Origin of the sequence: Tractidigestivibacter montrealensis, assembly GCF_024741235.1 — a bacterium.
In the GTDB taxonomy this organism is placed as follows: Bacteria; Actinomycetota; Coriobacteriia; order Coriobacteriales; family Atopobiaceae; genus Tractidigestivibacter; species Tractidigestivibacter montrealensis.
The window spans coordinates 632,423-690,093 of sequence record NZ_JANSKA010000001.1 but is presented as its reverse complement, the minus strand read 5'-3'; the positions used below and the strand labels follow the sequence as shown (position 1 = coordinate 690,093).

43 protein-coding genes and 6 tRNA genes (2 of these 49 running past the window's edge) are annotated in these 57,671 nt (G+C 60.5%); 31 read left to right on the top strand and 18 right to left on the bottom strand.

Annotation, left to right across the window (positions count from 1 at the left end):
* From NVS32_RS02985 to NVS32_RS02960, 6 genes are all read left to right on the top strand, one after another.
* Positions 1-140 carry the 3' portion of a YidC/Oxa1 family membrane protein insertase gene (locus NVS32_RS02985; RefSeq protein WP_258498585.1) on the top strand. Its footprint begins 625 nt before the window's first position, so only the last 140 of its 765 coding nucleotides appear in the window; the start codon falls outside the window, past its left edge; it ends in the stop codon at positions 138-140.
* 102 nt (positions 141-242) lie between these two features.
* On the top strand, positions 243-845 hold the full coding sequence (locus NVS32_RS02980; RefSeq protein WP_258498584.1) for a Jag family protein: 603 nt from the start codon (positions 243-245) through the stop codon (positions 843-845).
* Between the two features lie 149 nt (positions 846-994).
* Positions 995-1,750: a 16S rRNA (guanine(527)-N(7))-methyltransferase RsmG gene (gene rsmG, locus NVS32_RS02975; RefSeq protein ID WP_258498583.1), complete on the top strand. Its 756-nt coding sequence runs from the start codon at positions 995-997 to the stop codon at positions 1,748-1,750.
* Positions 1,751-2,415: 665 nt separating this feature from the next.
* On the top strand, positions 2,416-3,216 hold the full coding sequence (locus NVS32_RS02970) for a ParA family protein (protein ID WP_258498582.1): 801 nt from the start codon (positions 2,416-2,418) through the stop codon (positions 3,214-3,216).
* A complete protein-coding gene (locus NVS32_RS02965) occupies positions 3,209-4,063 on the top strand; it encodes a ParB/RepB/Spo0J family partition protein (RefSeq protein ID WP_258498581.1) in 855 nt (284 codons plus the stop codon). The genes NVS32_RS02970 and NVS32_RS02965 overlap by 8 nt, the downstream gene beginning before the upstream one ends.
* A gap of 8 nt (positions 4,064-4,071) precedes the next feature.
* On the top strand, positions 4,072-4,317 hold the full coding sequence (locus NVS32_RS02960; protein WP_258498580.1) for a hypothetical protein: 246 nt from the start codon (positions 4,072-4,074) through the stop codon (positions 4,315-4,317).
* 108 nt (positions 4,318-4,425) lie between these two features.
* On the opposite strand, the gene rlmN is transcribed toward NVS32_RS02960, so the two are convergent.
* Positions 4,426-5,484, bottom strand: coding sequence for a dual-specificity RNA methyltransferase RlmN (gene rlmN / locus NVS32_RS02955; RefSeq protein ID WP_258498579.1), 1,059 nt, complete (start codon positions 5,482-5,484; stop codon positions 4,426-4,428).
* Between the two features lie 108 nt (positions 5,485-5,592).
* Here rlmN and NVS32_RS02950 point away from each other — a divergent pair, with 108 nt between their 5' ends.
* Complete coding sequence (locus NVS32_RS02950; RefSeq protein ID WP_258498578.1) at positions 5,593-6,564, top strand: D-alanine--D-alanine ligase family protein; 972 nt, start codon at positions 5,593-5,595, stop codon at positions 6,562-6,564.
* A 1-nt stretch (position 6,565) separates the two neighbouring features.
* A complete protein-coding gene (locus NVS32_RS02945; protein WP_258498577.1) occupies positions 6,566-9,544 on the top strand; it encodes a helicase C-terminal domain-containing protein in 2,979 nt (992 codons plus the stop codon).
* 9 nt (positions 9,545-9,553) lie between these two features.
* On the opposite strand, the gene NVS32_RS02940 is transcribed toward NVS32_RS02945, so the two are convergent.
* Both NVS32_RS02940 and NVS32_RS02935 read right to left on the bottom strand, forming a co-directional pair.
* Positions 9,554-10,498, bottom strand: coding sequence for a helix-turn-helix transcriptional regulator (locus NVS32_RS02940; protein WP_258498576.1), 945 nt, complete (start codon positions 10,496-10,498; stop codon positions 9,554-9,556).
* Positions 10,491-11,516, bottom strand: coding sequence for a helix-turn-helix transcriptional regulator (locus NVS32_RS02935; RefSeq protein ID WP_258498575.1), 1,026 nt, complete (start codon positions 11,514-11,516; stop codon positions 10,491-10,493). Before NVS32_RS02935 ends, NVS32_RS02940 begins: the two co-directional genes overlap by 8 nt.
* 310 nt (positions 11,517-11,826) lie before the next feature.
* On the opposite strand from NVS32_RS02935, the gene NVS32_RS02930 reads away from it, so the two are divergent.
* Complete coding sequence (locus NVS32_RS02930; protein ID WP_258498574.1) at positions 11,827-14,391, top strand: Aim21 family protein; 2,565 nt, start codon at positions 11,827-11,829, stop codon at positions 14,389-14,391.
* 118 nt (positions 14,392-14,509) lie between these two features.
* On the opposite strand, the gene NVS32_RS02925 is transcribed toward NVS32_RS02930, so the two are convergent.
* Positions 14,510-18,562 carry a SpaA isopeptide-forming pilin-related protein gene (locus NVS32_RS02925; RefSeq protein ID WP_258498573.1) on the bottom strand — a complete coding sequence of 1,351 codons (4,053 nt, stop codon included), beginning with the start codon at positions 18,560-18,562 and terminating at the stop codon, positions 14,510-14,512.
* Positions 18,563-18,821: 259 nt separating this feature from the next.
* Here NVS32_RS02925 and NVS32_RS02920 point away from each other — a divergent pair, with 259 nt between their 5' ends.
* The 6 genes from NVS32_RS02920 (at position 18,822) to argH (ending at position 24,177) form a co-directional block, all read left to right on the top strand.
* Complete coding sequence (locus NVS32_RS02920; RefSeq protein ID WP_258498572.1) at positions 18,822-19,196, top strand: 3-hydroxyisobutyrate dehydrogenase; 375 nt, start codon at positions 18,822-18,824, stop codon at positions 19,194-19,196.
* 129 nt (positions 19,197-19,325) lie between these two features.
* A tRNA-Gly gene (locus NVS32_RS02915) sits at positions 19,326-19,400 on the top strand.
* Between the two features lie 103 nt (positions 19,401-19,503).
* Complete coding sequence (locus tag NVS32_RS02910) at positions 19,504-20,784, top strand: aminopeptidase (protein WP_258498571.1); 1,281 nt, start codon at positions 19,504-19,506, stop codon at positions 20,782-20,784.
* Between the two features lie 57 nt (positions 20,785-20,841).
* Positions 20,842-20,917: transfer RNA gene (locus NVS32_RS02905), tRNA-Lys, on the top strand.
* Between the two features lie 495 nt (positions 20,918-21,412).
* A complete protein-coding gene (locus NVS32_RS02900; protein WP_258498570.1) occupies positions 21,413-22,633 on the top strand; it encodes an argininosuccinate synthase in 1,221 nt (406 codons plus the stop codon).
* A gap of 158 nt (positions 22,634-22,791) precedes the next feature.
* Entirely contained in the window at positions 22,792-24,177 is a 1,386-nt protein-coding gene (gene argH, locus NVS32_RS02895) for an argininosuccinate lyase (protein WP_258498569.1), read from the top strand.
* A 118-nt stretch (positions 24,178-24,295) separates the two neighbouring features.
* Here the strand turns inward: argH and NVS32_RS02890 are convergent, their stop codons facing one another.
* Both NVS32_RS02890 and NVS32_RS02885 read right to left on the bottom strand, forming a co-directional pair.
* A complete protein-coding gene (locus tag NVS32_RS02890; protein ID WP_258498568.1) occupies positions 24,296-24,514 on the bottom strand; it encodes a DUF3006 domain-containing protein in 219 nt (72 codons plus the stop codon).
* A 41-nt stretch (positions 24,515-24,555) separates the two neighbouring features.
* Complete coding sequence (locus tag NVS32_RS02885) at positions 24,556-26,190, bottom strand: ComEC/Rec2 family competence protein (RefSeq protein WP_258498567.1); 1,635 nt, start codon at positions 26,188-26,190, stop codon at positions 24,556-24,558.
* Positions 26,191-26,575: 385 nt separating this feature from the next.
* Here NVS32_RS02885 and NVS32_RS02880 point away from each other — a divergent pair, with 385 nt between their 5' ends.
* The 12 genes from NVS32_RS02880 (at position 26,576) to NVS32_RS02825 (ending at position 40,858) form a co-directional block, all read left to right on the top strand.
* Positions 26,576-27,484 (top strand): hypothetical protein, encoded by a 909-nt coding sequence (locus NVS32_RS02880; RefSeq protein WP_258498566.1) that lies wholly within the window; start codon positions 26,576-26,578, stop codon positions 27,482-27,484.
* 52 nt (positions 27,485-27,536) lie between these two features.
* Entirely contained in the window at positions 27,537-28,883 is a 1,347-nt protein-coding gene (purB, locus tag NVS32_RS02875) for an adenylosuccinate lyase (protein WP_258498565.1), read from the top strand.
* A 52-nt stretch (positions 28,884-28,935) separates the two neighbouring features.
* On the top strand, positions 28,936-29,202 hold the full coding sequence (locus NVS32_RS02870; RefSeq protein WP_258498564.1) for a TIGR03905 family TSCPD domain-containing protein: 267 nt from the start codon (positions 28,936-28,938) through the stop codon (positions 29,200-29,202).
* A gap of 9 nt (positions 29,203-29,211) precedes the next feature.
* Positions 29,212-30,453, top strand: a complete 1,242-nt coding sequence (locus NVS32_RS02865; protein WP_258498563.1) for a Tat pathway signal protein — start codon at positions 29,212-29,214, stop codon at positions 30,451-30,453.
* Between the two features lie 103 nt (positions 30,454-30,556).
* Positions 30,557-31,294 carry a response regulator gene (locus NVS32_RS02860; protein ID WP_032110099.1) on the top strand — a complete coding sequence of 246 codons (738 nt, stop codon included), beginning with the start codon at positions 30,557-30,559 and terminating at the stop codon, positions 31,292-31,294.
* A 9-nt stretch (positions 31,295-31,303) separates the two neighbouring features.
* Positions 31,304-32,842 (top strand): HAMP domain-containing sensor histidine kinase, encoded by a 1,539-nt coding sequence (locus tag NVS32_RS02855; RefSeq protein WP_368407203.1) that lies wholly within the window; start codon positions 31,304-31,306, stop codon positions 32,840-32,842.
* A 111-nt stretch (positions 32,843-32,953) separates the two neighbouring features.
* Positions 32,954-33,850, top strand: a complete 897-nt coding sequence (locus NVS32_RS02850) for a phosphoribosylaminoimidazolesuccinocarboxamide synthase (RefSeq protein ID WP_258498562.1) — start codon at positions 32,954-32,956, stop codon at positions 33,848-33,850.
* Entirely contained in the window at positions 33,837-34,592 is a 756-nt protein-coding gene (locus tag NVS32_RS02845; protein ID WP_258498561.1) for a hypothetical protein, read from the top strand. Before NVS32_RS02850 ends, NVS32_RS02845 begins: the two co-directional genes overlap by 14 nt.
* A gap of 52 nt (positions 34,593-34,644) precedes the next feature.
* Positions 34,645-34,720 (top strand) — tRNA-Arg (locus NVS32_RS02840).
* Between the two features lie 127 nt (positions 34,721-34,847).
* On the top strand, positions 34,848-36,110 hold the full coding sequence (locus NVS32_RS02835) for an AlbA family DNA-binding domain-containing protein (protein ID WP_258498560.1): 1,263 nt from the start codon (positions 34,848-34,850) through the stop codon (positions 36,108-36,110).
* 186 nt (positions 36,111-36,296) lie between these two features.
* Positions 36,297-37,457, top strand: coding sequence for an ATP-binding protein (locus NVS32_RS02830; protein ID WP_258498559.1), 1,161 nt, complete (start codon positions 36,297-36,299; stop codon positions 37,455-37,457).
* A 206-nt stretch (positions 37,458-37,663) separates the two neighbouring features.
* Complete coding sequence (locus tag NVS32_RS02825; RefSeq protein WP_258498558.1) at positions 37,664-40,858, top strand: DEAD/DEAH box helicase; 3,195 nt, start codon at positions 37,664-37,666, stop codon at positions 40,856-40,858.
* Between the two features lie 77 nt (positions 40,859-40,935).
* On the opposite strand, the gene pknB is transcribed toward NVS32_RS02825, so the two are convergent.
* The 6 genes from pknB to NVS32_RS02795 form a co-directional block, all read right to left on the bottom strand.
* Positions 40,936-42,957, bottom strand: coding sequence for a Stk1 family PASTA domain-containing Ser/Thr kinase (gene pknB, locus NVS32_RS02820; protein ID WP_258498557.1), 2,022 nt, complete (start codon positions 42,955-42,957; stop codon positions 40,936-40,938).
* A 115-nt stretch (positions 42,958-43,072) separates the two neighbouring features.
* Complete coding sequence (locus NVS32_RS02815) at positions 43,073-45,904, bottom strand: FtsW/RodA/SpoVE family cell cycle protein (RefSeq protein WP_258498631.1); 2,832 nt, start codon at positions 45,902-45,904, stop codon at positions 43,073-43,075.
* Between the two features lie 41 nt (positions 45,905-45,945).
* Positions 45,946-47,478, bottom strand: coding sequence for a Stp1/IreP family PP2C-type Ser/Thr phosphatase (locus tag NVS32_RS02810; protein ID WP_258498556.1), 1,533 nt, complete (start codon positions 47,476-47,478; stop codon positions 45,946-45,948).
* A complete protein-coding gene (locus NVS32_RS02805) occupies positions 47,478-47,891 on the bottom strand; it encodes an FHA domain-containing protein (protein ID WP_258498555.1) in 414 nt (137 codons plus the stop codon). The genes NVS32_RS02810 and NVS32_RS02805 overlap by 1 nt, the downstream gene beginning before the upstream one ends.
* Positions 47,892-47,894: 3 nt before the next feature.
* Positions 47,895-49,091 (bottom strand): FHA domain-containing protein, encoded by a 1,197-nt coding sequence (locus NVS32_RS02800; protein ID WP_258498554.1) that lies wholly within the window; start codon positions 49,089-49,091, stop codon positions 47,895-47,897.
* Entirely contained in the window at positions 49,075-50,862 is a 1,788-nt protein-coding gene (locus tag NVS32_RS02795) for a serine/threonine-protein kinase (protein ID WP_258498553.1), read from the bottom strand. The genes NVS32_RS02800 and NVS32_RS02795 overlap by 17 nt, the downstream gene beginning before the upstream one ends.
* Positions 50,863-51,054: 192 nt before the next feature.
* On the opposite strand from NVS32_RS02795, the gene NVS32_RS02790 reads away from it, so the two are divergent.
* Positions 51,055-51,141: transfer RNA gene (locus tag NVS32_RS02790), tRNA-Leu, on the top strand.
* 191 nt (positions 51,142-51,332) lie between these two features.
* Here the strand turns inward: NVS32_RS02790 and NVS32_RS02785 are convergent.
* Entirely contained in the window at positions 51,333-51,530 is a 198-nt protein-coding gene (locus NVS32_RS02785; protein WP_258498552.1) for a DUF6724 family protein, read from the bottom strand.
* Between the two features lie 147 nt (positions 51,531-51,677).
* Here NVS32_RS02785 and serS point away from each other — a divergent pair, with 147 nt between their 5' ends.
* Complete coding sequence (gene serS / locus NVS32_RS02780) at positions 51,678-52,964, top strand: serine--tRNA ligase (RefSeq protein WP_258498551.1); 1,287 nt, start codon at positions 51,678-51,680, stop codon at positions 52,962-52,964.
* Positions 52,965-53,061: 97 nt separating this feature from the next.
* Here the strand turns inward: serS and NVS32_RS02775 are convergent, their stop codons facing one another.
* Positions 53,062-54,015, bottom strand: coding sequence for a patatin-like phospholipase family protein (locus NVS32_RS02775; RefSeq protein ID WP_258498550.1), 954 nt, complete (start codon positions 54,013-54,015; stop codon positions 53,062-53,064).
* Between the two features lie 187 nt (positions 54,016-54,202).
* Between NVS32_RS02775 and NVS32_RS02770 the strand changes: the two genes are divergently transcribed.
* A complete protein-coding gene (locus NVS32_RS02770) occupies positions 54,203-54,604 on the top strand; it encodes a hypothetical protein (RefSeq protein WP_258498549.1) in 402 nt (133 codons plus the stop codon).
* 56 nt (positions 54,605-54,660) lie between these two features.
* Here the strand turns inward: NVS32_RS02770 and NVS32_RS02765 are convergent.
* The 4 genes from NVS32_RS02765 to NVS32_RS02750 form a co-directional block, all read right to left on the bottom strand.
* Positions 54,661-54,737 (bottom strand) — tRNA-Arg (locus NVS32_RS02765).
* Positions 54,738-54,927: 190 nt separating this feature from the next.
* Positions 54,928-55,018 (bottom strand) — tRNA-Ser (locus NVS32_RS02760).
* 41 nt (positions 55,019-55,059) lie between these two features.
* Entirely contained in the window at positions 55,060-56,112 is a 1,053-nt protein-coding gene (gluQRS, locus tag NVS32_RS02755; protein ID WP_258498630.1) for a tRNA glutamyl-Q(34) synthetase GluQRS, read from the bottom strand.
* A gap of 28 nt (positions 56,113-56,140) precedes the next feature.
* Positions 56,141-56,893, bottom strand: a complete 753-nt coding sequence (locus NVS32_RS02750) for a GNAT family N-acetyltransferase (RefSeq protein WP_258498548.1) — start codon at positions 56,891-56,893, stop codon at positions 56,141-56,143.
* A 181-nt stretch (positions 56,894-57,074) separates the two neighbouring features.
* Here NVS32_RS02750 and NVS32_RS02745 point away from each other — a divergent pair, with 181 nt between their 5' ends.
* A protein-coding gene (locus NVS32_RS02745) for a hypothetical protein (protein WP_258498547.1) crosses the window boundary here: on the top strand, positions 57,075-57,671 show its 5' portion. It continues 63 nt past the right edge of the window; the window shows 597 of its 660 coding nt (coding positions 1-597); it begins with the start codon at positions 57,075-57,077; the stop codon falls past the right edge of the window.

Below are 57,671 nucleotides of genomic sequence, written 5' to 3'. Positions count from 1 at the left end.
TTGTGCAGCAGTACTTCGTGACGCGTAAGGTTATGGAGAAGGCCAAGGCAGAGGCTGAGCAGAGCATGCAGAACCAGTCCTCCGTCACCGTTGACGTAGTGCGCAAGGAGAAGAAGCCCCGCCCGCACAAGAAGAACTAACTTCTGAGGTTCTACATTCATCATTCTTACTAATAATGTTATCTATATGCATTATTAGTTATATTTACTTTGCTATATACCTACCTGTTTTGGAGGTTTGTGATGGAGGAAGGAATCCTCGACGAGGTAGTCGAGTCTGAGGAGGTTGTCTCTGGCGATACCGCTGCGCAGGGCTCTCCTAATGACGAGTTCGCCCAGATTCGTGAGCACTACGAGGCTGGCGTTGCTCTGACTGATGACGAGACCGACCGTATTGCCGATGTTGCCGTTGAGTACCTGCGCGGAATTCTCAATCTCTTTGGTGAGACGCACTCGTCCATTGACGAGTACGATGGCGATGAGGGCGAGCTCATTCTTGATGTGAGCGGTGGAGACCTTGCCGTCCTCATTGGCCGCCACGGTCGCACGCTTGAGGCTCTGCAAACGGTTATCTCCACGCTTTTGAGCAGCCGTCTCAAGTTCTACTATCCCATTGTTGTTGACATTGAGAGCTACCGCAGCCGTGCAAAGAAGAAGATTGAGCAGATGGCCCTCAATGCTGCTTCTCGTGCCAAGAGTCATGGTTCCAGCGTCAAGCTTGCTCCCATGAATGCGTACGACCGTCGTTTGGTTCACCTTGCGCTGCGTGATGATCCCGAGGTCACCACACACTCTGAGGGCGATGACCCTGATCGGTACGTTGTTGTGACGCCGGTTAAGCTGTAGTCCAGCTCTCATTGTTTCTACATGCGCTACAGTTTGGGAGGGTGAGATAGTCACCCTCCCTTTTTTCTTGCCAAAATCTTTTGATTCGTGAGTTTTTGGCAATATATATCTCTCTATGGAGCCATTAGTTTTTGATATAAGGAGTGAAGATGGCCAATACTTCCCACGAGGTTCTTAAGGATGAGTTGCTTGAGCTTCTTGCCTCTGATACAGACCTTTCGATGCTTACTGTGACCCCAGAAATGGTCGAGCTACTCATTCGACATTTAGAGCTCGTTGATGAGAAGAACCAAATTATTAATCTCACAAGGATTACCAACGAACATGAGGCCATTGTCCTCCATATTCTCGACTCTCTGTTGTTTATTGCTCATAACCCCACTGTATTGGGGCCAGGCGAGAAGCTATTAGATGTTGGTACTGGAGCTGGCTATCCAGGATTGCCTCTCACAATTGTGAGTGGTTGTCAGAGCACTCTCATCGACTCTGTTGGCAAGAAGGTCAATGCCGTTAAAGAGTTTACTAATGCGCTCGAGCTCTCTGATCGTGTCTTGTGCCTACATGCACGTGCTGAGGAAGTTCCTGAAGTTTGTCACTTTCGATTTGATGTTGTTGTTGCTCGTGCTGTTGCCCAAACGAATGTTCTCATTGAATATGCTACCCCTTGCTTGAGAAGGAACGGTACGCTTCTTCTTGGCAAGGGCAACCCTAGCGATGAGGAGCCTCAAGCTGCTTCTCGTGCTGCAAACATTTGCGGGCTTGAGGAATCAGGGCGGTTTGAATATGATCTCCCTCATGAGCTTGGACACAGAACCATTCTTGCATATACAAAGACTGGCAACCCTCGTATCAAGCTTCCACGTCAGAATGGCATGGCAAAGAGGAATCCCCTTGGACTCCAGTAATTCCCTGTAAGTATTTGATTACTTCCAAGCCTTGTGGACAGATATGTTGCGACTCTCACCGGACTGCATCGGTGAGAGTCGCATTTCTATGACGCGGTTGATTTCCGCTGTTTCACGTGAAACACGACTCATGATTTGCTTTACTGCTTTAAGGATCAACCCTAGGTGTCACTGTTGTCTTCAGTTTGGCATTAATCCCGTTATAAGTGAAACAGCTTCATTCTAGATAAGACTGACAATCGAAGCTTCTCGTATTCAGTAAGTCGTAATATAACCTAGAGAGACAATTTTGGACGTTTCACGTGAAACGATATCGTCGAATCTCAGACTCGCAATTTCACTTTCTTGTAGTTGGATAGGTTTTCAATATCGAATGGGGAGCAAAATTTTCGATGTTTCACGTGAAACGCCTTGTAATTGACGATGTTTGGCATATAGCTCAGCCATTGAAGATTAGTGATATATGCATTACTTTGAAACAAAGACTTCAGGCCAGTAGTGTTTCACGTGAAACAAGCATGTTGACTAGCCAGAGTAGAAAACATGGATGATTCGAAAAAGATTCTCGAAGTTTCACGTGAAACAATACCCTATGATTGTCACACACCACATTGGTGAGCAAACACAGTTTAGACGTAAACATACTCGGCAATTGGGGGTCATTCGTGGGCTTTCAAGACGTAAAACGCGGATTTACCAATAGAGATACGAAAGTTTTTGCGATTATCAACCAAAAAGGCGGCGTTGGAAAATCAACGACGGCGATAAACCTTTCTGCAGCGCTTGGAGAGGCTAAGAAGAAGGTACTAGTAATCGATTTAGACCCTCAGGGGAACACAACAAGCGGATATGGCATCGAGAAGGAAGATCTTGAGCACGATATGTATGATGTCTTGCTCCAAGACTTCCCAATTGAGGATGTAATTGTCGATACAGTTGAGGATAGAGTCTTTGTAGCTCCTGCAACGATTCAACTAGCGGGCGCAGAAATAGAGCTTGTATCTGCAATGGCGCGCGAAAGCATCCTCAAAAGCGTTGTCGATAAGATTAAGGAAGAATTTGACTACGTCTTTATCGATTGCCCCCCATCACTTGGATTACTCACAATCAATGCACTCGTTGCTTCAGATCAACTGCTGATTCCTATTCAGTGCGAGTATTACGCCCTAGAGGGTGTTACAAAGCTCATTGAATCAATGAAGATGGTTAAGAGTCGCCTTAATCCTTCACTCTCGATATTTGGTGTTGTCATGACTATGTATGACACGCGAACGACGCTCTCCCACCAGGTAGTTGAGGAATGCGAAAACTACTTTGGCAAGCAGATATTCAAAACGTACATTCCGCGCAACGTCAAGATTGCAGAGGCACCGAGCCATGGTTTGCCGGTAACGATGTATGCACGAATGAGCAAGGGCGCTTCTGCCTATACTAAACTTGCTAAGGAAGTGATTCGCCGTGGCTAAGAAGTCTGGTTTGGGCAAGGGACTTGAATCACTGATGGGCGAAGCGAACGCAGAGGTAGGTGCTCCAGCCGCAGATTCAACGTTGCCAATTACCAAGATTAAACCGAACAAAGGTCAGCCACGCAAGAACTTCAATCCTGATGAGCTTGCTGAGCTTGCCGATTCCATCAAGCAGAATGGCATACTTCAGCCCATTATCGTGCGTAAAAAAGGAACTACCTACGAGATAGTTGCAGGCGAGCGTCGCTACCAGGCAGCAAAACTTGCGGGTCTAGACGAGGTGCCTGTCGTCATCAGAGACATTAGTGATGAGGACGTATTCAAACTCGCACTTATCGAGAACCTCCAGCGCTCTGACCTCAACCCTATTGAGGAGGCACAGGGATACAAACAGTTGCTTGAGAATAATGGTCTCACCCAGGAAGAGGTAGCCCGTCTCGTCTCAAAGTCGAGGTCTGCGATAACTAATACGCTTCGACTGCTTGACCTTCCTGACGAAGTCCAGCAGCTTATGAGTGAGGGCAAGCTGACCGCTGGGCACGCACGAGCAATCCTTGCTGTCCCCTCTGAGGAGGGACGAATTCGTCTTGCAGAGAAAGTCGTTGCTCAGGGTTTGTCGGTACGACAGACAGAAACCCTTGCACCACTGTTTTCTGACAACAGTCATGCGGAGCCAGTGCATCGCCAGCCTGTACCCCAGTCTTTCAAGCGTGCGGCAAGACAGATGAGACTGGCACTGGATACCAACGTCAAGGTTAAGACCGTCCGTGGAAGGAACAAGGTGGAGATTGAGTTCGAGGACGAGGATGCGCTCGCCCACCTTGTCGACCTTCTCACGAGGGACTAGGAGTAGGAATGAAGAAACTACTTCGTGGTGTGGTAGTCATCGCGACTGCTGCTGGTGTTGGCTATGTGGTCTACAAAGAGGTACTCACGGACGAGGCCAAGCAGAATATTAAGAAGATGATGGAGACGGTTAAGACCTCCTACGAGCGCATAAACGAGGTTATTAACTCGGTGAGAGGTGACGTTATGCCAGATGATGGACCTCTACCTAACGTCCAGACAACCATGCAGCAATGGAAAGACCTTGGATACTAGGGAATCTACGGAAGCGGTAGGAAGAGATAATTAAGAACATATGTTCTAATGTAGGGGAGACGATCACTATGAGTGACTGCCTCCCCTTCAAGTAAAGCGCTAAACGGCTTACAGCTCCTGCATACGCTGCCTAAGCTGACCGCATGCGGCGTCGATGTCAGCGCCGTGGGAGTTTCTGATGGTAGCCTCCACACCAACGGAAGCCAGACGAGCAACAAACTCCTCGGCTCGCTCAGGGCTAGCGGGTTTGAGCTTTGAGCCGGGAACCTCGTTGAGCTGAATGATGTTTACGTGCGCCAGGGTGCCACGGCAGAAGTCGCATAGGGCTCCAAGCTCGTCCTCGTTGTCGTTGACGCCCTGGATAAGCGCGTACTCGTAGGTGGGACGGCGTCCAGTCTTGTCAACATACTCGCCCATCACGTCATAGAGGTGGATGAGGGAGTACTTCTTGACACCAGGCATGAGGATGTTGCGCGTGCTCTGGTTGGCGGAGTGAAGCGAGACGGCGAGCGTAAACTGCTCGGGCTCATTGGCAAAACGCTTAATCATAGGGATAACGCCACACGTGGACACCGTAAGGTGACGTGCGCCAATGCCTGCTCCCTCAGGGGAGTTGAGGCGCCGCAGAGCGGCAAGCGTGGCGTCATAGTTCATCATGGGCTCGCCCTGCCCCATCATTACCACGCTGGTAACACGCGTGTTGAAGTCATCGCGCACATGCATGACCTGCTCGTAAATCTCACCAGCCGTCAGCGAGCGGGTAAGGCCCGAGGCGCCGGTTGCGCAGAACGCGCAGCCCATGGCACAACCTGCCTGAGTGGACACGCACACGGCAAGGCGGTTCTTCGAGGGCATGCCAACGCACTCAACGGCAACGCCATCAGGAAAACGAAGCAGGTACTTGCGGCTACCGTCTTGCGAGACCTGTCGTGCTACCTCCTCGACGCCTCCGAGCGTGACGTAGTCCGCAAGCTCGGCTCGCAGCGCCTTCGACAGGTTGGTCATCTGGTCGAGTGAGGTGGCGTTCTTGACCCATACCCAGTCCTCGATCTGCTTTGCACGGAACTTGGGCTGGCCCAGCTCTGCGAGAAGGGTCTCAAGCTGGCCGCGCGTACAGTTTCTTAGGTCGAGCTTCTCGTTGTTTCGGTTGACGTCTTCCGTCTGCATTTCTGGCCCCTTGCCCTTGTCGTATGGTGTGGTGGAGTATCCTCTTTGGGTTACTGTCTCCGTGTGAGTTGAGTCTACCGCACGGCGGAGAGATGCGAGGGAGAGCACATGACAAGTCAGGACGTGTTGGGCCTCAAGGTTGTCGTTATCGCCGGCGGCTGGTCTGACGAGAAGAAAATTTCCCTGGACTCTGGGCGCGCGTGCCAGAAGGCGCTCACCGAGGCGGGTTTCAGGGGTGTTGACCTGCTCGATGCCGCAGATGGCGAGTTTGTGTCAAAGCTCGTTGCCGGCGGTTACGACGTGGCCTTTGTCGCCATGCACGGACACTACGGCGAGGATGGGTGCATCCAGGGCCTCCTCGAGATTCTGCACATGCCCTACACCTTCTCGGGTGTGCTTGGGAGCGCCGTGAGCACCGAGAAGGAGATTGCCAAGACCCTCTACCGCCAGGCTGGCATCCCCACGCCGCGCGGAACCGACGTTGCAGCTGGCACAAAGCTCACAGATGACGACACCGACCGCATCGTGGACGAGCTTGGGCTGCCGCTCTTTGTGAAGCCGGCAGCCAACGGCTCGAGCTTTGGCGTTACGCGCGTGACCAGCGCTTCTCAGCTTCGCGAGGCCGTCGAGCGGGCATCGGCCGGCGGAGACCGCGTTCTCATCGAGGAGTGCGTCACTGGCACCGAGATCACCGTTCCCGTGATTGGCAATGATGATCCAAAGGCTCTGCCCATTGTCGAGATCGTGACCGGTGCGGAGTTCTATAACCTCAAGGTGAAGTACGAGCCATCGTCGATGCACCACGTGATTCCCGCCCGTCTGGAGGCTGGCGTCTATGCCCTTGCCCAGGAGCTGGCCCTTCGTGCCCACCGCGCCCTTGGCTGCCTGGGTGCCTCGCGCAGCGACTTCATTGTGCGCAAGGACGGCACTCCGGTGATTCTCGAGACCAACACCATTCCTGGCATGACCGAGAACAGCCTCCTGCCCGATTCCGCCCGCCACGGTGGAATCGAGTTCCCCGAGCTCTGCAAGAAGTTCGTGGAGTATGCGCTTGAAGCTCATGGGAAGTCGGAGGCATAGCATGGCTCTTGCCGGTGCTGGCGAGCGAGACAAGAACATGGAACGAACTGCAGCCGCCCTCGAGCGGCTGCTTCTTCCTGGAACGCCCGAGGACATTCGTGCCAACTACCTAAGCCTTGCCGAGCGGGCCCACACCCATGGGTTTGACCTGCTTGAAGAGGACATCGTTGTGCTCGACACAGAGACTACGGGCCTCTCGTTCAAGGACTGTGAGCTCATAGAGATATCCGCCGCGCGGCTCTCTGGCCGTGAGGCGGTCGACCGCTTTGAGACCTTTGTCGATCCCGGCAGGCCGATTCCGCCAGAGATCCAGCGCCTTACGGGCATACGCGACATAGATGTCGCGGGCGCACCCAGCCCCGAGGAGGCCGTGCGCGCCCTGGCAGACTTTGTGGGCGGCTCCCCTGTGCTGGCACACAATGCGACCTTCGACCGCACCTTCATCGAGAGCGTACGCGGAGGCTCCGAGGTGTCTGACACCTGGATTGACACGCTTGCGCTCTCGCGCATCGCGCTTCCGCGCCTCTCGTCCCACCGACTCTCTGACATGGCAGAGGCGTTTGGCTGCGACTCGGTCACGCACCGCGCCGGCGACGACGTTGACGCGCTCTGTGGCATGTGGCGCATCATCCTGCTTGGGCTCTCTGACCTGCCAGCAGGGCTCCTGGGCAAGCTCTCCGAGATGCATCCCCAGGTAGAGTGGCCCTTTAGGCCCGTCATTGCGCACCTTGCCGTCGAGAGGGGCCCCGAGCCTTTCTCGCTCAAGGCACTGCGTCACGGGCTGGTCTCCCGCGAGGAGACGCGGCAGCGCGCAGACGCTGCCGAGAGCGATGGGCCGCTTGTCGCCCCAACCCCAGAGACCATTAGGGACGAGTTCACCGCGGGCGGCATAGTCGGACGCATGTACGAGAACTACGAGACGCGCCCAGAGCAGGTCTCGATGGCGCTCGAGGTACGAGACGCGCTTGCCACCTCGACACACCGGACAATAGAGGCGGGTACGGGTGTTGGAAAGTCCATTGCCTACCTGCTGCCAGAGGTCCTCTTTGCCCAGCGCAACAACGTGACCGTAGGCATTGCGACAAAGACCAACGCCCTTACCGACCAGCTTGTCTCCCACGAGCTGCCGGCACTTGCCCATGCGCTGCCAAAAGGGCTCACCTTCCACAGCCTGAAGGGCTACGAGCACTACCCGTGCCTGCACAGGCTCGACCGCGCTGCCGTGGAGGACCTGCCGCTTGAGCTGGCACGAAACGACGGCCGCTCGGACAACGCCATCGCGGGCGACATGCTTACGGCCATTGCCGTGACGTATGCGTTCGCCTGCCAGTCTCCTGACGGCGATCTGGACGCGCTGGGAATTCGCTGGCGGTACGTGCCGCGACAGATGCTCACGACCACTCCCAACGAGTGTCTGCGCACGCGTTGCCCGTACTTTCCCAACGAGTGCTTGGTCCATGGCGCGCGCCGCCGTGCTGCCAGCGGTGATGTGGTGGTGACCAACCACTCGCTGCTGCTTCGTAACGTTGCCGCCGAGGGAAAGATTCTGCCGCCCATTCGCCACTGGGTGGTCGACGAGGCCCACTCCTTCGAGGGTGAGGCCCGGCGCCAGTGGGCGCACGAGGTTTCCGGCGACGCTGCGCGTGCGGCATTTGAGCTGCTTGGCGGCACCAAGAGCGGCGCGCTGCACACGGTGATGACATCCGTCTCGGTGTCCAAGCTCGAAGGGGCCACGCTTGTGCAGGGGCTGCTCACCAAGACCGCGGCGTCCGTCTCGCGCGCGGCAGTTTCTACGGCCGACCTCTTCATGGCGGTGCACGAGCTCGGCACGCTTGCCAGAGGCGATGGCGGTTATGACATGGTGACCCTTTGGATTGATGATAAGGTCCGGGAGACGTCGCAGTGGGGTGCCGTTGCGGAGACTGGGTCTACTGCCGTGGCGCACCTGGATGAGGCGGCAAAGAACCTGGGTGAGGCCGAGGAGAAGCTTGCGGAGGTCGCGCCGCAGCTTGCCGCGGACCTCACGGAGTCCGGGCGCTTTGTGTCTGAGCTGCTCGAGAGCCTGCGCCTCATCCTGGGCGGAGAGGACCAGACGTACGTGTACTCCGCGGAGCTGTATCGCTCCAAGCGACGCATTGGCGCCGAGAAGCTCCTTGCCGAGAAGCTTGATGTGGGGGCAGACCTTGCCCAGAACTGGCTGCCCGAGATGAAGAGCGTGGTGTTCACCTCGGCAACCATGGCAGTGAGGGACGACTTCTCACACTTTGACCATGCGGTTGGTCTCGACCGGCTGCCCGCAAGTATGCACAAAGACGTGCGACTTGATTTAAGTTTTGATTACGATAAGAGCATGTCGGTCATTGTGACCAAAGATATGCCCGCGCCAAACGATAGTAATTACCTGGACGCACTTGTTGAGCTTCTCTACAGCGTGCATCGTTCTATGGATGGCTCGGTCCTCACGTTGTTCACAAATAGGCGTGACATGGAACGCGTGTACACTGCACTAGAGCCGCGCCTGACCAAGGTGGGGCTGGCGTTGGTGTGCCAGGAGCGTGGCTCCTCTCCGCGACGTCTGCGCCAGCAGTTTCTGGCTGAGAAGCGCACGTCGCTTCTCGCGCTACGCTCGTTCTGGGAGGGCTTTGATGCCACCGGTGACACGCTGAGGTGCGTGGTCATCCCCAAGCTGCCGTTTGCGAGTCCCAACGACCCCATCGTTCGCGAGCGCGACCTGCGCGAGGACCGCGCGTGGTGGCGCTACTCACTGCCCGAGGCGGTTATCTCGGTGAAGCAGGCTGCGGGGCGCCTTATCCGCACGTCGAGCGATCGGGGCGTGCTGGTGCTTGCGGACTCGCGCGTTGTTCAGAAGCGCTACGGCCGGGCGTTCACAGGTTCGCTACCCTCAAAGAGCGTGACCATGCTCGAGACCGAGAACGTGGGCCGCTACATAGAGATGTGGCGCTCGACGCACGAGCGATAGGCGCAGGCGCTACTGTTTTCCCAACTTGCGACGGGCATAGTCGACCGCGAGGGCATTGACCTCGCGGTCGATTGTGGATGCGGTGGCAGCGCAAGCCGCAATGCGCCGCGGCAGCCATTCGCCGCCGTAGTAGGGAATGCGCGCAAAGACCGCGGATCCCTCGTCGCGCTCTACGCGTAGACCTGGCCATGCGAGAAGCTCGAGGTAGCGCCTATCGCGAAAGAAGATGCGAACCTCCCGCTCGGTGCTGGCCCTCTGGGGCTCTGGGGGAAGCTCTTCTCCCGGCGCAATGAGCACATCCGTCATGCGGTCAAGGCGAAAGACGCGCTCGCCCTGGCGCGAGGGGTCGTAGGCGTCAAGGTACCAGACGCCATCTGCGTTGCGCAGCCCGCGCGGATCCACGTGCCGCCTCCGCGGAGCCTTGTCTGCAACGCCCTGGTACGAGAAGTCGAGCATGCCGAGCTGAGCTATGGCCTTGGAGCATTGAAGCAGCGCTTCGGCCGTGTGTGGATTGCCTGTCGTAGGGGTCTTCTCGCTGGATGTCGCCATTGCTCGGCCGTTGGTGGGGTGCTGAGAAGAGAGCGATGCCGCGATCTTCTGGCGTAGGGGCGCGTTTGCGGGGATTTCCATTTGGTCGAGGGCCGCCCTAACGGCGACGGTCTCTGACCTGGTGAGACGAAGCCTTCTCGCGTGGCTGCCAGAGCTACCCTCGAGCGTGAGGCGGCCGCTGTCCTGGCCTTCGGAGAGAGGGAGAATCGCTGCGCCCTCGCCTCCCGCGGCAAGGATGAGATCCATGCGATGACGGGCGTCCTGCTCGCTGATTCCCAGACGGCCGGCTATGGTCTTCACGTCCAAGCTGTCGCCTGTGTGGTCGAGCGACGAGATGATGGCAACAAGCTCACGGGCCTCTTGCAGACCTCCCTTGCGACCAGCGCCCTGCCTGCGACTAGCCATATGCAACGACCCCCTTGAGCTTGGAGCGCCAGGCAGAGACGAGCTCTGCCGGTGCGATGGGCGTGGCGTCCTCCGCGATGGCCCACGATGCCGCATCCTCAACGCTGCTTATCTCTACGCGCCAAAGGAGGGATGCGGGAGAGTGGCCATTATCCGCATTGGCTTTGGTACCAGAGGTGCCATCTGGTTCGAAGAGCGTACCCTTGCCTAGTGTGACCTGGGAAAACTCATGTGCCGACTCTGCCGGTATGGCAAACACCCCCTCGCACGTGACTGGCCCGAGCTGGAACGGCAGCTTCTGCCAGTCACGAACGTCGAAGTCCTCCGGAATCTCGAAGGACAGCCCCGCATCCCTAGAAGCCCGACGGACGCGGTCGATGCGATACGTGTGGGCGGAGCCCTTGACGGCGATGCCTCTCTCGTCGATAGACGGTGCCACCATATAGAGATGACCGCGCATGCCAAAGAAGCCATAGGGAGCAACTAGGCGCTGGACCGTTGTCCCATCGGCGCGTACGTAGTCTATCTGCGCGGCCTGCCCGGAGAGGTTGCACTCCTGAAGGGTCGCAAGCTGCCTGCTGGGAATCCTCTCCTCGACAGGTAGAGATACTGATACGGGGTAGTCGAAGGCATCGTCGATCTTCGAGAGCGCTATGCGAAGCTCGGCGCCGTAGGGGAAGTCCGGATCGTCGACAAGCGGGAGACAGGCAACGTCAAGCGCCATGGCATCCTCGTCCGAGAGCTCGGTGCTCTCGACAAACGAAGCACTATCCACGCGCCAGAGCGCTTCTTGGCCTTCGGCACGGCTCACCATGATGCCGCATTCGGCGAGCGCAGCCCTATCCCGCCGAAAGGCAGTGCGATATGAGTCTGGCTTGGTGAGGTCCGGATAGAACGAGTGCCAGATGGTGTCATCGCTTATGGTGTCCGAGCTCATGAAGGCGAGTGCGAGCGAGGCAATCCTCGTTGCCTGCTCGTCATCCTTCGAAAGCGCCGAATAGCCTTCTCGTTCGTCCAACCCAGTCCTCCCGCTTCTACTTTGGCGGCCCACGTAGACGCGTGGCCCATGCCGTTGCGTGTGCGCCATCACGTTTAGACGATAGTCGAAAGGAGGGAACCCGGCGAGTTGTGCGCGCGGAGAAATATGCAGGACCCGAGCACCATGATGAACGGTGCCGCATGTGGTCTCGTTGTGGGGGAATTGCCGTGCAGACGACCGTCCAGGGGGTGCCGGGGTGATATCGCTGTCCCTCAAGACGTATACTCAATACCGCATATGCGCATTCTCGCGACCTAAACGGCTGCGTGACCAGCGGAGGACGTACAGCATGGCCATGACACATGATTATTTGGACTACCTGGAGGACCAGATTGGCATCTCCCCTGCGAACAGCCAGGAGGAGCTCCAGGCGGCTCAGACTATTGCGGACCTCATGAAGAAGCATGACGTCGACGTCAACGTCGAGGAGTTCGATGCTCCCGGCAGCGGGCGCTTCGTGCGGTGCGTGCTTCTCGTGCTGATGTTTGTGGGGGTCATCCTCTCGGGCACGGGCATCTCTGCCCTGGGAGTCGTTTTGGCACTGGTGCCAGGTGTTCTGCTCATCCTCGATGGCCTTGGAATCGGCGGGGACTTCCTCTCCAAGCTTGGTCCCACGGCACGCAGCCAGAACGTGGTTGCCGTGCACCATGCGACGGGCGAGCTGGTTGCCAAGGGAAACAGGCCAATAGTCGTTGTTGCCCACTATGATTCTCCGCATGACAGCTTCCTGTACGGAAGCCCCCTCTCCCGTTACGTTCCCATGCTTCGCAAGGCGCTTAAGTGGCTTGTCCCAGCAGTCACCCTCTGTGCGCTGTTCCAAGCGTTCTCCTTCCTGCCCGCACCCCTTCGCTCGGTTCTTTGGGTTGCAGGCGTCCTGCTCGCCATTCCGCCCGTAGCTTTTGGCGCGGATGGCATCTATCAGAAGTTCTCCACCTGCTCGCTGGGTTCTAACGACAACAAGTCCTCGGTAGCGGCACTTCTTGGCGTCCTCGAGAACGTTCGACCCTCTGGCGAGAAGCCCGTCTCCCAGCGTGCCATCGAGAGGGAGCAGCGCGAGAAGGAGGCCGCCCAGGCCGAAGAGGCTGCACAAGCTGATGCTGCACAGGCAGCAGGGGCTGCAGAGACCTCTGCCGCCGCTGCACCCGCACCTCAGTCCGAGGAGGTCGTTGGCATCCGTCATGGCAAGGACGTCATTGCCGCCCTGGGCATCCTTCCTGCCGACTGCGAGATTGAGTACGTCGACTCCTCCAAGAGCATGAGGTCTTCCTCGATCGACGCCGACCAGACTACCGAGCTGCCCGGTAGTCCTGTGCGCACCGGTGAGCGCATCGACGCCCAGACTCAGGTCGGGGCTGCGGATTCTACCGAGAGCCTTCCCAGGCCATCGGTCTCTCACGTAGCGGATGCAAGCACCGAGCCCGTTGCCACCCCCATGGGCGGCGCGGACTCCACCGCTGCCGCACCAGCTCCCGCCGAGGCCCCCGCAGATGCCGATGCAACTGCCTCCGTGCCCGAGAAGACCCACTTCTTTGACCGCAAGAAGCTTGCGAGCATGCTTGACCGCTTTGAGGGACATGGCGTTGGCGAGAAGGACGACTCCGGCCTTACCACTACGCCTGACGATGATCTTGGATCCACGCGCCCCGCCGCCCCGACTCCGCGCAAGCGTCCCGAGAAGCCCGATGATCCCAACTGGGGAAGGTCGAGCTTCAAGCCGCAGGTCTCTGACGTGGCACGTCGCGCAGCCCTCTTTGACCTTCCTGACCCCTCTGAGCTGTCTGACCCCCTTGCGTCCGATTCCGATGCAACCCAGCTCGCGCCAGCCCACCCAGCTGCGACTCCTTCCCGGAGGAGCATGGGGAACCTGCTGAGCGACGCAGACGCCAGAAACGCCCAGCGCATTCGCGGCGGTGCCACCGAGGCGGACGTGCCTGTGATTACCCCTGGCACCACTGCCGAGGCGCCAGCACAAAACGTTGCCAGTGGCGAGCAGGACGGGCTGGACGTCATTAGCGCGGATGACCTGGGGGTGCAGGAGGAAGCGCCTGAGCAGCCCGCCGCGAAGCATCGCTTCAGCCTGTTTAACCGCAACAAGGACAAGGGTGCGCGCTCTCATGGCCAGAACCAGCGAGGCAGCTGGCTGAGCGAGGATCCCGAGAACTGGGACGAGAGCTCTGACTCTGATCCCTGGAAGGGTGGTGCCACCACGAGAAGTGGCCTGCGCCTTGTCGAGGACGCCCCCTCCGAGGCGCCAGGGTCTCCTCTTGAGAGCAATCAGGCCGGCACCGCGCCACTCTCTGACGTCTCCGCTGAGCGCGGCGCTGACGATGAGCCTCCTGTTGATGCACCCTCTGACGTTCCCACCGAGGATGACCTTCGCGCCGCCGTGCTCCATATGGGTGACGACGAGCTTGCCTGCCATGACATCTGGTTTGTCGCCCTTGGCGCTTCCGACCTTGATCATGCTGGCATGCACTCCTTCCTCTCTGAGCATCGGTCTGCAATTCGCGGCGCGTTTCTCGTGAACTTGGACTGCGTGGGTGCTGGTAACCTCTCGCTTCTGACGCACGAGGGCTTTGAGCCCACCCGCCGCGCAGACAGGAGGCTCCTCAGGCTCCTCACCGGAACGGCCTCTGACCTCAACGTGGATCTCAAGACCCAGGCGTTCGACTGGACGGACACCGACGCCTCCGTTGCCATGCGTACGTCCGTCCGCGCCGTCACGGTTATGGGTCTGGACGACAACGGGCTGCCTGCACTCTCGCGCACCGAGCAGGACGCGCCGGAGAATGTTGACGGAGACCAAGCCGCTTCTGTTGCCGAGCTGGTCACGGAGATGATTCGCCGCTCGTAGCTGTGTGTATGCCGCCTTTCAAGTAAGCTTGCGTGCCCAAGGGGGCCGGCCAGCGCCGGCCCCCTTACGCTCTCGCTACGCATCCGCACCTACCCATACCGGGAGGCAGCCTTCCTTCTCAGCTCTTCTTCCTGCGCCAGAGCGCAAGGATGATTCCGGCGCATCCGAGTGCCGCGCAGGCCCCGATGGCAACTCGAGCCGTCGTGTCTCCCGTTTGAGGGATGCCACCTGCTTCTCGCTGGCTTTCGCTGCTGGGACGCCAGGATTGCGTCTCTCCCGAGGGGGCCTCACCGCGGTAGTCCACGGTCTGACTTGGCGCATTCAGGTCCTTGTGAGATGCAACTTCCTGTCCGTCGCGATAGAGGGTCTCGAAGACGACCACCTCCTTGCCCTCGACAGACGACCCCGCAACCTCAAATGGCATCGCAACGGTGTCATCTGTCTCTGTGGGGACAAACTGCTGCGTTACCTCGACAGGGTTGCCACTTGCATCGAGGATTTGTTCGCCTCTCTCGGCATCCATAAGCGTTCCGCGAAGTTTGTAGTCTGTACCGGGAGCAAGCCCCTCAAAGGCCACAACGTCCACGATGCCGGTGCTCTCCTGGACCTCGCCCTCATGCCTGCCGGTCTTCTCGTCAGTTGCCGTTGTTTGTATTGAGGGTGCCGGCTCCTCGTGGTTATCAATGGTGCCCAGGTCAAGAATCGCATTGTGCCGCGATTGGGAGAACTCGGCGGTGAGCTCGAAGGAGACGAGTTCGTGCCCTTGGTTGGCGTCGGATCGCAGCTCCCGTACCTCGTAGCGGTCGTACGGAAGCGCCGCGAGACCCTCGATGGCTTTGTCATTGGCATTGGCGTCTCCACCAAACCACACGCCGCTTGAGGCGTCGAGCTTTGAGGAGTCTATCTGGGGCTCCGCTGCGCCTGTGCCTTCCTCGCTCAGAGCAGCGTCATTTGCGTTCGTGCGCTTCTCGAGGGGGTATACGGACGAGTCAAAGATGCCGTTCTCGTCCGTTACCACAACGTGCCGTTCCCCCGTGGTAAGGCTGGTGACAAGAAATGCGACGTTGACCATGGGCTTCTGGGAGCCCTCATCACGCTTCACAAGACGTATGTCCGTACGCACGACCTGGTCGTGTGCCGCATCCTCGGGCTTCGTAAGGTCCACGATCTTCCCGTCCTGCTCCACTTGGAACGTTGCAGACCAGAGCCTTGCCTCGCTGTCCAAGAGGTATCCTGCCGGTGCTGCGGTCTCTCGAATGGTATAGGTACCATACGGAAGTGCGTCTGTGCTGGTAGATGCAGTGCCGCTTTCGTCTGTGGTCAGCGTGAGGGCAACTTCACCCGGGTTAATCGTGGCACCGCCGACAAGAACGGGATGTGAGGAGTCGTTGGTCACCGCAAACGTGGCGCCCGCAAGCGTGGCGGAGCCAAGTGGGATGCTGCCCAGAGTCTCTCGATCAACCTTGCCAACGCGAACTCCTCCACGGATGACCTGGTCGTTGACGGGATCTTGAGCCGAGACCACGGTTCCTTCCTCGGTAATGCTCACCTCTGCCTTCCAGGTTTGGTTGAGCAGGTATCCCTTTGGTGCCGCGACCTCGCGCACTGAGTAGCTGCCATAGGGCAGCTGGTTGGCCATTGTCGTTGCGTGGCCCTGAGCGTCGGTCATAAGATCGATGCCCGTGATAACCTCTCCTGGTGCGTAGGCGATTCCAGAAATGACCACGGGACGCTTGGACTCGTTGGTTATCTGGAAGTGCGCTCCCTCAAGAGACGCGTCTCCTTGGGGGTCAGATGTCGCAAGCTCGTGGTCGATCTTATCGAGGTAGAGCCCTCCGGAGACGGGTGTGTCAGGAAGCTGGACGGTCTCCTCGCCCTCGTCGTGAAGCAAGATCGTCTTGGTCCACTGCTCGTTGAGAAGGTAACCCTCGGGAGCCTTTGTCTCCCGGAGGACGTACGTGCCATAGGGGAGCTGGATGATGGGAAACTTACCCTCAGCGTTGGCGGCGAGCGTGCATACCACTTCTCCCGGAGCAATGGCCATGTCGTTGTAGACCACGTCCCCCTCGGAAGCGTTGGTAATGCTTACCTCGGTTCCCTCGAAGGTGGCATCTCCCTGCGGGCCATCTGAGCCCAGGTTGATATCCACCTTAACCACGGGAGGCGTGTGGGGCCTTTCGACGGTCTCGTCTACGGTGCCGGCATCGGCCGGGTCCTTCGACCCGGTAACCGTAGCAACGCCCACCCAGCTAGAGTTGAGCTCGTAGCCCTCCGGCGGCTGGACTTCTCGCAGCTCGTAGGTGCCGTAGGGAAGAACGCTCCCACTTGTTGCCGTACCGCTGGCATCCGTCACCAGCTCAAGGTCAGAGATGACCTCACCAACGGCGTAGGTGACGTTGTCCACGCATACGGTGTGGTCAGAGACGTTGCGCACCTGGAAGCGCGCTCCAGCCAGGGTGGCATCGCCCTGTGCCACGCCCTCCCTGAGCTGGTGGTCTATCTTGCCCACGCGTATCGATCCGAGAAGGATCTCGTCGTTTATACCTCTGCCCTGTACGTCTTTCACGGCGCTGGTGTTGTTCCACCCGTCGAGGGCCTTCCAGACGGCGGTTCCGTTCTCGAGCGTAACGATGGCAACGTGCGTGGACGTGTCCGTGAGCGCGTAGCCCTCGGGGGCCTTGGTCTCTGTGATGCCATAGGTACCCAAGGGGAAGACCGTCTCGCCTCTCGAATTGGCAAAGAGCGGGTCTCCAGACACGAGCTGGGAGTTGCTGTAGGCTGCTATGCCAGCCTCGTCAGTTGCAAAGACCCAGGTACGAAGTGGATTACCAGATAGCTCTCCGATGGTGTTCCCATAGTAGGAGACGGTGAACTGCGCCCCCGCCAGCGAAGCGTTACCTTGCGGCACCCCTCCCGTCTTGCCGTCGAGCTTCTGCACGAGGGCGGCGTGCGGTGCGCTTGCCGGTACCTCATCAACGGGCGAACCCTTTACCTGCGTTGTTGTGCCCGCGCTCACAGAGACGGGATAGACCTGCTTGTCAAGCAGGTAGCCCTTCGAGGGATATATCTCGCGAACGTAGTAGCTGCCCGTTGGTACGCTTGCGAAGGTGGCGTGTCCACTCTCGTCCGTTGTCGCAGACTGCGCCAGCTGTGTGCACTGCTCGTCTGAGTAGAGGCCGTATTGCGCGCCTTGGAGCGAATAGCTGCCATTGCCATCTGTGATCGACTTGTTAGCCGACTGTTTGCCAAGCTCCACCTGGCCGTTTGCTGGCCCCATGGGGAACAGCACCCAGCAGGACGGATAGCACTTGGGTGAGATGGCGGAAATCTGGTTTCCGTTGATGAGCGAGTCTCCGGAGCCTATACCGTTTGACCGATGTGCGGAGTGCCAGAAGAGGTCCTCCCCGGAAGCGTTGCCCCAGAAGAATCCTACGTGGTCATCGGCGGTGTTGCCGTAGGCGTCCTTCCCGGCCTGAAGCACGGACGAGTACGGAACCGCGCAGATGATGTCTCCCTTCTGAAGCAGACCCGATGCCAGCAACTCCTCCTTGGAGTCGAACGTGTACGAGACTACGTCGTTGTTGCTGCAAACGGCAAACCAGTTGAGCAGCGACGTCCAGGTCCCTCGATGGACATTTGTGTTCACAAAGGTCTGGTACGGCGTGCCACCCACCTTGTTGAGGACATAGGCGACAAAACCGTTGCACTGCATGCCCGGAGAATAAGCGCCTGGATCGCCGTTGGGCCGGGGCATGTTGCCCGTCTCCTGGACTCCCTTGTAGGGGGTTCCCAGATAGTAGCTGTCATGCTCGTGTGTGGAGAGCTCGTCCACAACCTGTTGCCGCGTGACGCCGAGAAGGTCGCTAATGTATCTACTGCCGTCTGGGTTGTGCAGGTACCCAATGTTTTTGTTGCCTGCGGCCGGCGACTGCGCCAGGGCAATGCCGTCTAGCGCGATGCCGCCGCCCATGAGCTGCTCGACGGCGAGAACGGCCGCCAGCGCAATTGCCAGGACCTCCTGCCACAGCGAGCGCCTCCCCGCGTGTCCTGGCCCCACGTGAGGGCCGCCCCGCAGCTTGTCTCCGCCAATCAGCCTCGAGCGCGGTGCGTCTCTCCTCACGTGAGCGCGCCGTTCGCCCTTTTCGATTTCTCGTGCCTGCTCTTGTCTCATACGTCCTCCCTTGCGTGTCGATGGGCTAAATCAGGGAGGCCAAGGCTACCGAGAGGGGCTTGCGCCAAATTGACCCCGGGCTGGCACCCAACGGTCCCGCAGCCGGCAGCTTTCTTTCAGGCTATGCATCTGAACAGGGAAAACGCTCGTGTCACGAAAGGGCTTTGGTTCGCCAAAACCCGTAGCGAGAAAGTTGTTGCGATGACGGGTATATCTATTCCGTACAACTGCTCGTTACGTTTCGAGAGGGGAAACCAGAATGGATAAGGAGCTGCTCGACTACACCGCCTCGAAGGTCGAAGAGATGCTTGCCGCACCATCTGCCTCGGCAGAGACCAAGAGCGCCGCACAGGCCTGGAAGGACGCCATTGCCAGGGGCGACAACGCCGACGCTGCCACAAACAGGCTGCTCGACGCCATCAGTGCGCACCAGACCACCATCGACAACCTGATTGGATTTGCGGGATCCGACACGGGAAAGAAGGTCTTTGGTGAGGAGGGTGCCGCCAAGATGCTCGCCCACGCAGAGAAGCGCAAGGCGGCCGGCGCCAAGTTCTGCGACTGCGCAGCCTGCAGGCCCTGCCATGAGCTGCTGCACAAGTTTGGCCGCGAGGAGGCAGACGTCTATCTGTAGCCACGTGGAGCAGCTGGCCCAACCGGGTGTCGTTGCCTCTCGGTCCAACGGCGTTCGTCGCAGGTCCAAACGGCCAACTTGTGGAGTGAGACCACCCCAGCCGTAGGCTGTGATAGAATCACCACGCATGCGGGCATCGCCAAGTGGTAAGGCAATGGCTTCCCAAGCCATCATCCGCGGGTTCGAATCCCGTTGCCCGCTCCAGAAATATGTCGGGCCCCTTCGGGGGCCCTTTTTATGGGTACTAACCCATATGAGAGCAAGCGTCCAAGTATGGACGCACGTATCAAACCCGAAAGGAACTACCATGACTGCCATCCCCATGACGGACGAAGAATGCCGCCTGGCAACCGAGGCCATCTCGGAGCAGCTTGACCGATACGCAAACCTGCTGGTAAAGAAGGGCGTTGCCCTTCATGCCGAGCAGGAGCTGGTGCTCTCGGCACCCGTTGAGCGGGCTGACTTTGCACGCAGGGTTGTCCGTGCTGCATATCGCGTTGGCGCAGGTCACGTGACGGTCATCTGGCACGACGACCAGGTGACGCGGATGACCTATGAGAACGTCCCAACCGCATGGTTCGAGACGGTTCCCTCCTGGCAGCGCGAGCAGCTCAACTCCCTGGCAGAGGCCGGGGCCGCGTTTCTCTTCCTCGAGGGCTCTGATCCGTCGTCGCTCAAGGGCATTGACCCCGCCAAGCCGGCCACCGCATCGCGCGCCCGCAACGAGCAGTGCAAGTCCTTCCGCAATGGCATGGACTTTGGGCGCAACGCCTGGTGCATTGCAGGCGTTCCCGTAAGCGCGTGGGCTCGCGAGGTATTCCCCGAGCTCTCCCCGGCCGAGGCGGTCTACCGCCTGTGGGTTGCCATCCTCGAGACGTCCCGTGCCGAGGGAGACGATCCCGAGAGCGCTTGGGAGACGCACAACGCCTCGTTTGAGCAGACCAAGCGCATGCTCAATCGCAAGCACTACTCGGCGCTGCGCTATGAGTCCTCCAACGGCACCAACCTTACGGTTGGCCTTACCGAGGGCCACATCTGGGAGGGCGGCGCCGGCCGGCTCCAAGATGGCACGGTCTTCTTTCCCAATATCCCCACCGAGGAGGTCTTTACCTCCCCCGACCGCATGCGCGTCGATGGCGTTGTGTATTCCGCGTTGCCGCTGGTACACAACGGGCAGACCGTTCGTGACTTCTGGCTGCGCTTCGAGGGCGGTGCCGTGGTGGACTACGGTGCCAAGGCGGGCAAGGATGTCCTGCAGCACATCCTCGAGACGGACGAGGATGCCGTACGCCTGGGCGAGGTGGCGCTTGTCTCTAAGAACACGCCCATCCGCCAGAGCGGGATCCTCTTCTATGACACCCTGTACGACGAGAACGCCAGCTGCCACCTTGCGCTTGGCATGGGCTTCCCCGAGTGCGTGAAGGATGGCCTCTCGATGGACAAGGACCAGCTCATGGCCGCCGGCGTCAACCAGAGCCACACGCACGTTGACTTCATGGTTGGCTCCGATGACCTCAACATCTGGGGCGTCTCCGCCGATGGTACCGAGACACCGGTGTTCATCAACGGCCAGTGGCCCTGGGAGTAGGGGCAGCCTTCGGCACGTGGTAGAATTGCGCTGCTAACGTGGCTTTGGCCACGACATGCGCTCTTAGCTCAGTTGGTAGAGCAGGGGACTTTTAATCCCAAGGTCGAGGGTTCGACCCCCTCAGGGCGCACCACTAAAAACAAAGGTCAGCGAGCATATCTCGTTGACCTTTTTATTTAGACAAGTTAAGTGCGCCAACAGGTGTGCCAAGTATGTAGCGGCCGCCTAACGCCTCGCTGCCGTATCTCCGTTTGTTTCAAGCAGAAATCTTTTCTCGATCGTGCTTGCCAGCCCACCCCATGCGGGCCTATAGTCGCGCATAGCAACGACAGCCGCGCGAGATATCGCGCGCCACTTTTTGAAGGGGTGACCAACGCATGATTTGCACTGCACGCAGCCATGGCATGGTCTCCCTTCGACGCCAGAACCGACGAATCAGCCCCGCGATGTCGCGTGCGCTGGCATAGGTTCTTGTCGTCCTACTCGTCACAGACAGTTCTAGACAAGGCACCCAGCAGTGCCCGGCACGATCGGGGGCCCTTCGTGACGTCGCGAAACAACCACGGCGCTCGTTTGTTCGCATGTCTGCAAGGGGTATCAAGGCCCAACAACAGAAAGGTGCACCAACATGGCTGAGAAGGAAAAGGTCGTCCTCGCGTATTCCGGTGGTCTGGACACGTCCGTCATCGTGAAGTGGCTGCAGGTCGAGAAGAACATGGACGTCATCGCCATCTGCGGCAACGTAGGCCAGGACGAGAAGGACCTCTCCTGGATCAAGCAGAAGGCCCTCGACATGGGCGCCATCGCCTCCGAGGCAGTCGACATGCGCGAGGAGTACGCCGAGACAATCGTCTCCAAGGCCATCTGGGCAAACGGCAAGTACGAGGGCATCTACCCGCTGCTCTCCGCGCTTTCTCGCCCCATCATCTCCAAGCACCTCGTGGACATCGCGCACGAGTACGGTGCCAAGTACATCGCTCACGGCTGCACTGGCAAGGGCAACGACCAGGTGCGCTTCGAGACCTCCATCCGTGCGCTTGACCCGTCCCTCGAGATCATCGCGCCTGTGCGCGAGTGGGATCTCACCACGCGTGACTCCGAGATGGAGTGGGCCAAGGCCCACGGCGTGCCCGTGCCCACCACCCACAAGAAGCCCTACTCCATCGACGACAACCTGTGGGGCCGCGCCATCGAGTGCGGCGTGCTCGAGGACACCTGGAACGAGCCGCCCGCGGACATCTGGACGATGACCAAGAACCCCGAGGACTGCCCCGCCGACCCCGAGACCGTGGTTATTGGCTTTGAGGGCGGCCTGCCCGTCTCGATCAACGGCGAGAAGCTATCGCTGCTCGACTGCATCATCGAGGCCAACGAGATTGCCGGTCGCAACGGCTTTGGCCGCATCGACATGATCGAGGACCGCGTCGTGGGCATCAAGAGCCGCGAGTGCTACGAGTGCCCCGCCGCTCTGCTGCTCATCCAGGCCCACCAGTCGCTCGAGACCCTGTGCCTCGACGCCGAGACCCTGAAGCAGAAGGCCAAGCTCGACGTCGAGTGGGCTTCCACGGTCTACCGCGGCCTCTGGTACTCGCAGAACCGCGAGGCCATCGACGCGTACAACGCTTACACCCAGAAGTACGTCACTGGCGAGGTGCGCATCAAGCTCTGCAAGGGTGGCCTGTTCGTCGACGGCCTGCGCTCGCCGTACAGCCTGTACGATTACAACCTGGCCACCTACGACGAGGGCGACACCTTTGACCACACGGCCTCCAAGGGCTTCATCACCATCCACGGCCTGCAGTCCAAGACCTGGTCTCGCGTCCAGGGCCCCGGCTCCAAGCTGCAGTAGATTCGCTATCGGGCAGGATAGACTCGGCCTGTCCGAGAAGCACGCGGAAAGCGCTGCCGCCGTCGGGGTTCCCGGCGGCGGCTTTTCTACCAGCTCGTTTCCGCGAGCTGTTGCGGTAAGCTAGCAGGCACACTGGCACGGTATCGAGAGGGGCACGCATGGCACTGTGGGGCGGTAGGTTCGAGAAGGGCGTCGATGCCTTCACGCAGGAGTTTGGCGCATCGCTCGAGGACGACAAGGCCATGGCGCAGGAGGACATCAAGGGCTCTCGCGCGCACGCCAAGATGCTGGCCAAGCAGGGTATCATCTCCGGCGACGATGCCGCAGCCATCGACGCTGGCCTGGAGAAGATCTCGGGGGAGATTGCGAACGGCACCTTTGCCTGGGACGTTAACGACGAGGACGTCCACATGGCCGTCGAGAAGGCCCTCACCGCAGACATCGGTACGCCTGGCGCGCGCCTTCACACGGGCCGCTCGCGCAACGACCAGGTGGCGACCGACATACGTCTCTACGCCAAGCGGCTCTGCGCGGAGCTTCTCGAGGGTAACGTCGAGCTGCGTCGCACTCTATTGAGCGTTGCCGAGAAGAACCTGGGCGTGGTGATGCCGGGGTACACGCACCTGCAGCACGCGCAGCCAGTGCTCTTCTCGCACCACATGCTGGCGTACTTCTGGATGTTCTCGCGCGACTACACACGTCTTGTCGCTGCTCGCACTGCAGCCGACGCCAACCCGCTGGGATCGGCTGCGCTTACTGGCACCACCTATCCGCTCGACCGCGACTACACTACCCGGCTCCTGGGCTTTGACCATGCGATTCCCAACTCGATGGACGCCGTCTCGGACCGCGACTACCTGCTCGACCTCGACTACGCCTGCGCCGTAAGCATGATGCACCTCTCGCGCCTGTGCGAGGAGATCGTCCTGTGGAGCAGCACGGAGTTTGGCTTCATCACGCTCTCGGACAGCTACTCCACCGGCTCGTCCATCATGCCGCAGAAGAAGAACCCAGACTTTGCCGAGCTTACGCGCGGCAAGACCGGCCGTGTCTACGGTGACCTCATGGCGCTGCTCACCACCATGAAGTCGCTCCCGCTTGCCTACAACAAGGACCTCCAGGAGTGCAAAGAGGGCCCTGCCGATGCGGCCAAGACCTTGCTCGACTGCATGGCGATTGCCTCCGGGATGCTCGAGACCATGACCGTGAACGCCAGCACCATGCTTGCGCAGGCAGGCAAGGGCTTCACCGCTGCCACGGATGTTGCCGACTACCTGGCCAAGAAGGGCATGCCCTTCCGCGAGGCGCATGAGGTTGTGGGTAAGCTGGTGCTCTACTGTGAGAAGCACGGAAAGGGTCTTGAGGACCTGACGGCAGAGGAGTTCCAGGCGGCGAGCCCCCTCTTTGGGGATGACATTGCCCAGGACCTTGATCCTGCGGGCATTGCCAATGCCCGCGTGACCTATGGCGGTACGGGTGAGGCGGCCGTGCGCGCACAGCTTGGCGAGGCCAAGGAGCGCCTGGCAGCCGACGAGGGTCGGTAGGGCTTCCTAGGCCGGGAAACAATGTGGGGCGGACACGTTGTTGCGTGCCCGCCCCGCTGCTGTGTCTGCATGAAAAGGCACTATCGAACGGGACGTTGTGATCCGCTGAAAAAGCGCGCTAGTCCCCGAAGAGCCTGTGCGTGCGCGAGCGCATCGCGGCGCTTCTCTCGCCCGTGGCCTCAGCGTTCTTGTGGTATGCGCGCCCGTCAAACATGAGAACGTCACCCTCGCGGGTTCCCGGCGGAAGCTGCGATCGCGACACATTGCGCATGTGACCCAGACCCGCCTCCACAACGGCGACGTTGCCTTCAAAACGGTCCACGATGACTCGTTCCATGCGACGCTCCTTTCTGCGCGTATCAAGCGGATGGTCCCGGCCTAGGTTGGCGGATGACACTTGGAACAAGGTTCGAGTCCCTGCGCCTTGGCCTCGGAAAGGCTTATGGGAATCTTGCTCTTCCTAAGGTACTGGCAACCCTCTCGATGGTACTTTCCTCCGGTTTTTGTTGTGTAGACGGTGGGGTCGGAGCCGTCGCCGGCAGCGGTTTGGCTGCCGGTTGCTCCGGCGGCCGCCGCACCCGTGGCAGCAGCGCCCGTGGAATCGCTGGGCTCGCTTCCGGAGTCTGTGTCCCCGGCCACAACGGTTCCGTCTTTCTCGGCGCTGGCAGAGAGGCTCGTGCCGTCGGACTCTATGGTCACGGTGCCGTTGACGCCCGTTCCGTAGACCGTTGTCCCCGAGAGCGCGTCGAGCGCCTCTTGGGTTGGGTGGCCGTAGGAGTTGCCAATGCCGTAGGAGATAACGGCATAGGTGGGACTCAGGCTTGTTGCCAGGGCCGCGTTGGTCGAGGTTCTGCTCCCGTGGTGTCCTACCTTGAGCACGTCGACGTGGGTGTTACACGCTTGCGAGATAAGGCTTGAGGAAGCGTCTCCCGTGAAGAGGAACCTGTTCTGCCCATAGGTCAAAAGCACAATGGCGGAGGCGTCGTTGAGGTCGTCGTAAGAGGCGCCACCCTGCGGCCCAAGGATCTGAATCGAGTACAAGTCACTGTCGCCAATGGACTTGCCTGCAGATGCGCCGTGGGTCTCGATGCCGCGCGATTCTATGGCATCGAGGAAGTTCTCAAAGGTCTCCGTGTTGGTGGAAGCGTCAGGCGCCCAGAGCTCGCCCACGTCTAGAGACGAGATTACCGTGGTCAGACCGCCAATGTGGTCCTCATGGGGATGGGTGGCAACCACGTAGTCTATGCGCGAGTATCCCAAATCTTTGATGTACGAGAGGACCTTCTCGCCGGCGTCCGTAGGGCCACCGTCTATGAGCAGGGTCTTGCCGTCGGGAAGCTCGATGAACTCGGAGTCGCCCTGGCCAACGTCGATAAAGTGTGCCTTGAGCGGCCCTGCAGGCTGGGGCGCGGGCTTCTTGGCTAGCGCCCCAGCCTTGAGGGAATCAACCTCGCTGGCGTCCATGTGCTGGGACATGAAAGAAGCTGCGCTCTCTATGGCGGCATCTATGTCCGCGTCACTCATGGCAGAGAGGTTGCTTGCCGTGTACGAGACGTCTGCGTTAGCGGATGCACCGTTATCAAGATTGACGGTAGCACTAGAATCGCTCTCGATGAGCGTGCCGTCTGCAGCCAGGAGGTAGCGGCTGGCGGGGGCTACGGTATACGTGCCGGCATCGATGTCCTTGGTGACATCGCCCGAGAAGGAGAGCTCGATGGTCTGGGCTTCTCCGTCTTCATTGGTTACGGTTGCCCAGGCCTTGGCTCCGGTAGCATCAAATGACTGGTCGCTGCTTGCCGTGAGCGCGAGCGTTCCCGTGCTCGGCGCTTCCTGTGAGACCTGCGTGGGTTGAACGGTGGGGCTGGTGTCCTGTGAGGTTCCACCGCCCGCAATGGCACCAACAACACAGAAGAAGACAAAGATGGCAAGGGCTACGAGGAGCCCCCTCTTGAGACGGTGCTTGCCCTTGGCGCCTGTGGCGCGCTCTGCTCGCGGCTTCCTTCTCATCTTCATTGGTCGTGTCTCCCAAATGCTGCCTGAGCTACCAAACCAGTGCTTTTGTTCAAGTATTTATAGGCTTTCTTCAGGGGTGTCGAGACGTGTTCTCTGCCAGCGCGGTAATGGGAGGGCTGGTCGGCAATTGGCTAACGCGTGTGGCTCTGGGCAATCCGGCGCCGCTTGCCGGAAAACCAAGCCGTCCAGCTGGTATTGTCGACGCTGTGCTGTAGTATGAACTATGAGAACAAATGTTCTATTTTCCGTCTGCAGAATGGGGGGACGCATGGATAGCCATTACGTCAACGGAAGGATGCGGCAGGTTTTGCCTACAACAGAACCACTTGAGGTTGAAGGGCCTGATTACCTGCCACCATCTCAGATGGGTCCTGGACCAAGTTGGATGAGCAGGCGTGCCCGCGTGATTGTGACGGTGGTGCTCGCAGTGCTGGCACTGGTCTCGGCGTTTCCCGTGGCAACGCACTTCTCGGCCCCAGAGACATACACGAGCGTCAACGAGACGCTCGACAGCCAGAAGAGCACCGCTCTTGGGCTTGTCGCAACCGCCACAACGGCATCGGTGGCGGTCTCAGCCATCCCAGATGACGTGGGCACGCCCATTGCCAACCAGCTGGCAGACCTCTCGGGCAAGCTTGCAGTGGTTCTCGCCATCATCTACCTCGAGAAGTTTCTCCTTACCACCTTTGGGCTCATTGCCTTTAGGTGGTTCGTGCCCGCCGGGATCTTCCTCCTGTGCCTGTGGATGTGGCTTCGCGGGAGGTGGAGCCCCAGCCGGGTTCTGTTTGTCTGGGGCGTCAAGCTCTTGGTTGTGGCCTTGGCACTTGTAACGCTTGTGCCGGTGAGCACGGGCATCACCCAAAACATCACCACCCAGTACCAGACGTCCCTGCTGGCAGAGAAGGCAAGCCAAGAGGCCAACCAGACGAGCGAGACCGTCTACGAGGACAACACCAACCAAGACACCGAGGAGAGCCAGAACATTCTTGAGATGCTGGGGTCTGCCATATCCAGCGGGGTCGATGCGCTGGCCTCTGGTGCGGCGGATGCTGCCAATGCCGTGGGAGAGCAGCTCAACAGTCTTGTTGACGCCGTGGCTATGAGTATCGTGACGTCCTGCCTGGTGCCCCTTGCTGTGCTCCTGCTCTACTTCTGGCTCATCAAGCTGTTTACCGGTGCAGACCTTACGGGCTACGTGTCAAAGGCGCAAGGGGTGGTGGGATCGGCCGTGCGTGGGGCGAGCTCTGCCGCGCGTGGAGCCGTCAAGCGGCACCGTGCCTCCACATCCAAGTAAGCCGCCGCGGTAGAATCAAAGCATCAAAGACCTCGCTGCGAAAGGAACGCAGATGATCGATCGCTATACCCGTCCCGAGATGGGCCACATCTTCTCGCTGGAGAACAAGTACGCCATCTGGCAAGAGATCGAGGTCCTCGCATGCGAGGCACAAGCCGAGCTCGGCAAGATTGGCATCACCAAGGAGGAGGCCGCCTGGATTCGCAACCACGCCGCCTTCGACAAGGATGAGGTCGATGCCATCGAGGCCGTCACCAACCATGATGTGATTGCCTTTCTCACGGATATGGGCCGTCACATCGACGCAGACGTCCCCGAAGGCGACCCAAAGCCTAGCCGCTGGGTCCACTTTGGCATGACCAGCTCGGACCTTGGCGACACTGCGCTGTGCTACCAGCTGGTCCAGGCAACGGACATTCTTCTTGATGACTGCAAGAAGCTCGGTGAGATTTGCAAGCGCCGTGCCTTCGAGGAGCGAGAGACCCTCTGCGTTGGCCGCACCCACGGCATTCACGCCGAGCCCATGACCTTTGGCATGAAGTTTGGCAGCTGGGCCTGGGAGCTCAAGCGCGATTACGATCGCCTCAAGGACGCCCGCGCAAACGTGGCCTTTGGTGCCATCTCTGGTGCGGTTGGCACGTATAGCTCCATCGACCCCTTTGTCGAGGAGTACGTCTGCGAGCACCTTGGCCTGGTGCATGACCCGCTCTCTACGCAGGTCATTTCTCGCGACCACCACGCCTACCTTGCCGGCGTCCTTGCCACCACGGCGGCCACCTGCGAGCGCATTGCCACAGAGATTCGCAACCTTCAGCGCACCGACACCCTCGAGGTGGAGGAGCCCTTCCGCAAGGGTCAGAAGGGCAGCTCGGCCATGCCCCACAAGCGCAACCCCATCACCGCCGAGAAGGTCTGCGGCCTCTCTCGTGTCGTGAAGGCCAATGCCCAGGTTGCCTTTGACGACGTGGCCCTGTGGCACGAGCGCGACATCTCGCACTCCTCTGCCGAGCGCGTTGCGCAGGCAGACAGCTTCATCGCGCTCGATCACATGTTCCAGTGCCTCATCCGCATCGTGGACGGTCTACTGCTCTATCCGCAGCGCATGCTCGCCAACCTCAACAAGACCCGGGGCCTCATCTACTCGAGCAAGGTCCTGCTCGCTCTTGTCGAGACCGGCATCACGCGTGAGGAGGCCTACAAGATCGTGCAGGATGACGCCATGGCTACCTGGCACGAAGTCCAGGACTGCACGCCGGGCACGTCCTTCAAGGACAAGCTTGCGGCAGACAGTCGCTGCACCCTTACCTCGCAGCAGCTGGATGCAATCTTCGACCCGCAGAGCTTCCTTGTGCGCAAGGACGTAGTCTTTGATCGCCTGGAGAAGCTGGAGTTCGAGTAGGCTGCCAGATTGGCGCCACCTGCATTACGCATGACCAACAAGAAGGGGACCCATGTTCCACTACGACTTCAGGCCACGGGGTGTCTGCTCGCAGGCCATCCACGTTGACCTTAGCGACGATGGCACCACCATCGAGGGCGTCACCTTTGAGGGCGGCTGCAACGGTAACCTCAAAGCCATTGGTAAGTTGGTCAAGGGCCAGCCCGTCGACCAGATCGCAAACATTCTTGACGGCAACACCTGCGGCCCTCGCCGCACCTCCTGTGCAGATCAGCTGAGCCACGCGCTGCGCGAGGCCCAGGCTGCGGCGCGTGTCTAGGGGCTCGACGTGCTGGGCCATCGCCACACGCAATCATCTCGCCATGCGGGCATCTCTCGGCGCTCGTTCTTCAAGACGGGCGTCGCGGCCGCATCTGCCGCTGCAACCATTGGTGTCCTCGCGGGCTGCACAAACACCGCAGAGGACACAGCAGATACGGCTGAGCCCGTCAACGTCTCAGAGGACACGGGCACGAGCATCCTCGACGCCTTTACCTCAGTAAACCTGCCCTACTCTGCGAGCAACCAGTGGACGCTGCCTCTGGGCAACGTCCTCCACCCGGCAGAGGGCGTGTGGCTTCCCGTCACTACGGCAGGGGCCTCCGCCACCCCCATGGTAATCGCCTCCGCGTTTTCCACCTCTTCTGGCGAGCTCAAGGAGGTGGTCACCAAGACCGTCACGGGCACCACAACCTCGGTCATCTACAGCGTGGCGTGCTCGGACTCGGTCTACGCTTGGGTCGAGCTGGACATGATTACCCGCGAGTGGAGCCTCTTTGCCTCTGCCTTTTCGAACGGCGCCCTCATGGGTGAGACCAAGACTCTCTGGCAGGCAGATTCAGACTGGGATCCCGCGCTTGTTGCTTGCAGCGGCACTTCGGTCATCTGGCAAGTGCAGCCCTCCTCTTCTGGCTCAAAGACTGCCGAGAGCTCCTATTGCTATCTGTGGACCGTTGGTGCCTCAGACGCCCAGGCGGTTGTTGAGTCTCCGGGACGCTTTGCCACAGCGCCCACCGTCTGCGGGGACTGGGTGGTTCTCACTCCCCATGTTCGTGCAAGCGAGGGGACCTACTACGGCGTCACTGCCTACACCATCGATGACGGTCTCAAAACCAAGGTCGACCAGCTCGTGATGCCTGCCTCGGTAAAACCCTTCCGCGCCTGCCGCATGGGCGAGAAGTTCGTGGTCTCCGTCGAGGCCAACTACAGCTCGGGTGGTCTCCTCGGCAACATGGGCACTTACATTGGCTCTAGTGATGGCAGCGACTTCCTCTACCTCTCCCGCGAGCCATTCGAATGCGCTGCTGCCGGCAAGAATGGAGTCTACTTCATAAAGAGCCGTTCATCATACATTGTGGTTAACGCCGCGGACCAAACGTACAGCGTGCTCTCGTCGGTCGACCGAAGCGTGGATTATGGCGAGTACCCGGCGCGCGTTGGCGAGTGCAACACCTTTGTGACGTTCTCGTCGGTCAAGGACGCCACTACCGGCTACCCCGCTTCCGTAATTGTGAGAACCTTCCCCCTATAGCCTGGTTGGACTTAGGGGCTAGTGGGGTACACTACTATGGAACTAGTATGGAAACGGTGGGTTTATCTAATCACCGAGTACATCTAAGCATAAAGGAGGCCGCATGGCTTCGGACGAGAAGAAGATTCTGCTGGTAGAAGACGAGAAGGCAATTCGAGACGTCGTTGCTGCCTATCTCGACCACGAGAACTATATCGTGCGTGGCGTCGGCGACGGCCAGAGCGCCGTCGAGGAGTTCGAGAAGCACTCGTTTGACCTCGTGATTCTCGACCTCATGCTTCCCAAGCTCTCTGGCGAGCGCGTGTGCCGTGCCATCCGCGAGACATCCAACGTGCCCATCATCATGCTCACCGCAAAGGGCGAAGTCGAGGATCGCGTCATTGGCCTCGAGCTTGGTGCCGACGACTATCTCATCAAGCCCTTCTCGCCGCGTGAGCTCATTGCCCGCGTGCGCGCACTGCTTCGTCGCGCCCACACCGAGACCGAGCCTCAGCTCGAGGTCCTGGACTTTGGGGACCTGGTAATCGACATCTCTGGCCACAAGGTTATGGTCGAGGGCAAGGAGGTTGACCTCACTGCCTCCGAATTCAAGCTCCTCACCACGCTTGCACGCTATCCCGGTCGCGTCTACACCCGCATGGAGCTGGTCGAGAAGGTCCTTGGCTACGACTTCGAGGGCTACGAGCGCACCATCGACTCCCACGTCAAGAACCTGCGCGCCAAGCTGGGCGATGATCCGCGCAACCCGCGTTGGCTTTACACCGTTCACGGCGTGGGCTATCGCTTCGAGGCTCCCCAGGCCGATGATAAGGCCAAGGCGGCCAAGGCTAAAGCCGAGTAGGAGGCCATCGTGGCCTCGCATGGACCAAGTAACGAGCGCGCGGCCAATGGCGGCTCTGAAGTCGCTACGGGCCGCGGCTCGTTTAACACGATAAAGCCTGATCCCAAGCACAGCTGGACCTACTCCACCAAGATGGCCATCTCGTTCGCGCTTACCGCAGTCATGACGGCGGCCATCTTCGTAATGGTTCTGGCGGTTGTCTGGGAGAGCCAGTTCAAGGCCTATACCAGGAGCAACATGCAGTCGCTTGCCCAATCGGCGGCAGATACGCTTGCCATTGGGTACGACGCGGCTGGGGCTTGGACGCCAGAGGTCATCGCCAACGCGTCGTCCATCTCGGTCTCATCGCCAGATGTGAGCCTTCAGGTGCTGGACGAGGACGGCAACGTTCTCTATGACGACTCGGTAGACGCGTCTCACCACGGGGATTCCGGTGTCAACACGGGGACGACTGCGGTACCCACAGCATCGGAGTCTGTGGTCACGGCCAGCGTGGTGGACGCAAAGGGCAAGACGGTGGGTACGGTCCGGCTGTGGGCCTTTGGCTCGGACGCGCTTCTCACGTCCTCGGACGCAAAGTTCCGGGAGAGCTCCTACAGCGCCATCGCCGCGGCTGCCGCCATTGCGGTTGTGCTCGCGGTGATCATTGGGTATTTTGTCTCGCGCTCTCTCACCAAGCCAATTCAGCGCATCACGCGCACTGCATCGCAAATCAGGAACGGTGATCTTACTGCCCGCACCGGCGTGCGCGGAACAGATGAGATTGGCCAGCTGGGCGAGACCTTCGATGACATGGCAACCTCGCTTGAGAAGGACCTCAAGCTCGAGCACCGTCTTACCAGCGACGTTGCGCATGAGCTGCGCACGCCCCTCATGGCCATCCTCGCGACCGTCGAGGCCATGCAGGACGGCGTGCTGCCGGCAGACGACGAGCACCTGGAGACCCTTGCGTCCGAGACGCGCCGCCTCTCTCGCCTTGTCGACGCCATGCTCAAGCTCTCGCGTCTCGAGAACGGCACCACCGAGCTCAAGATTGAGCGAACCGATGTGGTCTACCTGGTCAAGAGCCTGGTGAGCTCCCAGCACCAGCTCTTCCACGAGAAGGGCTTGCACCTGCGCTTTAAGGATGACACTGCTCACGGTGAGTGCCAGGCGGACGTCGATCCGGACCTCATTCGCGAAGCCGTGGTCAACCTCATGAGCAATGCCATGCGCTACACCGACGAAGACGGTTGGGTTGTTGTCTCAGTGAGTTCGGACCACTCGGACGCCATCATCTCGGTGCGCGACACGGGCATTGGCATCGCCAAGGAGGACATCCCCCAGACCTTCTCGCGCTTCTGGCGCTCTGACGTGAGCCGCGAGCGCGTCTCGGGTGGCTTGGGCGTTGGACTCTCGATTACCAAGGAGATTGTGGACCGGCACAACGGCACCATCTCGGTTGATTCCGAGCTGGGCAAGGGCACCACGTTTACCATCCGCGTGCCGCTCAACCGTGGCCGCCGCAACCTCAAGCAGGCGCTGCAGGAGAAGCAGCAGGAGAAGTAGGGGTACTGCGACACGGTTACCCTGATGTGCTCGACGTTACCGGCCGTGCGCTACACTACTCACTGCGTGCCTGACCAGCGGGCGCACTATCAACAGGAAACGAGGTCTATCGTGGCAGACATCGAGCTTCGCCCGGATTCCCATGGCAAGGTCCGCGACATCTATGACTGCGGGGACGCCCTGCTCATGGTTGCGTCGGATCGCATCAGCGCGTTTGACTACATCCTTCCGGACGAGATCCCCTACAAGGGCGAGATTCTCACGCGCATCTCGGCCTTCTGGTTCGAGCGCTTTGCCGACCTCATGCCCAACCACATGATCTCGATGGATGTGGCCGACTACCCCGCCGAGTACCACCGCTATGCAAGCTACCTGGCCGGTCGCTCTATGCTGGTCAAGAAGGCCAAGACCATCCCCATCGAGTGCATCGTGCGCGGATACCTCACCGGCTCCGGCAAGAAGACCTACGACACCAACGGCACCGTCTGCGGCATCAAGCTGCCCGATGGCCTGGTGGAGGCCTCCAAGCTTCCCGAGCCCATCTTCACCCCGTCGACCAAGGCGGCCCTGGGCGACCACGACGAGAACATCTCCTTTGAGCGCTGTGCCCAAATTGTGGGTGAGGAGACCGCGACCCAGCTGCACGATGCCTCTCTCGCCATCTACAAGGCTGCTGCCGAGTACGCTGCCACGCGCGGCATCATCATCGCCGACACCAAGTTCGAGTTTGGCTTCATCGACGACAAGCTCACGCTTATCGACGAGTGCCTCACGCCGGACTCCAGCCGCTTCTGGCCTGCCGAGGGCTACCAGCCCGGCTGCGTCCAGCCCAGCTACGACAAGCAGTACGTGCGTGACTGGCTCAAGGCAAACTGGGACATGATCGGCGAGCCGCCCCACCTGCCTCAAGACGTCATCGAGGGAACGTCCAGCCGCTACCAGGAGGCGTTCCAGATCATCACCGGCCACGAGTTCGAGCCCATGAAGGAGTCCCATGTCACTGCGTGATACCATCGACGGCGCCCGCAAGGAGGCGCAGGAGGCCGGCGGCCTGAGCGGTAACGTCAAGTCCGCCGCACCCAAGGCCGAGAAGCCCGATCGTGGCGCAAAGGCCGAGAAGTCCGGCAAGGACGAGGCCGAGAAGCGCGACCCCATGACCACCAGGAGCTATCACAGCTCCGCGGCCGGTGCCAAGCCCAGCCGCGAAGCCGCCTCGACGGTTCGCGCGGCGTCGTCATCCGGATCGACCCCTGGCATGGGTGGCGGGCTCTTTGGCGGCGGTGGGTCGCCGGAGCAGAAGGAGGCCCGCAAGGAGGAGAAGCGCCGCCAGCGCGAGGAGGAGGACTTCCGCCAGCGTGGCTATGACCTCATCCTCCGTTCTAACGAGGAGTACCGCCGCACCGACCGCACGTGGTGGATTCTCATTGGCGTGGGCTTTGGCATGACCATCGTATCGCTGATTCTGGTGTGGGCGTTCCCCGCCGACAGCACGAACTACCAGACCATCGTGGGCATAGCGTCCGTGGCGTCGCTGGTGCTTGCGTACGGCCTGATCATCGGCGCCTTTGTGTACGACTGGCGCGTGCGTCGCCCCGTTCGCAAGGCGGCCGAGCGCAAGGTTGCCAGCTACAGCGACAAGAAGCTCGCCGAGCTCTTCGAGGAGCAGCGCCGCCGCGAGAACGCCGCAGACGCCGCGCGTCTGGCCGAGAAGGAAGCAGCCAAAGAGCGCCGCGCCAACAAGAAGAAGTAGCGCGCGTACCGTGGCATATGCCGTTTTTCGATGGTAGAATGTCTTCTCGCACGCCCTCGTAGCTCAGGGGATAGAGCACAGGTTTCCTAAACCTGGTGTCGGCCGTTCGAATCGGCCCGGGGGCACCACGTATTGTCGCAGGTCAGGGCCTTTAGGGGCTCTGACCTGCTTGCTTTTGTATGGCTGGCCTTGAGCGCTAAACTCAAGTCGCGACCATCGTGCTGTTACCTCGCAACCACCGGCGAAGGGGGAACCATGTTTAGCCCGTTTCGCGACGAACAAGGTCGACCCAAAGCAATCGGCGATGTGACCTGGGAGGATCTGTCCCAGCTCTCGGAGCTCGAGGAGGGCTTTGCCCTGGAGTTCAAGCAGACCTTTGGTCCCAGCGTGCGTCGGAAGATTCCCAAGATTGTTGCCTCGTTCTCCAACTCGCGCGGTGGATGGCTGGTGATTGGCATCGCGGACGATTCTCGCGAGGTTGTGCCCGTTCCGCGGGGTACCGCAGACGTTAGCCAGGTGATTGGCGAGCTCTGCCGCCGACACGTCTCGCCGGCGCCCCACTTTGAGGTCCGTTTCCTTGCAGACCCTACGGATGATGGCCATGGCGTAATTCTCGTGCGCGTGGACGAGGGAGACTTTCCGCCATACGTTGCCGACGGCATCGTCGAGATACGCGAGGGCTCAACCTCCGGGCCGGCGGACGGAACAGCGCTGGTAGACCTCTACGACCGCGCGACAAGCCGACGCTTGGACGTGCGTCGGTTTTGTCGCCGGACGGTCTACTATCCCATGGCCGATGACGCGGCAGACCCCGTTGCCCTCTTTGACCTCTACCTCTTCAGGCTCGGCCCGGAGGCCGACGAGGCAAACTCGCGCGCGAGCATCAACGAGGGAGCCGCCGCAATGCGCGCGGCCTTCGACTGCTATGGGATTGGCTGCCGCATCCAGCACGCGCACGACAGCCTTGTGTTTAGAACTTCTCAGCGAGACGAGACGGTCGTTGCACATTCGGCAATCGAGCTCCTCCCCAACGAGTCAATGAAGCTCTCGGTGCCCGCGGTTATGGTAACGGGAGATGAGCGCGAGCAAGCCCTAAGGGCTCTTGCGGAGCGCACCCTCTTCTCGCCGCGTCCGGATGCTCGCCTGATGGACGCCACGGCCACGCTGCGTCGCGTGACGAGAATGGCATCGCTGATCGATCGCTATGTGCGGCTGCGCGGTCTCTCTTGGCGGGAGTTCGCGGTGGCGTACGAGCTTGAGCACATGGCCGGGGTCATGCTGTGGTCCGAAAACGAGACGTACCTCAGCTACGCGGTGCGGCACGGTGCCCTCTATTGCGCGACTACCGACTGCATATCGCGCATTCGCTACCTCGACGACGGCGCACACGACACGTTCCGTGCGCGTCAATTTGCGGGCAGCCACTTCTTTGAGGCGTGCGGCCTGCCGCTTGGCTCGCCCGACCCGGAGGACGTTGAGCTGGTAAACGCGCTGCTCAGCACTAGCGGGGAACGGTAGGGGAGAGGTCCAGGACGGCGCGGGCCTCGGCACCGCCCGCGCAGCTGCCTCGAGCGGTGCAGCGTCGAACGCACGTACCTTACAATTGTGGAGCAACAAACCTTGCAATTGTGGAAGTTCTTACCTTACAATTTAGGAAACATCTATCTTGCAAATGTGTGATGGTTGCTCAAGGTTGGAGGCCAGATGATTCCAAGAAACATGGCATCACGTGCTCTTCAGCTATCAAACTGGTTTCCTGTAGTCTCGGTCACCGGCCCACGCCAGAGCGGCAAGTCCACCCTTGTAAGAGAGGTCTTCTCTGATTACACGTACGTCAATCTGGAGAATCCGCAGACTCGGCAGCAAGCCCTCAGCGACCCCGTCGGCTTCATAAGAAACCGACCAAATCGCCTTGTAATAGACGAGGTGCAGCTTGCTCCGGAGTTGTTCTCGATGATTCAAGTTGCTTCTGACGAGAGCAACGAGCCCGGACAGTACGTTCTCTCTGGGTCGCAGAACTTCTTGCTCCTCAAGCAGATCACGCAGTCATTGGCAGGAAGGGTTGGTCTGCTCAAACTGCTGCCGCTATCGTTCTTGGAGGCCAGGGCGGGGGATGGCAACCTTACGTCTGATTCCTTCATGTTGAGAGGCGGGTACCCGCGGCTCTATGACGTTGACATTCCGGCGGAGACATTCTATTCGGCATATATTGAGACGTACGTAGAGCGCGATGTTCGAGATTATCTTGGCGTGAAGAACCTCTCTTCTTACAGAACGCTACTGGGGCTCTGCGCTCAATGTGCCGGGAGCCTAATCAATGTCTCGCGCCTTTCAAGTGATGCGGGCGTTTCGAGGGAGTCCATCAACTCTTGGCTTTCCATGCTCGAGTCGAGCTATATCGTATTTCGGCTAAGGCCATACCATGCAAACCTGAGAAAGCGCCTTACCAAGACTCCCAAGCTCTACTTCTATGACACTGGCTTGCTGTGCTACCTGCTGCGTATTCGAACGCTAAGCCAGCTGCTCACGAGTCCGTACTTAGGGGTAGTGTTCGAAAACTTCGTGGTTGAGGAGCGGATGAAGACACACCTCAATGCAGGCAGGGAACCTGACCTCTACTTCTATCGTGACGAAAACAAAGCCGAAGTAGACTTGGTTGACCTGACCGATCCCGATCGAGCTTTCCTGGCAGAAATCAAATCGTCGCAGACCTATCGAAGTAGCTTTACTCGGTACCTGCATGCCGTTGGCGATGAGATTGGCATACCTCGTGAGCGACGCTTTGTTGTGGAGCGCGCTGAAGGGAATTTCGAGGCAGATGGTGCGCTGGTGAGAAACATTGCGACTTGGCTCGAGATGAGCTAGGGGGGCGGGTCTGCTCGCTTTCCGGATAACTGCCTGAACGAGAAGTACGCACGGTCGAGTGCCGGCCTCAGAGACAACCGGGCGTTTGTCCCTCTCACCCCCTGCCGTGCATAGTTCCTTGCATTTCTCGTCGCCATTGTCGATCCTGGATGCATGTGCACCTCGAAATTCGTGATGCTATAACCTCAGATCCAACAGGAGCAAACATGCTGAAGCCAGGGCTATATGAGCAGACCATTAGCCAGGCGCTTAGGGGCAAGATCAACGAGGCATCTTCTTCGCAAGACGTCTTCGAGGGGAACATCGATTCCGCCGAGGCATCTCGTATCCTCTCGGCATATGTCGAGAGGGCCGTGCGCCAGTCGCTCGATGGGGTTAGTGGGAAGGACGCTCTTCAACGTCAGGTGAAGATCGTTAATTCTATTATCAAGAATATGGCGGAGAGCGTCTCGCCAGATGACCCCGAGCTTGGGTTGTCCATTGCTGCCGATGAGGTTGACTCGCCTGCCAGACAGCTCCTTTCTGTTAGAGACCGCATGAACTCCGTTGGCCCCGCAACGGGTCGCACGCTCAGCTTTGTGAGGCCGGACACCTCCATCGCAAGGACCTCGCTCTTTACGGGATCGGCGCACGAGCCGCAGCTCTACACCGAGCTCAAGAAAGAGATTGAATCCGCGGATCAGATTCTCATGCTTGTCTCGTTCATTAAATGGAGCGGGCTTCGCCTCATCATGGACGAGCTGCGTGCCTTTGCCGGTCGTGGGGGAGAGCTCAAGATAATCACCACGAGCTATATGGGTGCAACCGATCCTAAAGCCGTGACAGAACTGGCCAAGCTGCCTGGGGCTCAAGTAAAAATCTCCTATGACACCTCACGAACCAGGCTGCATGCCAAGGCCTATGTTTTCAGGCGCAACACCGGCTTTACTACTGCGTACGTTGGATCTTCCAACCTCTCAAACCCTGCCATTTCTAGTGGCCTGGAGTGGAACTTAAAGATCAGTCGCGCTGACCAGCCAGATACGCTCAACAAGGTTGAGGCAACGTTCGAGACGTACTGGAACCAACCGGAGTTCGAAGACTATTTGCCCGACGACCAGGCAAAACTTGTGGCAGCCATCCAGCACGAGAAGGGTCGCGATTCGCAGCAGGGCCTGGGGGCCATAAGCTACTCATTCGACGTCACCCCCTATCCCTACCAGCAGAGAATCCTAGACAAGCTTCAGGCAGAGCGCGAGGTCCGCGGATGTTGGCGCAACCTCGTAGTGGCTGCAACTGGTACTGGAAAGACGGTCATCGCTGCTTTTGATTACCGCAACTACTGCAAGCGGTATAACGATGGTCGTCCGGCGCGGCTGCTCTTCGTGGCGCACCGAAGGGAGATCCTCGAGCAGTCGATTGCGTGCTTCAGGGGCATTCTTCACGACCAGAACTTTGGTGAGCTGTTTGTCGGCAACTACAACAGCCCGGATAGCCTTGACCACCTGTTTGTCTCGATACAGACGATAAACTCCCGCAACCTTACGGACGTCATCACACCAACCTACTACGACTACATCATTGTCGACGAAATACATCACGGTGCTGCTGAATCGTACCAGGCCCTGTTAGAGCACTTCACGCCAAAGGTACTGCTTGGCCTGACGGCCACCCCAGAGCGAGCCGACGGCAAGAGCATTCTCCCGTGGTTTGACAATCGCGTTGCGGCTGAGATTCGTCTTCCAGAGGCAATCGATCGCAAGCTCCTGTGCCCTTTTAGCTACTTTGGTGTTACCGACGATACGGTTGACCTAACGTCGGTCAGGTGGAGCCGCGGAGGCTATGACGAGAGTGACCTTGAGCGAGTCTACGTGTTCGAGACAGAGAACGCGAAAAGAAGAGCTCAGCTGGTGGCTCGTTCTGTCGAGAAGTACGTGACGGACATTGACGGCATACATGGGCTGGGCTTTTGTGTGAGCAAGGCCCATGCCAAGTTCATGGCCGAGCAGTTCTCGCACCTTGGGATTCCCTCGATTGCGTTGACGTCGGATGCTCCGCAGGAAGAGCGTGCTTCTGCGCGAGCCTGCCTCGTGGAGGGGAGAATAAAGTTCATCTTTACCGTCGACCTCTTCAACGAGGGCGTGGACATCCCCGAGATTGATACGGTGCTTTTCCTGCGACCAACACAGTCTCTGACTGTGTTTCTCCAGCAGCTTGGCCGTGGTCTGCGACTCTCGGATGGCAAGGAGTGCCTGACCGTCCTCGACTTTATTGGCGGGCAGAACCGCAGGTTCGATTTCCAGAGCCGATTCAAGGCGCTTCTCGAGCAAACGACCGACCCTATAGAGCGGCAGGTAAAGAATGGCTTTACAGCTGCGCCAAAGGGCTGCTACATCCACCTGGAGCGCATTGCTCAGCAACATGTGCTCGACAACATCAGATATGCCCTTGGCGGCAAGCCGGCAATTGTCGCTGCGATACGAACCTTCGAGGCGGACTTGGGCCTACCCCTTACCTTTGCGAACTTTGTGGCCCACCACCACCTGGATGTGCGAGACATCTACAAACACGCGTCCTTCTCTCGTCTCTGTGTCGAAGCTGGGGTGAGGGAGGACTTCCATGATCCAGATGAGAGCGACCTCACAAAGGCGCTCATGAGGTTGTGCTCCATCGATTCGCGCAATTGGATTGACTGTCTGATTGCATGCCTCAAGGACCCAGAAGGGCTCGATTGGGAGACGTGCTCCCCGCGCGAGCGGCGAATGCTCAACATGTTCCAGATCACCGTCTGGCCAAACTCCTTTAGAGACAGATCCTTTGCCAATGCGGCCGAGTGCATGCGCAGGGTCTGCGAGAACCGCACGCTCTCTCAAGAGCTGCGTGACCTGCTAGAACTGAGGAAGGGCGAGATTGATTTCGTAGACGAGGAGGTTGACCTGGGCTTTGACTGCCCGCTCAGTCTCCACTGCCAGTACACGAGGGATCAGATCTTTGTTGCGATGGATCGTATGGATCCGCAGAACGTGCGCGAGGGAGTCTCCTACGTCAAGGACAAGGCCATTGACGTGCTTGTGAACACTCTCAACAAGTCCGAGAAGGAATACTCTCCATCGACCATGTACGAAGACTATTCAATAAGCGAGACGCTCTTCCATTGGCAGAGTCAGAACAAGACGTCAGCAGATTCAACGGTCGGCAGGCGCTACATACGCCAGTGGGATGAGGAGCAGCAAAGGAAAACCAGGGTCGCCCTGTTCGTTCGCGAATACAGCAAGGATTCATATGGAACGCAACCATACACGTTCCTGGGACTCGTAGATCCCGTTAGTCATAGCGGTTCAAGACCTATGACTATCATATGGCGCCTACGGCGTCCGATTCCCGCAAAGTTCCTGCCCAAGACAAACAAGCTCGCAAGCTAAGGGGGCTGCTGCCCCCACCAACAACAAAGCCCCGGCCGCATTGCTGCGACCGGGGCTTATCTCACCAGCAGCCTTCCCTACGTCCCGCTGGTCGTCGAGCCGGTGTTGGTACCCTCGCCGTTGCCCGAGTTAGTTCCGCCGTTGTTGGTCGACGAGTTGCCATTGCTGTTCGAACCGTTGTTGGTGCCGGAGTTGGAGCTGCCGGACCCGCTTGAAACCACAATTGTGATTGTCGAACCAGACGTTGCGGAGGTGGCGGACTGGGAGATTACCTTGCCCTTTGCAACCGTGCTGCTTGCCTCGGTAGTTACCGTCACGCCGAAGCCGGCATTCTTGAGCGCGCTTTCGGCGGAGGACTCGTCATATCCCAAAACGTTGGGCACCGAGACGGAGGACGGGCCGGTGGAGACCGTAATGGTCACGGTGCTGCCCTTGTCGGCGCTCGTACCGGCGGAGGGGTTGGTGCTAATGACGTTGCCCTTCTCGACGCTGGGCGAGGAGGACTGCGTGACGCTCACCTCAAAGCCCGCGCTCTGGAGCGTGCTCGTTGCGCTGGACTGGGACTCGCCCACCACGTTGGGAACGGAGACCTGCTCAGCGCCCTGCGAGAGGTGATAGGTGATGGTGTCGCCGGCCTTGGCGGAGGTCTCGGCCGCAGGCTCCTGCTCGGCAACGTGGCCAACTTCGACGTCGGCGTTGTAGACGGAGTCACCGGCCTGCCCCTTGAGCCCGTACTTGTTGAGCAGGTCTTGCGCCTCTGAAGGCGTGCAGTTGGTGAGGTCTGGCACCGTGACCGATGCCGCTGGCTCCTCGCCCTTCGAGACCACAATGTCGATGCTCGAGCCCTCGGTTGCCGTTCTGCCGGCTCCGGGGGTCTGCTCGATGATCTTGCCCTCCTCGACGGAGGGGGAGTACTGCTCGGACACGTTGCCTATCTGGAAGCCGTGACCGTCGGAGTCGAGCTGGGCCTGGGCGTCGTCCTGCGTGAGGCCAAGGAGGTTGGGCACCGAGTAGGCCTTGGAGCCAGACCCCAGCACGCTTGCAATGATGAGTGCCACAACCACGATGCCGGCGATGGCGCCAACGATGGCAAGCACGCGGTTGCGCTTCTGCTTCTTCTGGCGCTCCTCCTCTTCCTGCGCCGCCTGCTCGGTGGCGGACTGAGGGCGCATCCTGCCGGTACTCTGCGTACGCGGCAGGCTCTGCGTGGAGCCGTTCCCACGCGACAGCGGGGTGGTAGGGGTGGCGGGCAGCATAGCCGTGGCGTTGTTGACCGCCTGCATACGACCGGAAAGATAGTCATGCAGCGTGTGGTAGAGCTCGTCGGCCGTCTGGAAGCGGTCCTTGGGGTCCTTCTGCATGCACTTGAGGATGATGGCCTCAAGCTGCGGATCCACGTTGGGGTTGATCTGGCTGGGTGGCACGGGCTGCTCGGTGACCTGCTTCATGGCCACGGTCACGGCGTTGTCGCCGTCAAACGGCACGCGGCCGGTGGCGGCCTCGTACATCACAATGCCCAGGGAGTAGAGGTCGGTGGTGGGGCCAAGAGGCTTGCCCTGGGTCTGCTCGGGCGAGACATAGTGCGCCGTGCCAAGCACGGAGTTATCGGTGGTGAGGTGGCTGTTCTTTGCGCGCGCGATGCCGAAGTCCATCACCTTGATGTTGCCGTCGGGCTGCACCATGATGTTCTGCGGTTTGATGTCGCGGTGGATGATGTCGTGGTTGTGGGCCACGGAGAGTGCCTGAGCGATCTGCGAGCCAATCTGTGCGACCTTCTTGCAGTCAAGCGCGCCATGCTTGCGGATGCCGCTCTTGAGGTCGGTGCCGCGCAGGTACTCCATGATGATGTAGTAGGTGTCGCCGTCCTTGCCCCAGTCATAGACCGAGACAATGTACGGGCTGTTGAGCGCTGCCGCAGCCTGCGCCTCCTGCTTGAAGCGCGCGGCGAACGAGGGATCGGTTGCGTACTGGGGCAGCATCGTCTTGATGGCGACGGTCCTCCCCAGAACCTGGTCCATGCCACGGTACACCGTGGCCATGCCTCCCGTGCCCACCTTGTCGAGGACCTGGTACCTTCCACCAAGGACCCTGTCTGCCATCTGCCTCTCCTATCACCCAAGCGGCAACACCGCGTCTTGCGTCTACGTTTGAAGTGCTCGGCGGTTCGTTTTCGTTACAAGAAACTCATCACGTGCGACAGCCGTGCCTCCCTCATCAGCTTGCGCCAAGTGCCTGGATATTGAGGCAGCTCGCAAGGACCTGCCCCGCCACGCCGGCGGCATACCCCTCGACGTCGGTGCCATCTGCTCCTTCGATGACGACCGAGATGATGAGCGTGGGGTTGTCGTACGGCGCGAAGCCGATGAAGAACGAGTTGATCTTTCCGTCCTCGATCTGGGCGGTGCCGGTCTTGCCGGCAACCTGGACGCCCTGAACCTTGGCCCTTCTGCCAGTGCCGTGGTCTACGACTCCGAGCATGGCCTCCTTTACCTTGGAGGCTGTGTCGGCCGAAATGGCCTGGCCAAGGGACTTGGGCTGTGTTGTAGAGATCACCGCTCCCTCGGGCGAGAGTACGTGATCGACCAGGTAGGGGTTCATGACCACGCCGCCGTTAGCGACCGCCTGGGCGACCATAGCGTTCTGCATCACGGTCACCTGCGGGCCGGCGGGGCTGGGGTGCTGGCCTACGGGCTGCCCACACGCCGCCCATGCGGTCTCCCACTCGGTCATCTCGGACGGCTCGGGCATGAGGGATGCCTGCGTGTTGAAGTCTTGGCCAACGTTGGTCCCGTAGCCAAAGGCATCGGCGTACTTTACCAGGTTGGAGGCACCAACCTGCACGCCCACCTGGCCAAAGACCGTGTTGGACGAGAGGGCGAAGGCTTCCTTTAGGGTGGGGGTCCCATAGTCGTTGTAGCCGTAGTTGCTCACCTCGGCGCCGCCGATGGTCAGCGCCGGCTCGGCGTCGTAGACCGTGTCGAGCGAGGTGGTGCCGGTGTCGAGCGCCGCGGAGAGCGTGACCGCCTTGAAGGTGGAGCCGGGCGAGTAGAGCGCCTGCGTGGTGCGGTCGAGCAGCTGCGAGCCCGAACCACCCGAGCTCATGATTTCATCCAGCTGGTCGTTGGAGTACGTAGGCGCGCTAGCCTTGGCGAGAACTGCTCCCGTGGACGGGTCGAGCACCACCACGGCACCCGTGTAGCCCTCGAGGGCAGACTCCGCCGCACGCTGCATCTGGGAGTTGATCGTGAGTGCCACAGTGTTTCCGGGCTCCTGGACTCCTGCCAGCGAGTAGAGCGCATTCTTCCAATCCGAGTAGTTGGAGCTACCCGTGAGCGTGTCGTTCATGGTGGACTCGATGCCCGAGGTGCCGTAGCGCGTGGAGATGTAGCCAACCGTGTGCGCCGCAAGCGAACCCTGCGGGTAGGAACGCAGGTAGGTGCCGTCCTCCTGGCGCAGGCTCTCAGCCAGCGTCACGCCGTCGGAGGTAATGATGGCGCCGCGCTGCGCGTAGGCGCTCTTGGCGATGGTGTGGTTGTTGGACGGCATGTGCTGGATGGTACTGGCGTTGATCACCTGCAGGTAGGTGAGGTTGGCGATAAGCGCCGCAAAGAGCACCGCAAAGGCGGTGATGAGCGCGGTGAGCCGCTTGCCCAAGGCCACGCGGCCAAGGACGCCGGACTCCTCGCCCTGCACCTCAAAGCGGGCGCGGGCGTGCGAGCCGTGGACAAAGGCGGACGCCTGGGCGCCCAGCAGCGACACGCGGCCGTTGCCGCTCTCGGGCGTGCTGGCCACAAGCTGCGCCTCGCGGCCCGTGCCCTCGTCGCCCGCACGCAGGAGCAGGCCCACGATGATGAAGCTCGAGAGAAGCGAGCTGCCGCCCTGGCTCATGAAGGGAAGCGTCACGCCCGTGAGGGGCAAAAGCTTGGTGACGCCGGCAATGATGAGGAACGCCTGGAAGCCGATGACCGTGGTTAGACCCACCGCGGCAAAGGCGGAAGAGTCGGACTTGGCGCGCGCCGCGGTAGCAAAGCCGCGCACGCAGAAGAGCATGTAGAGGATGATGACGGCACTGGCGCCCAAAAGGCCCATTTCCTCGGCGATGGCCGAGAAGAGGAAGTCGCTCTCGACAAAGGGGATGAGGGTGGGCATGCCCTTGCCAATGCCGGTGCCCACCAGGTCGCCGTCGGCGATGGAGTACAGCGACTGCACGATCTGATAGCCGCTATCCTGCGCATCGCTCCAGGGGTCAAGCCAGATGTCCACGCGGATCTTCACGTGCGAGAAGAAGTGGTAGCAGAAGAAGAAGCCAATGACGAGAAGGCCAATGGCAATGAACACGTAGCTCCACCGACCGGTGGCAACGTAGAGCATGACCACGAAGTACATGAAGAAGAGAAGCGCGCTGCCCAGGTCGCGCTCGAAGATGACGATGAGCAGGCTGATGCCCCACATGATGAAGAGGGGGAGCAGCATGCGGAAGCGCGGAATGCGGAACGGCCCCACGCGGTGCGCAGTGACGGAGAGCGCCTCTCGGTTGGAGGCAAGGTAGAAGGCCAGGAACAGAACGATGAGGATCTTTGCCAGCTCGCCCGGCTGGAACGAGAAGCTGCCAAACGTGAGCCAGAGCTTGCTGCCGTTCTTCTCGGTACCAATGATCATGGGCAGGATGAGCAAGATCACGCCCACAAGCCCCAGCGTGTACTTATAGTCTGCCAGCTTGTCGAGGTTGCGCACAAAGAAGAGCGTCGCAATCATGGCCGCAACCGAGATGAAGAGCCACAGGACCTGGTTATCGGCCAGGTCTGGGGCGAGGCGCGTGACAAAGGCAATGCCTAGGCCCGAGAGCAAAAAGACCACGGGCAAGATCACGGGGTCTGCGTCGGGGGCAAGGATCCGAATGGCCACATGGGCCACAGCAAACGCCACAAAGAGCCCCACGGGCACGGCGAGCGTGTCCAGGGAGAGCGTCACGTTGTCGTTCACGACGTACAGGGCGTAGAGCAGGACTACCGGCACGGCTGCCAGGCAGAGGAAGAGAAGCTCCATGTTCCTGCGGTTGCCACCGCGGATTCCCTCGTTGGCCACGGTCACTCACCCCCGTTTGTCTGCGTCGTGTCCCCAGTAGTTCCAGTAGCGTCGGTGCTTGTCGCGTTGTCTCCGCTTGTAGAGTCTGTGCCAGAGTCTGCGCCGGACTCATCCATTTGGGCGTCGCCTTCTGGCGCGGCCTCGCCTGCGGGGTTGCCCTCGGCCGTGACCTCGGCGGCCTTCTCGGCTGCCTTGGTCTTCTCGGCGTCTATCTGCGAACGGTATGACTCCACGGTGGAGAGGGCCGCCTCCTCTGAGTCAACGCGCACTCCACCATTCTCAAGCTGCGTTGCCACGTTTGTAGGCAGGTCGCTTACCTCCACCGCTGTGGTCTGCACCAGGTTGGAGAGCGAAATACCAAGAAGTTCCCCGTCAATACCCTGGTAGATGCCCACGGTGTCGCCGTCGACCCCCAGGTACCACTCGTTTTTGGCAAAGGCGAAGATGCCGCCGAGAATAACAACGGCCACTACCACCATGGCCACCACCACGCGAAGGGCAAAGCCCACCGAGTGCTTGCGTGCCGCCGCCGCAACGCCGTCATTCAGGATGTCGACCACAATGACAGTCACGTTGTCGGCGCCGCCCGCGGTAAGCGCGGCCGAGACCAGGTTGTCTGCGGCCTGCTGCGGTGTGGCGCTCGAGACGGCCACCGACTCTATCTCGCTGTCGGGGACCATGCTGGAGAGTCCGTCGGAGCAGATGATCACGCGGTCGCCATTGGCCACCTCGATCGAGAAGTGGTCAGCGTACATATCCGGGTCGGAGCCCAGGGCGCGCGTGATGATTGAGCGCGAGGGGTGCACGCGGGCCTCGTCGGCGGTTATCTGCCCGGCGTCCACAAGCTCCTCGACGTAGGAGTGATCGCGCGTAACGCGTACCAGCGTGCCTGCGTGGAGGAGGTAGATGCGAGAATCTCCTACGTGGGCAATAGCCATGCGGTTGCCATCGATGAGTGCCGCCGAGGCCGTGCAGCCCATGCCGGGCTTGCCGCGGCCCTCCTCGGCCCCCTTGATAACGGCCAGGTTGGCGGCCTCAATTGCGGCGCCCAGGAGGGTGTCGTCTGCGGTTGCGGGGGCCTTCTCGCCAATGGTCTCCACGGCGATAGAGCTTGCTACCTCGCCGGCGGCGTGGCCACCCATGCCGTCACATACGGCAAAGCATGGCGTGCGAATGAGGAACGAGTCCTCGTTATGGCTTCTTACCAGGCCCACGTCGGAGCGGGCGCCCCATGAGATGAACGCGTTCTTGCCGCTGGTGGCGTCGGCTCCGGCTCGGCCTTCCACGGGGATGGTCGCGCGGCCGGGGGCGTTGACGGGTTCCTGGGGCTGTGTTGAGTCTGCGGATGAGGGCGTGCCCTCATCGCGGGGGGCGCTGCTCGCAGCCGAAACGCTTGCGGACGCCTGCTTGGCGGCGGCATGTGCGCCGTGTTCCACAGCAGCGTGCTTTCCCACCACCGTTGCGGTGTGGGCATCGGGAGCTGCTGCGTCGAGCGGTGCGTCCCTGAGCGGGGTCTCTGGGTCCTCGGCGGCCATTATTGGCGGCTCACTCGCATGACGGTGTCGCCAACCTGCACCTCGTCACCGTCGCGAAGGGTTACGGGCTGGTCGATGACGTGGCCGTTGACCATGGTCCCGTTAGTGGAGCCAAGGTCCTCCAGGACGAGGGCCGGCCCCTGGATGGTGAAGCGTGCATGCGTGGCCGAGACGTACGGCTCGTCAATCACGATGTCAGATGAGGGCGAGCGTCCCACGACCACGGGGCCAAGCACGTCCACGTGCAGGCCTCGCATGGCGCGCGAGCCCTTCTCGACGTCCACGCACCAGATGGCGGTGTCCTTGCGCTGGCCGCGCACCAGGCCCACGCCGGCGCGCATGGCGGCAAAGAGGAACACGTAGAGAAGGACCACCAGGATGATTCGCCCGGCGAAGAGAATCAGGTCAATCATGGCCTAGCTCTCCCTGAACTCGAGGTTCACGAGGCCAACGGTGATGAGGTCACCGTCGCGAAGGACGCACTCGTCCACGTCGACATCGTTGACGAGCGTGCCGTTGGTGGAGTTGAGGTCAACGATGTGCCAGTTGCTCCCGTCATAGGAGAGCTCGGCGTGGCGGCGCGAGACGTTGGGATCGCGCAGGTAGATGCCGCACTGCGAGCGCTCGCGTCCAATGAGGCACGAGGGTGCCTGGGCAGCGTAGGTGCGACCGCTCTGGCGGTCGATGAGCATGCAGCTGGCAGGGCGCGTTACGACCTGCTGAGGCACGGCGGTATTCGCGGGGATGTTGCGTCGGCGCGTGTCGGGCACCGTCCTAGGCGCCTGACGCGGGGCCTGCTGCTGAGGCGCGGGCGTTGGGAAGCCGGCCGGATGGGGCATTGCATCCACGACTGCCTGAGCCTGCTGCTGGAGGGCCGGGGAGACGGGCTGGACCACCGGCTGCACGCCGGCGGCGGGAGTCGAAACCGGCACGGCCACGGGTGCCACAACCTGCGAGGGGCTAGCGTCCACGTAGGGCACCGGCATAGGCGTGGAAGAGGAGGGCGAGGCCACTGCGGGAATCACGCCACCAGCGGGCTCGACGTAGTCCATGGGCATAACGTCCAGCCCAGCGTCGGTTCCACTGGGGGCTGCCTGGGGGGCAGGGGCGGGCGCCACGGGCTGCGGGATGGGGTTGAGATGGCCTGCGGACGGACGGCGGGGCTTGCCAATGGCCGCCGCGCCACCCACGCTGGAGTTGCCGCCGAGAAATGCGCGCTCCTCCTCGCGAAGACGGGAAAGGGTCTGCTCGTTGACGTTCTCGGCGTCGACGTAGAACTTGCCGGATTTGAGGGTCTCATCCACCATGAAGCGTACGAGCGGCCTGCCAACCAGGGCGTAGCCCTTCTTGTTGGCGGACTCGGAGATAAATTCGCCAAGTTCGTAGTCAATGCGCTCGTAGAGCGGGCGCATGAGAGAGTCGTCCTCGGCCGACACCAACACCGTGTAGAGAGCGGGTGCGGTATCCACGCCATCTATGCGGTACGTCTCGCTCTCCATCTTGCGGGCGGCATGCTTTGCGAGCTTCTTGAACGAGAACGGCTCTGCATAGCCCTGTGGGGCAGACTCGAAGACCGAGCTAATTCGGCCCTCAAAATCACTGAGAAAGCTCATCTGAATCCTCGCCTTCCTGGTCCCCGCTTAAAGGACCTCTCAGGACGGTTTCTACACACAAAAACAGACTCAAGAATACAGCAAGGCCACAGCCGTCCAATATACGGCCAAACCAATATCCGCTAGATTCCATTCTGCCGGCGAGAAGCCAAAACAAGATGATGGAAGTGGCGCCCAGCACCTGGCCAACAATGCCCGAGGCAACGCTTCCCCGCATTGCCACGGCAGAGGCGATGAGCGCCGAGATGCCACATCCCGCAACAATGACCCAGGTAGCGGGGCTTGCAAGCAGGATTGCCAGCGTCGCGATGGTGGTCTGTGCCGAGAATCCGCTGGAGGCCGCTGTGCTCGCCAGAAGCGAGAGGAGCGCGCCCGCGGCACCCGTGGCGGCTGCGGGCAGCGGATCCATGCCATAGCCTGCCAACGCTACTCCCGCCGCAGGGGAGTTGAGGCATGCCGGGGCAAGCACCGCCGCTGTGGATACGTGGTCGGTGCGTCCGCAGGTAACCCACCATGTTGCAAGGCACACCGCAACCGCCAGGGCAAGCGGGAACGACATCGATGTGACGTTTGCCGTCGCAAAGGCAACTACCAGGGCAACGCCGGCAAGTGCCGAGCCAATGGGTGGCCAGGCGGCACACGCCGCTGCAGAGACAAGGGCGCCTATCAGCGAAAACGCTCCCGTGGTACCAGGCAGCGCGGGTAGCGTGGCGTACATCGCAAAGAAGGTGCACACGGCAGACGCCGCCCGCTCAAGCGCTGGGGCAAGCCAGGGCAGCCGCACGTGCGCGGGCAGGTCGGAGGGCTCGGCGGCAACCGAGGGGTCGTCGTTCTCGGACTGGTCAACCAGCTCGCGCAGCGACTTTGCGCCTTCGGCTCCGTCGCCCAACGCGGGAAAAATGCCGCGCGCAAACCCCCTGACGGAAGAAGTCCGCTCCGCTGCGGTGGGGGACAGGGCGTGGAGCAGGGCCGCTTCGGCTTCCGGTGCGAGGTCGGGATCAAGTTTGGATATTGGCGGCTTGGGGCCGCGGATAATGGCATCGAGCGAGCCCTTGGGCGTGGCAGAGGCAAACGGACTTCTCCCCGTAAGCGCCTGCCAGGTCACGACTGCAAGAGAGAAGACATCCGTGCGCTCGTCGACGAGAAGCCCCTGAATCTGCTCGGGTGGCATATAGCCCACGGTGCCGCCGCGCGCGCCGCCGTAGCCAGCTGCCGAAGCGAGCGTTGCCATGCCAAAGTCCGCCAGCTTCACGGTGCCTTGGCGGTCAATCATGATGTTTGTGGGCTTGATGTCCAGGTGAAGCACGCCGTTCTCATGTGCGTACGTGAGTGCGGCCGCCACCGAGCGCAGCACGTGCGCGCACTCATCGTGCGTGAGGACGCCGTCCTCCACGCGGGCCAGCAGCTCGGCTAGGTTGAGGCCGTCGACGTACTCCATGACCAGGTACGCGTAGGTGCCGTCGGTCTCGAAGTCGTAGACCGTCACAATGTTGGGGTGGGCGAGAAGGCAGGCCGTGCGGGCCTCGGCAAGGGCCTCGTCAGCCGTGGATGCGGAGATGCCGTCCGCATCCTCTGTGGCTAGCAGGGGTATGCGCTTGATCGCTACGCGACGCTGCAGGCGCGTGTCCCAGCAGGTGCACACGGTGCCAAAGCCACCCGCGCCGCGTCGTGCGAGCACGCGGTAGCGCCCGAGGAGGGTCTCCTCGGGGATGGCGTGCGAGCCGGGCCTGACCGGTCGTACGGCGCTCTGTGTGGGGTTGGTGCTGCCCACGGCGACTCCTCGTTGTGCGTTTGTGGCTTGGTTTTCTGGCCGTGATGAGCCCATTCTACCTAATCGAGTTGGGCTGCAGTCTTTGGGGCGCTTGTATGTGGCCATTGGACGCAGCCGAAGGTCCTGCTAACCCAGACTTTCGTCAAACTTCTGTTGGCATTTTCGGCTGGATGCTGTAATATATCCCAGCACGCGGGCGTGGCGGAATTGGCAGACGCGTACGGTTCAGGTCCGTATGAGAGCAATCTCATGAAGGTTCAAGTCCTTTCGCCCGCACCATAAAATGCTAGAGCCCCTCTGCTGGTTTCCATCGGAGGGGTTCTTTTTATCATCGTCCGGCGCGAATCAGAAACGCGCCTTCCGGCGACGAAATATCGCCCAAGCGGGCGGTACATACCTCGCAGAAAAAGCGACACCGTCGCCCGCTGCTCCGGCGCCGCCGTTCTTCTCGGCCCCATTGCCCCATGAGGCTACTTGTCAGCGTCCTCGTCCTCATCCTCATCGTCGTCAAAGAGGTCCCAGTCGTCGTCGGACTTCTCGTGGTTGTAGTACTCCTTGCGCGTGCGGCGCTCAAGGACAAACGAGATGAGCAGGCATACCAGCATGCCGCCAATCACGAGGCACACCACGCCGGTCCTATCGCTGAAGAGCCAGGTGAAGAAGTCCATACGTAAGCCTCCCGGGCTTTGGGCCCGCAAGGGGCCAACGGATACCGCACAAGTATATACTTGGAGCGCCGCCGAGCCACAGTAGCGGCTTTGGCGCGCCGGACATCGCTGCGGCATATCGTCGCACATACGCAAGGGAGTTCACACATGCTCGACATTAAGTTCGTGCGAGAGAATCCAGACCTCGTAGACAAGTCCTGCGCCTCTCGCCAGAACGCGCATTGGGATCGCGAGCGCTTCTTCGAGCTTGACGAGGAGCGTCGCTCGGTCATCGCCGAGGTTGAGCAGCTTCAGGCAGACCGCAACTCCATCTCCAAGCAGGTGGGCCAGCTCATGCGCGAGGGCAAGAAGGAGGAGGCTGAGGCTGCGAAGGCCAAGGTCGCGGCCAGCAAGGACCGCATCGCCGAGCTTAACGACAAGCGCACCAAGGTCGAGAAGGACCTGTTTGACCTGGTTGCTGCCATCCCCAACATCCCGCACGAGTCCGTGCCGTATGGCGTCGACGACTCCGACAATCCCGAGGTCCGTCGCTGGGGCGAGCCCACGCAGTTCGACTTCGAGCCCAAGGCGCACTGGGACCTTGGCCCCTCCACTGGCATGATCGACTTCGAGCGCGGCATCAAGCTTGCCGGCACGCGCTTCTACCTGCTTGGTGGCGCGGGCGCCCTCATGGAGCGCGCGCTCATCAACTTCTTTATCGATACGCACGTGAAGGCCGGCTTCACCGAATGGTGGCCGCCTGTCATCACCAACTACGACTCCCTCTTTGGCACGGGTCAGCTGCCCAAGTTCGACGAGGACCTCTACCACGTGAGCGGCGGCATGTACCTTATCCCCACGGCTGAGGTCATGCTCACCAACATTCACAGGGACGAGATTCTCGACGGTGACAAGCTGCCGCTCTGGTACACCGCCTTCACGCCCTGCTTCCGCGAGGAGGCTGGCTCTGCCGGCCGCGACACGCGTGGCATCATCCGCGTTCACGAGTTCGACAAGGTCGAGATGGTCAAGTTCGCCAAGCCCGAGGACTCGATGAACCAGCTCGAGAGCATGGTCGCCGAGGCCGAGAGGTGTCTGCAGCTCCTTGGCCTGCCCTATCACGTGGTCACGCTCTGCACCGGTGACATTGGCTTCTCGGCCACCAAGTGCTACGACCTCGAGGTCTGGCTGCCCAGCTACAACAATTACAAGGAAATCTCCTCCTGCTCCAACTGCTGGGACTTCCAGGCACGCCGCGCGGACATCCGCTACAAGGACCCTGCGGAGTTCAAGGGCACGCGCCTGGTCCACACGCTCAACGGCTCCGGCCTTGCGGTTGGCCGCACCATGGCTGCCATCATGGAGAACTACCAGAACGCCGACGGCTCCATCACGGTGCCCGAGGTCCTGCGTCCCTACATGCGTGACATGGAAGTCATCAAGCCCCTCGCATGAGACAAAGCATGAGACAAAGGGACAGTCCCTTTGTCTCATTAGGGGGTGTCGTCTGGTGGCGGCACCCCCTCTTTTGTGCGCGGATGAGTTGAGCGCGCTAAGAGTTCTGCTGCGAGCTCTGCCACCCGCGGACCATGTTGGCGATTGCGTCGACGGCGGCGCGTCGCATGGCCGAGAAGGCGCTGGGACGCGCGGGGCTCCAGTCAACCGGATTGGCGCGGAGCATCTCACGCGCCTCCTCGATGACCTGCTGGCCGGTTCCCGCCTGGAAGGCGTCTGCGCCCGAGACGGGCAGGTTGACGTAGATGTCGGCGGCCTGCGCGTGCAGGCGGTCGAGCTGGTTTGCGCCGCACGACATGGTCCTCTGCGCGATGGCAAGCGGCTTGAGATCGTTGAGAGGCTCGAGCTGGCGAATCATCCCCACGCCCACCACCGCGTCCACAGAGTTTCTGTCGAACAGTGGCGTGGGGAGGTTCATGCGGCAGCCGCCGTCCATGTAGACGTTGCCTCTGTAGGTGGTTGGCGCGATGACCAGGGGGTATGAGGCCGAGGCACAGGCGCAGCTTGCCACGTCAAGGTCGTCACCCGAGACACAGGTCCAGCCGGCACCCGTGCTCTTGAAGAGCTCTGGGTCGTTTGTGAACACTGTGAGCTCTCCCGAGACAATGTCCACGGCAGGCATGGCGACCGGCATGATGAAGTCTGCAAAGGTGTGGATGCCCGCCTCGCCAAGGACGCCGCGGGCAAGCTCCTGCATCTTTTCTGATTCGACGATGCCGTTCGAGGTCACCATGTTGATCACGCGCAGGCGCAGGTTCTTGAGGGTGCCCGTCTCCACAACCCGGCGATCCAGCTCTACCAGCAGCTCAGCGACGCGCTCGGGCGAGAGGCCCGCCCCGACGAGGGCGGCGACAAGCGAGCCCATCGATGTGCCCGCAACTGCGCCAATGTTGATGCCCTCCCGAGCCAGAACCTCGACAACTGCGACTTCAGCATACGAGCGGAAGCCGCCACCGCAGAACGCAACGCCCACTCCGTCGACCTTGCTCATGCATTCCTCCGTCCCCAAGACAACCACGTTCTAAGGTACCCGGAGAAAACGCCCTCTGTAGCCTTGGGTGCATGCCGCTCGCCGAAGAGAATTGCCGGTGAATGACAGATAAGAACATATGTTCGCATTCTTGGCGCCAATAAGGTAGACTGAGTGAAACACACAATCCAAAGGGGAGGGGCAAAAAATGACAGCGAAGGACAAGCAGAAGAACGGGATGCAGGTTGTCGCCCGCGAGGAGCGGCTTGGGGATGTCTCCGTGGTCACGTCCGGCTACGCCGAGGACGGGTCCCTCATGGTAAGCGAGGAGGTTAGCGGCCCCTCCGCAAGCGTAGCGTATGGGGAGTCCTCGCATAAGGTACGTGTTGTCTTCTCGCCAGAGGCCATGGACGGACTTGACCAGCTTCTGGGAAATGGCGCCAAAGCAGAAGGGGAGATAAGAACCCATCTTGGCTCGTTCTTCCAGGGTGGCAGGCATGCCCTCGTCGACCTTATGGATCTTTGCGATGCCAAGGGCGTGCCGTACTCGTATCAGGCGCTAGGACCCGCCACGGGCGTGACGTATCGGCCCGCAGTAGAGGAGATTTAGGCTTATCGGATAAGAAAAAGGCCAGACGAGAAAAAATCGTCTGGCCTGCGCGTTCATGGTGCGCCGTATAGGATTCGAACCTATGACGCCCTGATTCGTAGTCAGGTCCTCTATCCAGCTGAGGTAACGGCGCGTGCGGTTAGATAATATGGCACGATTGCGGGCGCCAGTCAAGAACTTTTCTCTGCACACATACTTGTCGCAAAGCCGCCACATCCGTGGCCGGCAAAAAAGAGACCGAAGGCGCTGCCGCCTCCGGTCCCCTATGCTCACGTCCAAACTAACGGCCCTTGCTTGTGGGCCAAGCTCGTACGTCAATTCTCTGGCGGAGAGCTGGGGATTCGAACCCCAGATTCCCTTGGAGGGAATACTCGCTTAGCAGGCGAGCACCTTCGGCCTCTCGGTCAGCTCTCCGAACGTTGTGCCCAAGCATGATACCCCACAAAGCCGGCTTGTCACAACCCAGTTTTCCGAGTTGGGAAGTTCCTCAGCCGTTCCCCATCTCTTATGCGCGGCACGTCCTTGGAGGGAGGAAAGCCTCCATGCTTCATCACAATGTCATCGCGGTGATTGCGAAGCGTATTCCAAGAGAAGCGTGGCACAAGCTCGTCTGCCGAGACTTCCTCGCCCTTCTCCGCAAGCCCCACAAGCGAGGCGAGAAACCCAACAACCCGCCGGGAAGAGAAACCACCGTCGCGAATAACGCCAAGGTCAAGATCGTGGTCGCGCTTGGAGAGGCGCCTTCCGTCCGGATCGATGAGAAGGGGAACGTGTGCGTAGTTGGGTTCTTCAAAGCCGAGCAATCGTTGCAGGTAGATTTGACGAGCTGCGGACCCAAGAAGGTCGTGGCCACGCACTACTTGCGTTACCCCCATAAGTGCATCGTCAACAACAACTGCAAGCTGGTAGGCAATCACGCCGTCGCTCCTGCGCACCAGAAAGTCTCCGCACTCGCGCGCGAGCACCTCGGAGCAGTGGCCATAGACCTCATCGTCAAAGGAGATGATGCCCGCGGGGTCCTCATCGCTTGGCACGCGCAGCCTGGTAGCGGGCGGTCGCAGCCTGGCCTTTCTGGCAACCTCCTCGGGCGAGAGGTTTCTGCATGTTCCCTGGTACACATAGGTGCCGTCCGAGGCATGCGGCGCGGTTGCGGCATGCAGCTCGGAACGCGTGCAGAAGCATGGGTAGGTGAGCCCCTGCTCGCCCAGGCGCTTGATTGCCTCCGAGTACAGTTCTCCGCGCTCGCTTTGGAAGTAGGGACCCTCGTCCCAGTCCAATCCAAGCCAGTGAAGGTCATCCATCAGCAGGCGGGAAACCTCGCGGTCCTGTGCCCTGGGGTCGAGGTCTTCTATCCGCAGGACCATGCGCCCTCCTGCGCTTCTTGCACCGAGCCACGCCATAAGGGCCGAGAAGACATTGCCCAGATGCATCCGGCCAGAAGGCGTTGGCGCAAAGCGCCCTACCACCTGACGCTTGGCCGTGCGCGTGTTAGCGTCGAGCGAGGCCATCGTCGTGCTTGCGTAGTGGAGGTTCGCGCTAGCGCACATCGTGCTTGCCGTCCAGCCATGCGCCGTAGAGATACACCCGGAAGGGCTTCTCGTCGTTGGGGCCATCAAGCTCCACGGCCTCTTCTCCCTGGGGTACGCCAGGACACGCGGCCGCCTCCCTTGAGGCTATTCGCTCGAGCTCCAGATGGTCGTAGAAGCCAAAATCGCAGCCGTCATCCGTGGCGAGGAAGAAGCCCGGCGCGCTCTGAGCACGCAGGTAGTCAAGGGCGCCCGAAAAGAGCGTACGTCCAATGCCGTGGCCATGGAATGCTGGGTCAACGGCCAAAAGCGTGATCTCCCAGGCAGAGCGGGCGTCCCCGCGCTCCACAAGCTCCTGCGTGAGGGCTATCTCGGCGGTAATGGGGGCAAGCGCGAGGCCAATTCGCGGCTCGTCTGGGGTCCCCAACACCCAGGGTGCGTAGGCGCGCATGTGGTTGCGATACCAGAGGGCACCTGCGTCTGCGCGGGCCGTTCCAGCCTCCGATTGCGCGGGTCCGGCGGCGACGATGCCGGCAAAGCGGTCGCCGAGCATTGCCGCGCGCACATAGGTTGCATGCTCGAGGTGATGGGCAAGCTCTATCTTCTCGCAGAGGCCATCCCATTTGGCTGGCTCGTCGGGGTACCAGGTCTTTCCTACGAGCTTTGCAGCTGCGGACAACGCTCGTTCCGTTGGCTGCTCAAGTGTCAGCTCTTGGGTAAGCCTGGCCTTCCCGTCACATGTGCGTTCCTCACGCCACGCCATGTATGCACCTCTCTGAGTCTTGGGATTAGCTTCATATAGTGTCACATCTTCTCACAGTGCCGTTGGCAATGCATTGGGTACCATGCTCGTTGCGAGACCGCGGCCCTCTTGGCCGGCGCTCCTGATGGAATTCGGACGTTCGTGTATGCGGCGCGGGAAATGCGCCGGAAGGATGGCAACTATGAGTGACAAAGGGCCAGATCAGGACTTCACCCTGGGACGTCCAGTACTCGTATGCCGGTGGCGCTTGGCCTCAGGCAAGCTGCCCATGGAGAACCGTCACCTACGCGCGCTCTCTAAACGAGTGGTCAATGGCCGCGCGGTCTCTACACAGTTGGTTGCTTGGGCAAAGCAGCACATAGAGTGGACCCTGCAAGACGGCTCTGCCCGTAATCCGGACGGCGTCCTCATGCTTGTGCTTGACGACAAGGGCCAGGCGGCTATGACCGTGGGACCCTACGTACCCATAGAGACACCTACTGCATCCGTTCTCGCTAACCGTGCGCTTGAGGCATCGCGAGAGGCGGAGGAGACCGGCGTGGCACCGGAGACCCTGTGGGTGGTACGCGGAGACACGCTCGTCTGTGGAATGGACGCTTCGGCCGATGCTTCGGGTGCCGTTACGCTCGTACGAGACCTTGCCAATACAGTTGGCATTGCCGTTGCGTGTGAAGAGGGGGTTGCCCAGGGTCTTCTTGCCGGCACGCTTGCTTACGATGAGGTCTTTCTCGTCTCAGATGAGCATGGCATCGTGTGCGCCTCAGACGCTACCGGCCCG

What these genes read in the sequence shown, in the direction of transcription:
- NVS32_RS02980 (WP_258498584.1), top strand. Translation starts at nt 243, where the DNA reads ATGGAGGAAGGAATCCTCGACGAGGTAGTCGAGTCTGAGGAGGTTGTC.
- rsmG (WP_258498583.1), top strand. Translation starts at nt 995, where the DNA reads ATGGCCAATACTTCCCACGAGGTTCTTAAGGATGAGTTGCTTGAGCTT.
- NVS32_RS02960 (WP_258498580.1), top strand. Translation starts at nt 4,072, where the DNA reads ATGAAGAAACTACTTCGTGGTGTGGTAGTCATCGCGACTGCTGCTGGT.
- rlmN (WP_258498579.1), bottom strand. Translation starts at nt 5,484, where the DNA reads ATGCAGACGGAAGACGTCAACCGAAACAACGAGAAGCTCGACCTAAGA.
- NVS32_RS02950 (WP_258498578.1), top strand. Translation starts at nt 5,593, where the DNA reads ATGACAAGTCAGGACGTGTTGGGCCTCAAGGTTGTCGTTATCGCCGGC.
- NVS32_RS02945 (WP_258498577.1), top strand. Translation starts at nt 6,566, where the DNA reads ATGGCTCTTGCCGGTGCTGGCGAGCGAGACAAGAACATGGAACGAACT.
- NVS32_RS02940 (WP_258498576.1), bottom strand. Translation starts at nt 10,498, where the DNA reads ATGGCTAGTCGCAGGCAGGGCGCTGGTCGCAAGGGAGGTCTGCAAGAG.
- NVS32_RS02930 (WP_258498574.1), top strand. Translation starts at nt 11,827, where the DNA reads ATGGCCATGACACATGATTATTTGGACTACCTGGAGGACCAGATTGGC.
- NVS32_RS02925 (WP_258498573.1), bottom strand. Translation starts at nt 18,562, where the DNA reads ATGAGACAAGAGCAGGCACGAGAAATCGAAAAGGGCGAACGGCGCGCT.
- NVS32_RS02920 (WP_258498572.1), top strand. Translation starts at nt 18,822, where the DNA reads ATGGATAAGGAGCTGCTCGACTACACCGCCTCGAAGGTCGAAGAGATG.
- NVS32_RS02910 (WP_258498571.1), top strand. Translation starts at nt 19,504, where the DNA reads ATGACTGCCATCCCCATGACGGACGAAGAATGCCGCCTGGCAACCGAG.
- NVS32_RS02900 (WP_258498570.1), top strand. Translation starts at nt 21,413, where the DNA reads ATGGCTGAGAAGGAAAAGGTCGTCCTCGCGTATTCCGGTGGTCTGGAC.
- argH (WP_258498569.1), top strand. Translation starts at nt 22,792, where the DNA reads ATGGCACTGTGGGGCGGTAGGTTCGAGAAGGGCGTCGATGCCTTCACG.
- NVS32_RS02890 (WP_258498568.1), bottom strand. Translation starts at nt 24,514, where the DNA reads ATGGAACGAGTCATCGTGGACCGTTTTGAAGGCAACGTCGCCGTTGTG.
- NVS32_RS02885 (WP_258498567.1), bottom strand. Translation starts at nt 26,190, where the DNA reads ATGAAGATGAGAAGGAAGCCGCGAGCAGAGCGCGCCACAGGCGCCAAG.
- NVS32_RS02880 (WP_258498566.1), top strand. Translation starts at nt 26,576, where the DNA reads ATGAGCAGGCGTGCCCGCGTGATTGTGACGGTGGTGCTCGCAGTGCTG.
- purB (WP_258498565.1), top strand. Translation starts at nt 27,537, where the DNA reads ATGATCGATCGCTATACCCGTCCCGAGATGGGCCACATCTTCTCGCTG.
- NVS32_RS02870 (WP_258498564.1), top strand. Translation starts at nt 28,936, where the DNA reads ATGTTCCACTACGACTTCAGGCCACGGGGTGTCTGCTCGCAGGCCATC.
- NVS32_RS02860 (WP_032110099.1), top strand. Translation starts at nt 30,557, where the DNA reads ATGGCTTCGGACGAGAAGAAGATTCTGCTGGTAGAAGACGAGAAGGCA.
- NVS32_RS02845 (WP_258498561.1), top strand. Translation starts at nt 33,837, where the DNA reads ATGTCACTGCGTGATACCATCGACGGCGCCCGCAAGGAGGCGCAGGAG.
- NVS32_RS02835 (WP_258498560.1), top strand. Translation starts at nt 34,848, where the DNA reads ATGTTTAGCCCGTTTCGCGACGAACAAGGTCGACCCAAAGCAATCGGC.
- NVS32_RS02830 (WP_258498559.1), top strand. Translation starts at nt 36,297, where the DNA reads ATGATTCCAAGAAACATGGCATCACGTGCTCTTCAGCTATCAAACTGG.
- NVS32_RS02825 (WP_258498558.1), top strand. Translation starts at nt 37,664, where the DNA reads ATGCTGAAGCCAGGGCTATATGAGCAGACCATTAGCCAGGCGCTTAGG.
- pknB (WP_258498557.1), bottom strand. Translation starts at nt 42,957, where the DNA reads ATGGCAGACAGGGTCCTTGGTGGAAGGTACCAGGTCCTCGACAAGGTG.
- NVS32_RS02815 (WP_258498631.1), bottom strand. Translation starts at nt 45,904, where the DNA reads ATGGAGCTTCTCTTCCTCTGCCTGGCAGCCGTGCCGGTAGTCCTGCTC.
- NVS32_RS02810 (WP_258498556.1), bottom strand. Translation starts at nt 47,478, where the DNA reads ATGGCCGCCGAGGACCCAGAGACCCCGCTCAGGGACGCACCGCTCGAC.
- NVS32_RS02805 (WP_258498555.1), bottom strand. Translation starts at nt 47,891, where the DNA reads ATGATTGACCTGATTCTCTTCGCCGGGCGAATCATCCTGGTGGTCCTT.
- NVS32_RS02800 (WP_258498554.1), bottom strand. Translation starts at nt 49,091, where the DNA reads ATGAGCTTTCTCAGTGATTTTGAGGGCCGAATTAGCTCGGTCTTCGAG.
- NVS32_RS02785 (WP_258498552.1), bottom strand. Translation starts at nt 51,530, where the DNA reads ATGGACTTCTTCACCTGGCTCTTCAGCGATAGGACCGGCGTGGTGTGC.
- serS (WP_258498551.1), top strand. Translation starts at nt 51,678, where the DNA reads ATGCTCGACATTAAGTTCGTGCGAGAGAATCCAGACCTCGTAGACAAG.
- NVS32_RS02775 (WP_258498550.1), bottom strand. Translation starts at nt 54,015, where the DNA reads ATGAGCAAGGTCGACGGAGTGGGCGTTGCGTTCTGCGGTGGCGGCTTC.
- NVS32_RS02770 (WP_258498549.1), top strand. Translation starts at nt 54,203, where the DNA reads ATGACAGCGAAGGACAAGCAGAAGAACGGGATGCAGGTTGTCGCCCGC.
- gluQRS (WP_258498630.1), bottom strand. Translation starts at nt 56,112, where the DNA reads ATGGCCTCGCTCGACGCTAACACGCGCACGGCCAAGCGTCAGGTGGTA.
- NVS32_RS02750 (WP_258498548.1), bottom strand. Translation starts at nt 56,893, where the DNA reads ATGGCGTGGCGTGAGGAACGCACATGTGACGGGAAGGCCAGGCTTACC.